Source organism: Rhodococcus sp. WB9 (genome assembly GCF_007558985.1).
Classification (GTDB): domain Bacteria; phylum Actinomycetota; class Actinomycetes; order Mycobacteriales; family Mycobacteriaceae; genus Rhodococcus_F; species Rhodococcus_F opacus.
Genome location: NZ_CP041769.1, coordinates 5,401,909 through 5,458,249 on the forward strand (window position 1 = coordinate 5,401,909; position 56,341 = coordinate 5,458,249).

Genomic DNA, 56,341 nt, shown 5'->3' on the forward strand with positions numbered 1-56,341 from the left:
GCGGCCGACTTGGCGAACTTGTCCGGGTTCGCGGAGGTGCTCGACTTGTAGTCGACGATGACGGTGCGTCCGTTGACGGTGAGGTTCGGCATCCAGTCCGGCCGGCACCGGAGGCGAGCACCGGTGTCCGGGTCGTCCCAGTACATCGACAATTCGGGGGTGCCGGACTCGAGGAGTGCGGCGGCGTGCCGGTTACGGCGGATCGCGCGGGCCATGGCGCGGACCTGTTCGACCTCCTTCGTCAGCAATGGGGTCTTGCCCTCGGCGTAGATCGCGTCGCGCTCAGCCTGCGCCGCCTTGGTCTTCCAGTCCTTCGCCTCCACCTCGACGATCTCCTCGCCCGCACCGAGCACGAGAGTGTGCGCGGCGTGGCCGAGGTCGAACGCCTTCGTCGACTCACGCGGATTGTCCTGCGCGTAGCGGAACTGGGCGGGTGTCGACGGCGGGAGGAGCGCCCGGGCGCCGGAGGAAGACAGTGACAACTTGTCGCCGTGGTAGATGTAGTCCGGGATGTCGGCGAATACGCCGATCTGGTCGGGTGCGAGCAGATCGCTCACGCAACACCGCCTTTCGTGTGGTGGTCTGGTCGCAACGTGACCTGGTAGCAGGTGTTGCACATCCCCTTCGCGCCAGTGGTTTTCACACCGGGTGGTCGGGGTCGGAGGTCGGATCCGCTTCGGTTCACCATCTGGTGGTTGCAGACGGCGCAACGCTGCGCGATCTCGGTGTCGACGTCGATCAGCCCGAGCATCGCCAGCAGGTCCGCGGCCTCCGTTGCGTCGACGGCATTCGCCGCGACAGTGCGCATCGCCCGCTGAGCAACTTCGTCCGGGGTGTCCGGGATGTCCCAGACCGCACGCTTCGCATCGATCTGCATCAGCACGTCACCGCCGACCGGTACTTCGCGATGCCCCAAACGATCGCGTGGCAAGCCATCAGGTAGTGGTGGTCGTAGTCCGTCAGATCCCACTCCCAGACGTCGGCGAACTCGAACTCCTCGTTGGTGCGCCAGTCCCGGTAATCGAAGTTGTAGAGGATGTGTCGGGCGTCGGCGAGGCTGTACGCGTACGCGTTGTCGAGGACGTCCTCGCGGATGGTCTTCCACAGGCGCACCTTGTCCCTGTACGCGTGGCGGTTATCCATGAAGTACTGGACGACCTGCTGTTTGAACTTCTCCTCCGAGAAGGAGATGGCGGGGTTGTCGCCGCGGATCTTCTCGGCCCAGTAGCCCGGGTTGATCCCACCGCGGGCACCTGCGTTGGCCGAAAAGAACTCGAACATGTCGTCCATTCGAGCGAACTGGTACGAGTGCACGTCGCCGGTGACGACGAGGTTGTGCGGCCACGTGATCAGGTCGAACCAGAAGATCGACGTATCCGGGGACTGGAACCGGATGTGCCGGTATAGGCCATCGTCCTTCAGCACCGTCATCTCGTGCTTCTCGACGTACGTGGCGAACATCTTCTTGGCGTCGCTCATGGCGTGACCCCGTTCTCGCGGTCGACCTGGGCGTCGCGCGCGTCGTCGGCCCGCGCTCCCCAGTCGAGTTCGCCGCCGTCCGGTCCGCGCTCCTCGGCCAGTTGCTTCTCGAGCTGATCGGCGGCGCGGAGCAATGCCGCGGCCACCTTGCGCGCGTCGTCGGGGCTGTCGACCCAGACGACGTCAATGCAGATCTCGTCCCCGTCGATATGGGTGACCGCGTAGTCGCCGGCGAAGTGCTCCTCGGGGAGTTCGACGACCGCGTACCGCGCGAGCACGGCGTCGGCGATCGGCCCCCAGTACTTCTCGTTGAACTGGACGAACAGCGATCCGTTATCCCCGGCCCTCTTCAGGAGCTTGGTGAGTTCGTCGCGGATGGTCATGCCGTCACCAGCAATCCGTAGCCGATGAAGCCGAAGACCCCGCCGAGGATCAGGCACAGGGCCCAGCCCATCCAGGAGTGCCACTCGAATGTGAACCAGTCTTCGAGCTTGTCCCAGCCACTTGGCTCGGGCGCTTCGTCAATCGCAGCGGCGAGGTCGTCGAAGAGGTCGGGCGTCGCCGGGTGCGGGTTCGCGAGGTTCATCGCGGCGTAGACGGCGCGGTCGAACTCGACATCCGTCAAGGTCGGCTGCTGGATCCACACAGAACGCAGATCCCGCTCGACCTGGTCGTGGATCGGTGTGGTCATGAAGTGGTCATGCAAATCGTCGCCGTCAATGCGGGCGTCGAAAGTTGCTGTCATCGCAGTCTCGTTTCATTCACAAGCTGTGGATGGATGTTGTTGGTAGTGCTCGGTTCGGCAGGCACATCGCCGGAATCAGCCGGGACACCGACCAGTTCGCGGGCCTCGGCGTGTGTCAGCAGGCCTGCCTTGAACTCGGCGACGAACCGCTCAGCGATCCGGCTGTGGTGGTCGACCAGGACGCGGGGACGATGGGTGTGTGGGACGCCGGCGAGGGTGGAATCCAAGTCACTCATGGGCGCACCGTGATCTCGTCGCCATGGACCACGTCTGTGGCCCCATCGGAGTACGTCACCTGCCACATGCCGCCGCCACGGCGCAATGCATTCGCGACGGACACAGACGCAGTACCGAAACCCACGGAGGTCGGGGCGACCTTCTCGATCTGCACGGCCGTGCGCACCGTCGTCACACGCAGCGTCGTCATCACGACTCACCGCCGTCCGGCGGAATGGTCGCGGAGGACGCGTCGGTACCGTGACTGCCGTCTTCCTCGCCTACGGTGGTGACGCCAGAGTCAACACTCAGAGGGGAACCCGGATGGCAGACGACGCTCGACTTGATGATCTCGCTCGCAGAATCGATGCGGTCCCTGACTCGCTCACCGGAGTGAAGTCGATCTACCAGGCCTTCCATACCCTCGCGTCGAACAACTCGCGGCCCGCCACTGCCGCCGAGATGATCGACGCCATGACCAAGGGGCTCGACGAGCTCGAGGAGCGACTCGCCTCCAGCGAGAGCGACGCGAAGTAGGACCACGAGTTCCTCAAGCACGATGGCACGGACGTCGGCGCGCGTAAGGTGCTTCGGCTCCGACCGGTTCGGCAGAACCGCCAGCCCCTCCTCTGCCAGTCGACGCAGGTACGCGTCGTTTACGCTTCCCCCAAAAGAAGGAGGAGGCACATCGTGGCCCGCATCATTTTCAATGGCTTCACTTACGACATCAGCCAAACCAGACTCGATGCGACCCGCGAGCTGCTCCAGCGATTCGCCGAGGGCAAGACCATGGGTGTCGTCATGTCCCTCACCCACGACGGCGCACGACACCACCTGTTCATCACCCCGGGCGCGCCCATCACGCTCATCGAGTAGGGCGGCGGCCTCGTCCTGACCGCGGTGCATCTCCTCATGCGCCTCGATGTCCTGCCGCAGCTCGTACTCGTCCTCAGCGGTCTCCGGATGGGAACCGCCGATCCCAAACCCGCAATCGCTGCATTCGTAGAGGATCACGCGGACCACCTCGCGGCGTCGGCCATGAGGGATTCCATGAACTCGTCGACATCGGATGCACGCCAGTGCAGCGCGGAGGTGATCCCCTCCCCTGCCTTGAACCCCTTGGAGTACAACGGGTGCGGGCCGTGGGACGCCATCCAACCCTGGGTGCGCATCTTCCGGATCGTCTGCGGCGAATGACCGGTGAGGTTCGAGACCTCACGGATGTTGAGGGACCTCTCGCTCATGACGCACCGCCTGGAACGCGCTTGAAGCTTTCTGGGAAGTTGCAGATGAAGTGAGTCAGGGCCTGGTGCAGGGCGGCGATGTCCGTTTCACACAGGCTGTATGGCCCGATCTCGACGGCCGGGCTCATCGAGTTGATGATCACCCGGACGGGCATCGTCACGAACTCATCGGTCTCGTCGACAGTCGGCTCGATGACGCGCTCGAGGAGGACATGCCGGCTGACGCTCAACTCGGGGTGGCCATCGCGGTCGAAGTCGAGAACAGGAAAGCGGCTCATGCGGCACCGCCGTAGTACTTGTTCCAGACGTCGTCGAAGAGCGGTCGGTCAGACTCGTTGTACGCGTTGACGTTCCTGATCTGTCCCGATCCGGTTTCGAGCGGGTACTGCTTCGGCTCTTCGCCGTGCTCGAGGATGAAAGCGGCTTTGATGCGCTTGCCGAAGACAGGTGACGTCGACTTGATCTCCGCCTTCGACAGACCCTTCTCCTCGAGGAAGGTCTGCGCGTACAGCGGCGTGGTCGCAGCATCGAGTTCGGGTGCCTCGCCGAGCCCGCGGGCGAGCACGATCCTGGCTTTCGCCTCCAGGTGCTTCGGATCGATCAGGCCTTGCGCCATCTGGATCAGCGAAAGGTGCCCCTTCGCCCGGTCCAACTCGGTGAGCTTCTTCTCTACGATCTCCGCTTGTCTCGTGCGGATCGCGAAGTAGGACTGGGCGGCGGCGATTGCGGGCTTCCTTGGGTCGCCGTTCATGACGGTGAGGTATGCACCGAAGCGGGAAAGCTCGACGTCCGCAACCTCTCGACGACCGCCCTTGCCGAGTTCGATCATCTTGCCGGCGTCGACAAAATGATCTCGGGCCGGGCTTCCGCTGTTCTCGCATGCGATCCGAGCGCGTTCGATGGCGGCCGCGAAATTGCGCCAGGTCTCGTAGTCGGTGAGCTGCGCGAGCCTGCGGGCTGACCAGAACTCTGAGCCGTCTGGACGGAGCTGACGCTCGTCGTCGAATGACGGCGATGCTGCCGTAGTCTGAATCTCAGACATTGGTTCTCCAATCTGTGTCGTGGCCCTCAGCTGCTCCACCAGCTGGGGGCTTTTCTTATGCCGGTACCGCGTGGCGGCGTTTGGCATGTCTGACAGTTGACACTGAGGGCGTGATTGTTTGCTCGTGGGCCGCGAAGAGGTCCTCCCACGGAACGTCGAGCCTGTTTGAGATAGCCATGGCGAAGGCCTCGGAGAGGTTTCGTAACTGGCCGCTTTCCACCTTGTAGATCGCAGTCTGCGACCGGCGGACGAGCATTGCCAGTTCGCGCTGCGTATACCCCCGCTGCTTTCGCCACCTTCGGATTTGCCCGGGATCGCGTACCTGCATCCAGATCTCCCTACGTAGCTGTGGTGGGCGGGTCCGCTTCATCATGCCTCCTGGTAATCGCTTTGACAACTGTCATGATTGCCGATTGACGTGTGGTTGTCAACGCGACAACCAGTGAAACTGCGCCGTGGTCTGGAACTATGAGCTAGTCGGTTGTTTTTGAAGACGTGTCACGCTCTGGCACTACTAGAAACACTTAGGGGAGAGTTCTCAACGTGAACGAAGTCCAGACACTGCGCCAGCTGCTCCAGAAGGCTGCTGACCTCCGTGACCTATCAGGCCGCGGTCTGGCCGACCTCGCGACAGCGAACGGATGGAACCTCAATCGCTCTACGGTTTCAAAGGTTCTCAACGGAACGTATTCGTCACGCCCGTCTTCGGACACGATTCGGGCAGTCGCTTGGCTGGCCGGCGTCTCTGAGCGCATCGCGTTTGAGGCCGCTGGACAACCCGTTCCGGGTTCGTCGTTCGCGGACGAGTTGCCAGAAGAGGCGAATCTACTGGCCCCCAGGGAACGCAAGATCATCGTCGATTTCATTCGCGTTCTCATCGAGCATCATCAACGACCGACTGGAGAAACAGATGACCAAGAAGACCAGGAACCGCGGCAGGAAGAGAGCGGCCAGGAGCTCGACGGCGCAGGCAGCAAAGCGGGCAGGTCAGGAGCCCCCATGATTGACGATCTTCAGATTCGAAGTATCCGAAGCGACGCACTGGCGAAGCACTACGAGTGGGTTCGCGAGAAGGCGCTCGGGCATTCCGCACGCAAGGTCTTGATGGACCAGGCGCGAAACACCCTGACGCGCCGCGGCGCCCCTGGCCTCGACCCCGATACTGTCGTCGAGCCCGAAATCAATGACCAGCGCTACGTGCAGTATCTCGCCTGGCGTCAGCTCCTGGACCAAGGCGTCGGCGACAGATCGCTCATGCCGCTATCTGCCACCGCCGAGAAGGCTGCGGCTCGCCGGTGGCGTCGAGAATTTGCCGAACTCGTGCTGCTTGACACCATCAGGACGCGAGATATATCTGACGGCGTTCGAGAGTTCGTATTGCAGGATGTGGTTTCCGCGCTCGATCGAGTGATCATTGGCGGCGTGGAACCGATTTCCACAATGACGCACTACCTCAACGCTGCAACCTTTACTTCGTCGAGTCAAGGACAGGACCCTGACTATCTCGCCGCCCAGGAGGGATACGAGCCTCTGGAGTCTGGCGCCACTATGCCCCAGCTACCTAGCGGCCACGAGGACGCCGGGCAGAGCGATTACGCATTGGCTCAGCGCAAGGGCGAGACAGTCGAGCGCAAGCGGCGTCGCATCGAGGGTGAGCCTTGGGACCATGCGGATCCAGAGGGACCGGAGGACGGTGCGTAAGAACAGGTTCCAGCGAACCTTGCTTTGACTGAGTCTCGCCAGTTACCGACCAGTAAGTCGCCTTTCGAACACGCGTTCGAGTAGATTGTGGGCCTACCACAAGACACCGACACGTTTGGACGGGGCGCATGGTTCACCGATGGCATCCATGGCGGCATCTTCAGCGGTGCTATCCGCACCTCGAAGTCACCTTCCCGAACTGCCTGAGGTTCGGGTGCCTGGGCGAGTGGACCTCCGCCGGTATCGAGATTGACGGAACCTCAAACCAGCGTGAACGTCGCTGCACACTCACCCACGAGATCGTGCACATCGAACGCGGCCCGGTGCCCAACGACCCACACCTTGCCGTGAAGGAGGAACGCGTCGTCGAATGCATCACGGCGCGTAGGCTGATCAGCCTTGAGACGCTCATCGACGCGCTCGTATGGAATCGGCTGCGAGTCGACGACGAGATGGCCGAAGAATTGTGGGTCGACCTGCCGACGCTGCAGCACCGCGTCCGGGATCTCACGGACGGCGAGCGCCGGTACATCGATCAGGAGCTCGAACGCAGAGCATGATCGAGTGGAAACTCGTATCGTGTGCCGCGCAGCCGTCCGCGCGCCCTCCACAACCGGTGTGATCGACAACACCCACTGGTTCGCGTGCGATTTAGGCAACCAAACCGGCCGGTTCTGAAATAGTGCTCCAATGTCCCGGTCTCGACCGTGGCGGTCTCAGCGCTGCCTGTTTCCGCACGTCACAGTTAGTGTGCAGCAAATGCCACCACCGCCGGGGCGGTGGGTGTGAGCGGCCAGCCAGACTGCCGATCGGCGCGCAGCTCCTCACGGTTCGTCGTCCCGGGCCGACCAACCGCCGCCGGCAGAGATCGGCCGGGCGGCGACCATCGCTACAGAACAGCACAACAATGAAACGCAACCCCCAATGCGAGAGGATCACGGGAAACGTGAGCAAGGACAGCGCGCCTGAGAAATGGGTCATGGCGCCGCACACGAAGGCGAAACATCAGATTCTCAACGACTACCTCGGCGCTTGGTACCCGATTTTGTCGAACGGGCGCGGCCGGGTTCTCTACATCGACGGATTTGCTGGGCGTGGCCGATACGGCGACGGTAGCGATGGTTCGCCCCAGATAGCGTTGCGCAGGCTGCTGACGCACGACAGTTTTCCTCAGATGTCTCAATGCGAGTTCATGTTCATGTTCATTGAGAAAGACAAGGACAACTGCACAGCGCTCGAGGGCGAACTCGAGGCCATGAGGTCGGAGTATGAGAAGGAGAAGCCTTGGCCCTCCAACGTTCATCCGCATGTGATCAACGGCTCATTCGACACCGAGATGACCGAGCTGTTCCGCATTGTGCGGGAGCAAAACAAGCAACTCGCGCCCACTTTCGCCTTCGTCGATCCTTTCGGTTACACGCGGTTCCCGATGGATCTGCTCGCGCAGATCGCCGCGACGCCTAACAGCGAGCTGTTCATCAACTTCATGGTCGGTTTCGTCCAACGATTCATCACTCGAGACCATCAAGAGGCAGCGATCAGCGCACTGTACGGCAGGGCGGTCGACGATGTGCTGGTCGGACTTGAGGAAGGACACGACCGGATCGACCATCTCGTCGATGTCTACGCCGACGCGCTGGCGGAAAAGACGAATCTGCCCTACATCCAGCGCTTCTACATGCTGAACAGGACCGGAAACGTTTCGTATGCGCTACTCCACGCAACCAAGAACCGGCTAGGTGTTAAGCGCATGAAAGCTGCTATGTGGAAGGTCGATCCGGGCGGAAACTACCGCCTTGCCGACCGCACGCATGGGGAAGCTGTTCTGTTCGAACCGGAGCCCAATCTGGCTCGCCTCGAGGCAATCATCATCGCGAATTTTACAGGGCATTCTGGGGTCACCAAGGACGACGTACAGTGGTTCACGGTCCTCGAGACCGCCTTCCGCGAAACGCATGCAACCCCGCTGCTGAAGAAAATGGAAGGTGACGGGACGATCGTCGTGCACCGGCCGCCGGGGAAACGAGGATTTCCGGCCGGCGTCACCTTCGATTTCGTCTAAGCGCTCGCCCTTTGGGGCATCTCATCCCAGAGCTCGCCATCAAGAAGGCGACCGAGAGCTTTCGGGGTCCGGCCACCCCATTGCTTGAAGAAGAACGGCACGCCGGCATCCGTGCACTCGTCACGGATACCTCGCGCCCACGACAGTTCCATCGGTCGATAGTTCGAGCCAGACTCGCCACCGGCGATCACCCACCCGATTCCGTCCAGGTTGATCCCATCGAGAGGGCCTAGCAGGGGCTCGCACGATAGGAATCTGACCGCGGCCGGCACATTGCGGAGGTGGTCAACTCGATCCAGCGCGTCACCGTTCTCGACTGAAACTCCCATCCACACGTTGTCGGGCCAATCGAGCTTGTCGGCCATTCGACTCAGCCGAAGGGACCGCTTAGTCAGAACCTGATAAGTGTGCTGAGGAGTCTCACGCATGACATCGAAAACATCCCGCACGAACCCGATAGGAACCTTTGCATGAAATAGGTCACTCATCGAGTTGACGAAAACAACGCGAGGATTACGCCATCGACGTGGCTGGTCGAGCGCGCCTGGATGAACCGTCACACCAAATCCGGGACCCGATGTGGCGGGGTTGCCGTCATTCTGATACTTCTCGGCACCCATCGCTTTCAGGCGCTTGGCAAGGGTCAGCGCGTAGCAGTTGTCGCAGCCTGTGGATACGCGGTCGCAGCCGGTCACCGGATTCCACGTTGCTTCGGTCCACTCGATCGACGACTTGTCGGCCACGCGATCTCACCACCATTCGAAAATTTGTTCGATATCGTTGATTGCTTGACACCATACCCTTGGTGGAGCCTAATTGGCGAGAGTATCAACACGCGAATTCAACGGGGTGCCAATCGAATAGGTGTGGCACCGGGCTGTCACGCCCTGGAACATCGTCGAGTAGTGAAACAGAACCCCCGCGCCCTCAATGGGTTGTAGGAGCGCGGGGGTGAGGCGAACCCGAACAGGTTCAGTAGGAGTGTAGTCGTGACATACGGCAATCCCTGGGCGGTGCGCTGATGCCCCGCCCGCCGCTCGCCCTCGGAACGTGGGGGCACATCAAACGCACCAAGGTGGATAAGGGCCGCTGGTACGCCGACGGCCGCTACCGCGCCCAGAACGGGCGCACCCGCCGGATCCGGCGGTACTCCCCCGAGGGCGTCTTCGACCGCGAGGGGGCCGCCGCCGAGCGGATCCTCATCGAGGCGATGAAAGCCGCGTGTGAGTCCACGGGAGATCTCGATGGCACGACGACCATCGACGAGCTGTGGACCGTGTACCGGGTGGAGCTCGTGGAGAGTGGCAGAGCACCGCGGACCTTGACGCGGTACGACGACGTCGCGAAGTTCATCGGGGCACATCTCGGTGGGCTGCGGCTGCAGGAGGTATCGACGCAGCGACTTGAGACGTTCCTGCGATCGGTCACGGAGGTGAACGGCGCCGGCAACGCGAAGTCGACCCGGTCGGTGCTGTCGGGGATGTTCTCGATGGCGACGCGGTTGGGTGTGGTGAAGGCGAATCCGGTGCGAGACACGAAGCCGCCGACGTCGAAGTCGACGAAGCAGCCGCGGTCCCTCGAACCGGAGCAGTTGGCGAAGCTGTTGGTGGATCTGCGGCAGTCGACGATCCCCTGCCCCGCGGTCGGGAAGGGCGGCGTGCCGATCCCGTCGAAGTACCGGGTGCCGACCGTGGCGGAGTACTGCGCGAGCGTGGACCTGGTCGACGTCATCACGATGTTCGCGGCGACCGGCGTGCGAATGTCGGAGCTGATCGGTATGACGTGGCCGAGCCTGGATCTGCAGGCCAAGACGATCACCCTGTCGGAGAAGGCGGCGCGGGTGCCCGGCAAGGGGCTCGTGTTGGTCAGCCGGGACGACGACCCGAAGAACACGAACCGGACGTTGGCGCTGCCGGACTTCGCGATGACGATGCTGCGGGCCCGCAAGCTCGCCGCCTCGCCGAACGCGCATCAGGTGATCTTCCCGTCGAAGGCAGGCACGATCCGGGACGCTGACGCGATGAACGTGCAGTGGCGGCGGGTGCGTGCGGCGCTGGATCTGGATTGGGTGACCGCCCATACGTTCCGCCGCACGGTGGCGTCGCTGTTGGACGAGTCGAAGATGGGACCGCGGATCACGGCGGACCAGCTCGGGCACGCGAGTCCGTCGATGACGATGGACAAGTACATGTCTCGAGGGAAGGTGCGCCCGGAGGTGGCGGCGATCCTCGATGCGGCGGTGAAAGTGGAGAGTAAACGGAGAGTCGGCGAGGAACGCGCCCAGTGACACCGGCTTCCACCTGCAGGAATATCGATTCCAGCCTGCGACTCTCTTGGTCGCAGGTTCGAATCCTGCCGGGGGCACTCATTCCACGGAGCGCCGACAGACGAAAACCCCCGATCACCTGGACGAACAGGAATCGAGGGTCCGTCGTCAGCCCTTCAGGAACGCCAGCAGGTCGGCGTTGATCGTCTCCGCTTGTGTGGTGGGCATGCCGTGGGGGAAGTCCTGGTACGTCTTCAACGTCCCGTTCGCGAGAAGCTTCGCGGACAGGGGTCCGGCGTCGGCGTACGGAACGATCTGGTCGTCTTCGCTGTGCATCACCAGCACCGGCACCGTGATCTTCTTCAGATCCTCGGTGAAGTCGGTCTGCGAGAAGGCGACGATGCCGTCGTAGTGAGCCTTGGCCCCGCCCATCATCCCTTGGCGCCACCAGTTCTCGATGATCGCCTCGGAGGATTCCACGCCCGGTCGGTTGAATCCGTAGAAGGGTCCCGCCGGCAGGTCGCGATAGAACTTCGACCTATTGGCGGCGAGCTGCGCCTGCAAGTCGTCGAACACGTCCTTGGGGAGGCCGCCCGGGTTCGCCTCCGTTTTGACCATCAGCGGCGGTACCGCGCTGATCAGTGCGGCCTTCGACACCCGGCTCTCCCCGTGCCGCGCGAGATAGTGCACCACCTCGCCGCCGCCCGTCGAATGGCCGACGTGGATCGCGTTCTGCAGGTCGAGGTGCGCGGTCAGCTCCGCGAGGTCGGCGGCGTAGTGATCCATGTCGTGGCCGTCACCGGTCTGGGTGGAGCGCCCGTGACCGCGCCGATCATGGGCGATGACGCGATAGCCCTGCTGGAGGAAGAACAGCATCTGGGTGTCCCAGTCGTCGGCCGACAGCGGCCAGCCGTGGCTGAACACGATGGGTTGACCGGTTCCCCAGTCCTTGTAGAAGATCTCCGTGCCATCCTGGGTGGTGATCGTGCCCATGTGGTTGCCTTCCTTGACCGTTCTGGGATGACGCTGATGAGGACGGAAGTCAGTACATCAAACTTCGGTACCCCACAGGGCGGCTTCGACCGGCGACGTCCTGTACGACCGTCCGATAGGCACTGTGCCCCTCGTCCGTACCCGGAGCTGCGTACTCGCGCGTAACAAACCGACCAATTAGTCTTGTTCGCGCATCGCCCCAACCCGACGGGGCAACGGTGCACCGGGACCCGCCACGATCCTCCGCGAGTGGCGGGTTTCCCGCATTTCAGCTGACTTTACTCGCGCATTACTTTTTCATGACCTAACCTAGGGGCCGCCGGCCCTCCCCCGACTCGGGTCGGCAGGCGGCCCCGCCGGACGCCCCCGAGGCACCCGGCGGGCGCCGTCCGGCGTCAGCTCTCCTGTGGAACCTCGAACACCAGCAGGGTGCTGGTGGCGGTGGCGACGAGTCGGCCCTGCGAGTCGGTGACCTCCCCCTCCGCGAACGCGATGCGGCGACCCGACTTCTTGACGACTCCGGTGGCCGTGAGGGGCCCGGAGTCCCGGGTCGCTCCGCGGATGTAGTTGACCTTGATCTCGACCGACGTGTAACCCCACCCCGCGGGCAACGTGGTGTGCACGGCGCAGCCGGCGACTGAATCGAGCAGGGTACACACGGCGCCGCCGTGGATGGCGCCGATCGGGTTGTACTGCGACTCGTCGGGGTTCAGCGCGAAGACGACCCTTCCGGGTTCGGCCTCGAGGAACCGCAGGTTCATCAGGCTCGCGATCGGGGGCGCGGGAATCTCGCCGTCGAGGATCGCCCGCAGGTAGCCGAGGCCGTCGAGTTCTCGCGCTTTCCGCGCCGGGCCTGCCGGGTCGCGCCATTCGACGGTCCTCGACCGCACCTCTCCCCACTCCGCGTCCGCCCCGCCCTCGACAGTCGCCACTGCACCGTTTCCGGACTCGCTCACTATGCCGCCCCCTGCTGCGCCGGCTGCGGATAGAGGGCGTCGAGGTCACCCGACAGTGCCGCCTTGACGGTGCGGGAGGTGTCGTCGGCGAGGACTTCGTGAGCGCCGGACTCGATGCCGTCGAAGGCCAGTCGCGCGACCTCGGCCGCGGAGATCTTCGGTACGTCCAGACCGCTCGTCATGTCGGTGTCCATGTATCCGAGGTGCAGCCCGACCACCTGGATGTTCTGCGCTGCGAGTTCGGCACGCATCGCGTTGGTGGCACTCCACAGGGCGGCTTTCGAGACGCTGTACGAACCACCGACGGCCAGCCAGGACAGGACGGAGTGCACGTTGAGGATCGCGCCGCCCCCATTGGCGGCGATGATCGGTGCCAGCGCGCGAGTGACGTTGAGCGGGCCGTAGAGGTTGGTTTCGAGTTCCCGGCGCATTCCGTCGAGATCACCCGTGAGCGGCGACTCGCCGATGAGGATGCCGGCGTTGTTGATCAGCACGCCGAGGTCCCCGACGTACTCCGCGGCGGCGTAGACCGATTCGGGGTTCGTGACATCCAGTTCGACGGGCACGACCCGGGGATGCCCTTCGATCGTCGACGTATCACGTGCCGACGCGTAGACCGTTCGCGCTCCTCGCGCGAGCGCCTCGGCGACGAAGGCACGTCCGAGCCCGCGGCCGGCTCCGGTGACCAGCACCGTTCGATCTTGAATCGTGGTCATGACGACCCCTTCGAGAGAGTAAGTCTGCTTTTCCAACTAACTGCGCTACGACAGTAAACCCCTATCAGTTGGAAAACACAACCCATCTATGATGGAGTACATGAACAACGGCGACACCGAGCGAGCGACACCCGAGATCGTCATGGACCGCATGCCACTGGCGCCGCGACCCTGCGCGATCGCCGCCACCATGGAACTGATCGGCGACCGCTGGTCCATGCTGGTGATCCGCGAACTGAGCTACGGGGTGCACCGCTTCGACCGGATTGCCGGGTACATCGGCGTCTCGCGCGACATCCTCACCGCGCGACTACGCAAACTCGAGGAGGTCGGCGTCATCGAGCGCCGCCAGTACTCCGAGCACCCTCCCCGTTTCGAGTACCACCTCACCCCGGCAGGAGAGGACCTGCGACCACTGCTGCTCTCGCTGTTCCAATGGGGCAGCAAATGGGCCGTCGACGAGGCGCCGTCGGTGCTCGTGCACGAATGCGGGCACTCACTGGAGCTGGAACACCGCTGCGCTCACTGCGGCGAGGCCGTCGAGAACACCTCTGTCGCAATGCATTCCCGCACACCATTGCGGGAGTCCTGATCTCTCCGCACGGCGCGATACAGGACGCCTGACGCCAGGTCTATAGTTTTCAAAGTAAACGTCAGGTAACGAATTCCTCACACGTCAGGCAGGTGGGTCTGTGTCAATGCGCGACCAGGTAGCAGAGATCTACGAGCAGGTCCGCCTGCGGAACGCCGGAGAACCCGAGTTCCACCAGGCAGCCGCCGAGGTCTTCGAGTCGCTCCAGGTCGTGCTCGACCACCATCCCCACTACGCCGACTCCGGATTGATCGAGCGACTGTGCGAGCCCGAGCGTCAGATCATCTTCCGGGTGCCGTGGGTCGACGACTCCGGCAACGTGCACGTCAACCGCGGTTTCCGTGTGCAGTACAACAGCGTGCTCGGCCCCTACAAGGGCGGCCTGCGGTTTCACCCCAGCGTGAATCTGGGAATCGTGAAGTTCCTCGGCTTCGAGCAGATCTTCAAGAACGCCCTCACCGGACTTCCGATCGGCGGCGGCAAGGGTGGCTCCGACTTCGACCCCAAGGGTCGCTCGGAGGCCGAGATCATGCGGTTCTGCCAGTCGTTCATGACCGAGCTGCATCGCCACATCGGCGAGTACACCGACGTCCCGGCAGGTGACATCGGCGTCGGCGGGCGCGAGATCGGCTACCTGTTCGGCCAGTACAAGCGCCTCACCAACTCCTACGAGTCGGGGGTCCTCACCGGTAAGGGCCTCACCTGGGGCGGCTCGCAGGTGCGTCGCGAGGCGACGGGGTACGGCGTCGCCTACTTCGTCGCCGAGATGCTGAAGGCGGCGAACAGCTCACTGGGCGGCAAGACCGTCGTCGTCTCAGGCTCCGGAAACGTCGCGATCTACGCGATCGAGAAGGTGCACCAGCTCGGCGGAATCGCGATCGCGAGCTCCGATTCCTCCGGATACCTCGTCGACGAGAAGGGCATCGACCTCGAGCTCCTGAAGGAGATCAAGGAGGTGCGACGCGGACGGATCAGCGAGTACACGGACACCGTGCCGCACGCCCGGTTCGTGCCGAACGGCTCCATCTGGGACGTGCCGTGCGACGTCGCGCTCCCCTGCGCCACCCAGAACGAACTCGACGAAGCGGCCGCCAAGACACTGGTCGCGAACGGCGTGCAGGCGGTGGCCGAGGGCGCGAACATGCCCACGACCCCGCAGGGCGTCCAGGTGTTCCGCGATGCCGCGGTGGCCTTCGCCCCGGGCAAGGCGGCCAACGCGGGCGGCGTCGCCACGTCGGCACTCGAGATGCAGCAGAACGCATCCCGCGACTCGTGGGGCTTCGAATACACGGACGAGCGGTTGGCCGGAATCATGCGCGGCATCCACGAGCGCACCGTGGCCACGGCCGCCGAGTACGGCATGCCGGGCGACTACGTGCACGGCGCGAACATCGCCGGTTTCGTGAAGGTGGCCGACGCCATGATCTCGCTCGGCGTCATCTAGCAGAACGAAAAGGGGCGCGGCCGTCGCCGGCCGCGCCCCACCGACGCGAGGATCCTCAGTCGACCGGATTGTCCTCGCCCTCGTCTTCGCGGGCCTTCTTCGCGGCCTCGCGCATCTCGATGCCGTCGGACACCCAGTCACCGATCTCCCGGGTGACGTCCCGGACGGCGCCCGCGATGATCGTCGCGATGTGGCCCACGTGCGTGGCCGCGGACTCCGTCAGTTCCTGCACGGTGTCCTTGCGCCGCTCGAACTTCCCCACCATGTGTTTCGCCTCTCAGGCTGCAGTCTTCTGCCGCTCGACGATAACACCGGGAGGGGTGTCGGACGAGACGAGACCGGGCGGCAGTGCGAACGTGAAGATCTTCCCCCACACGGAGCCGATCTGCTTGAAGAAGCCACCGGTGTTGTAGGGCAGCCCGTGCTTCTCGCACAGTGCCTTCACGGCGGGCGCCATCTCCGGGTACCGGTGGGCGGGCAGGTCCGGGAACAGGTGGTGCTCGATCTGGTGCGACAGGTTGCCCGACATGATGTGGAACAGCGGGCTCCCCTCGATGTTCGCGCTGCCGAGCATCTGCCGGACGTACCACTCGCCGCGGGTTTCCTCCGCGGTCTCGTCCTCGGTGAAACTCTGCACGCCGGTGGGGAAATGGCCGCAGAAGATGATGGAGTACGCCCACACGTTGCGGATCAGGTTGGCGGTCACGTTGCCGAGCAGTGTGGGGACGAACAGCGGCCCGGTGAGCGCCGGGAAGATCACGTAATCCTTGAGCACCTGCCGACCGGCCTTGCGCCACCAGCCCTTCAGCAGCGGCTTGACGTCGCGCCACGTCCGCTTGCCCTGGATCACGTTCTCCGCTTCCAGGTCGTGCATCATGACGCCCCACTCGAACAGCATCATCAGAAAGAAGGCGTAGACCGGGTTCCCCAGGTAGTAGGGGTTCCACTTCTGCGCCTCGTCGATCCTCAGGATGCCGTAGCCGATGTCCCGGTCCCGGCCGAGGATGTTGGTGTACGTGTGGTGCATGTAGTTGTGGGAATGCTTCCACTGATCGGCCGGGCAGACTGTGTCCCACTCGAACACGCGGGAGTTCAGGCCCGGTTCACGCATCCAGTCGTACTGGCCGTGCATGACGTTGTGGCCGATCTCCATGTTGTCGAGAATCTTCGACACACCGAGAGCCCCGACCCCGGCGATCCAGGCCGGCGGAAAGAAGCCGAGGTACATCAGCCCGCGACCGGCGACCTCGAATCCCCTCTGCGCCTTGATGATCTTGTAGATGTATTCACGGTCCTCGGCGCCGAGGTCAGCAACCGTCCGGTCGCGGAGGGCGTCCAGTTCCCGGCCGATTTCTTCGACCTGGTCGTGACTGAGCACCACCGGGGCGTCGTTTCGGGAACCGTCGGAGCCGTCGACGAACGGGAGGAACGAGAGTGAGAGTCCAAACATGTCGGTCTCCAAACGTGGGATGTCGAGTGAAAATCAGATGTCGAGGGCGACGTCGCCCACCGGAACCGAGACGCACAGCTGGATCGCCTTGTCCGGATCGGTGTCGGTGTCGCCGGTGCGGACGTTCTTGGTGCACCCCGACTTCTTCACCGTGGTGCAGGAGAAGCAGATGCCCATCCGGCATCCGTACTCGGGATGGAGTCCGGCGGCCTCCGCCTGTTCGAGCAGCGTCGCTCCGGAATTCTCCGCGGTGACACCGCTGACGGTGAAGGACACCTCACCACCGGCCTCACCCTCCGCCGGGGCAGCGGCGGGAGCGAATTCCTCGGTGTGCAGACGGTCCTCGATGCCGAGTTCGCGGTACACCTCCCGAACGCCACGCATCAGCCCGGGCGGGCCGCACAGGAAGGTGTCGGCGTCCGCGTACCAGGGCGCCACCGCGTCGAGGTGCTCCTGGCCGAAGAATCCGTGGAGATGGCCGCCGGTGTCCTGATCGGTGTACGACAGCACGAGCGAGACGTTGGCGTTCGCGTCCGCGAGTGCGCGCAACTCGTCGAGGTACGCGACGTCGTTTTCGGTGTACGCGTAGTGCAGAAAAGTGATGCTTCCGATGTGCTGCTCGTCGACCAAGGTGCGCAGCATCGACAGAACCGGGGTGATTCCGCTGCCTCCGCTCACCAGCAGGACCCGGCGAGGGCGAGGAGACGGAAGGGTGAATTCTCCCGCCGCCTGAGACAGGTCGAGCACGAGACCGGGGCTCGCGTGGGCGTGCAGGTACTGCGAGACGAGACCCTCGGGATGCGCCTTGATCGTCAACTCGACGAGCCCGTCGGTGGACGCCTGTGCATTGGCCGGCGAGTAGCACCGGGTGTGGCGAACCCCGTCGATCACGACGCCCACCTGCACGAACTGCCCCGCACGGAATCCGCGCCACTGACGGGTGGGGCGCAGCGTGAGGGTGACGGTGTCGGCGGTGGACCGCCGGACCTCGACCACTTCTGCACGCAGGTCGCGCACGGTGACCATGGGAGCGACGAGTTCGAGGTAGCGGTCGAGCTGGTGCGGAGTGGCCATCGCCTCGAACAACGACAGCAGCGAGAACCTGCGTCCCTCCGCCGGACGACTGGTGTGGGCAACTGACACGTCAGCCTCCTCCGTTTGAGTGCACGGTTGTACACTGACAATAGTGTGACAGAGAGGGACAGCAAGTTGTCAATCAGAATGTGACCGCACGCACACTCGAGGCAGGGATCGGACACGCATGCCGGATGACGGGTACGAGCACCCGGAGATGACAGGTGTGGGCACTGGCGCGAATACACTCACTGCCGTGAGTCAGTCGACCGGCGCCGAACCCGAGAGCAGGGCAGCCCGCAAGGAGCGCACGAGAAAGGCGCTTCTCGACGGCACGCTCGAACTCATGGCGGATCGGAGTTTCGCCGGCGTGAGCCTGCGCGAGATCGCCCGCACCGCGGGAATCGTGCCCACCGCGTTCTACCGCCACTTCGCGTCCATCGAGGAGCTCGGCGTGGTGCTCGTCGAGGAGGGCATGCGAATACTGCGGCAGATGCTGCGCGACGCCCGGCGCACCCCGAGCACCAAGAGCGCTGGCGCATCCCTCGACATCCTCGTCCGGCAGGTTCGCACCCACGAGGCGCAGTTCCGGTTCCTCAGCCGTGAACGCTACGGCGGCGTCCCCGAAATTCGCCGGGCGATCGCGACCGAGATGACACTGTTCGTCAGCGAACTCACGGTGGATCTGTCCCGCATCGAGGGTCTGCAATCCTGGGACCACGACGACCTGGAGATGGCGGCCGACCTGATCGTGTCCACCATGTTCGCCGTCGTCGTCGACCTGCTCGAGGCCGACCGCCCCGGAAGCCGAAGCGAGGCCGAGGTGGTCGCGCGCGCCGAACGGCAACTGCGCCTGATCATGCTCGGCATGAGCGGGTGGAATCCCGGAAAGTAGTCGCGCTCTCGCCGTACGGTGGGGGCATGCTGTCAACCTCGGAACACGCGCACATCACCCTCGGCGACCTGACGTTCGACGTCACGACCAGCGGTCCGGCCGACGGTGTCCCCGTCGTTCTCCTGCACGGGTTTCCGGAGAGCGCCGCGTCCTGGGAACCCGTCAGCGCCCTGCTGAACGAGTCCGGTCTGCGGACGTACGCCCCGAACCAGCGCGGATACTCGCCCGGTGCGCGACCGGACGGAGTCGACTCCTACCGGATCGACCACCTCGTCGCGGACGTGATCGGACTGCTCGACGCACTCGACCTCGACACGGCGCATCTCGTCGGCCACGACTGGGGCGCCGCCGTGGCCTGGGTCGTCGCGGCCAGGCACCCCGATCGGATCACCTCGCTCACCACCGTGTCGGTGCCACATCCGGGCGCGTTCGGCTGGGCGTTGCGCGAGGACGCCGATCAGAAGGAACGCTCCTCCTACATCCGGCTCCTGAGGATGGAGGGCAAAGCCGAGCGGGTCCTCCTCGACGACAACGCGCACTCACTGCGCGCAATGTTCGGTGACGTCGTCCCGCCGGCACTCGTCGACCGGCACGTCGCGCTGCTCAGCGAACCGGGAGCGCTGACCGCCGCGCTGAACTGGTACCGCGCCATGACGAGCGACTTCGAGCAGACGCCCGCCGTCACCGTTCCCACGACCTACGTCTGGAGCACCGGCGACCAGGCGCTGGGGCGTGCGGGAGCCGAGCGGTGCGGCGAGTTCGTCGACGCGCCGTACGAATTCGTCGTGCTCGACGATGCCACGCACTGGATCCCGGAGCAGCGTCCCGACGCACTCGCGGACGCAATCCTCACGCGCGCCGGAACCACACCGAACTGAAATCCGCTGTTCCCCTCGACGGGGCGTCCGTTCTGGTTTGATGACACTACTCGTCTCGTGCACCCTGGGAGGGCACCATGAGTGGCATCGCAATCCTTCTGGTCGGCGCCGTTCTGTGCTTCGCCGGTGTCGGTTCACTCCACGTCGCCGTACTCGCCTCGGGATTCGGCCTCGGCTGGCTCCTGGCCGACCTGCTGTCGCTGTCGCTCGGGACGACGTTCCTGGTCGCGGCGATCGGCGCGGTCGTGGTGTGGGTGGCCACCACCCTGATCTTCAAATTCGCCGCATTCTTCATCGGAGGCATCGCGGGCGCGGTGGTCGGCGCCAAACTCAGTCGTGTTCTGCAACCTGACGACGCCAGCTGGCTGCTCAGCGGAATCGTGATCGTCGCACTCGCTGTCGCCTGTGGTTTCATCGCCGACCGGTATCGGGCCCGGGCATTGTTGTGGCTCACCGCGCTCGGCGGCGCCAGCTTGGTGCTGACCGGGCTCGGCCTGGCCATCGGGGCACTGAGTTTCCTCGAAGACCCGAACGAGGGCAGCCAGCAGTTCTTCGCCACGCTGATCTGGATCGTCGTGGCGGCGGCGGGCTGGCTGACGCAGCGGCGGCTGTTCCCGGAGAAGCTTCGCATCGACGACACTCGCGCGAGGCGCTAGTCGCGTTCGGGCGCCTTCACCACCGTCAGCGCGGCGAGCCCGATCGCGAGCACGATCACCAGGCCGAGGATCCCCGCCCGATCCGCCGCGAACCACCAGGCGAACAATCCGAAGAGGGTGGGCGAGAGGAACGACACCGCGCGGCCGGTGGTCGCGTACAGGCCGAACATCTGCCCCTCCCTGCCGGGCGGGGTGATCCGGGCCAGGAACGTGCGCGCGGACGACTGCGCGGGACCGACGAACAGGCACAGCAGCAGTCCGAAGATCCAGAACATGGCCGGTCCCGAGACGGCCATCAGGACGACACCGACGATGATCATCGCGATCAGGGACGTCATGATCACGGTCTTCGGCCCGATCCGGTCGTCGAACCGGCCGGCGGTGAGCGCGCCGAGCGCGGAGACGACATTGGCCGCGACGCCGAACAACAGCACGTCACCTGCGCCGATGCCGTAGACGTTGACGGCGAGGACGGCGCCGAACGTGAAGACACCGGCCAGACCGTCGCGGAACAACGCACTCGCCACCAGGAAGTAGACGGTGCGCCGGTCGGCGGACCACAGGTCGCGCAGATCGCGCCACAACACCCGGTACGACTCGACGAAACCGGCCTTGTCCGCCCCCGGATCCGCGTGCGGGCGGGGTAGCTCGGGGACCTTCAGCAGCACGGGAATCGCGAAGACCGCGAACCAGACGGCCGCCAGCAGCGCCACCATCCGGATGTTCAGGCCGCCGTCCGTGGTGAGCCCGAGGAATCCCCGGTTGTCGCCGTCACCGGAGATGAAACCGAAGTAGCACACCAGCAGGAGCACGATCCCACCGAAATAGCCCATCGCCCAGCCGAACCCGGACACCCGGCCGATGTTCGCCGGCGTCGACACCTGCCTGAGCATCGCGTTGTACGGAACGCCGGCCAGTTCGAAGATCACCGAACCGGCGGCCAGCAGCACCAGCCCGAGCCACAGGTACTGATACGAGTCGCGGACGAAGAACATCGCCGCCATGCACCCGACCGTCGCGAACGTGAGGACGCCGAGCGCCCACTTGCGTCGTCCCGCGGCGTCGAACCGCTGCCCCGTGACGGGGGCGAGCACGGCGATGAGGAAACCGGCGATGCCGAGCGACCACCCGAGCCACGTGCTCGCGGAGATCGATCCCGGCAGGTCCTCCCCCACTGCGTCCGTCAGGTACACGGAGAAGACGAACGTGAGGATCACGGCGTTGAACGCGGCCGATCCCCAGTCCCACAGCCCCCACGCGACAACCTGTCTGCGCGTCGCGGCCTCGCCGATCCCGGCCGGCGGACGAACGTCGGTGCTCATGCCCGCGAGCCTATGCGAGCGAACTGGGAGTTCGTGCGGTCTGACGCGAAGAGCGTCCTGTTCGACCGGAAGGACCTAGTGTGCACTCAGTTGCATACACACCTCGTTGCATACATACTTCTGTTCGTGGCCCTCGAACATGCGCTTCTCGTCTCCCTGACCGAGCACTCCGGCTCGGGCTACGAATTGGCGCGCCGGTTCGACAAGTCCATCGGCTTCTTCCAGAGCGCCACCCACCAGCAGATCTACCGCGTCCTCAAACGGATGGACGAGTCCGGCTGGGTCGACGCCGAGGTCGTGGCACAGGACGGCAGACCCGACAAGAAGGTGTACCGGGTCAGCGCGGCCGGGCGCGCGGAACTCGAGCGCTGGATCGCCGAACCGACCGGGCCCAATCACCTGCGTAACGAACTGGCAGTGAAGATCCGCGCCGCTCAGCACGGTGACATCGCCGCACTCACCGCCGAGGTCGCTCGCCACCGCGACGGCCACGCCGCCCGGCTCGAGGTCTACCGGATGATCGAAAAACGCGACTTTCCCGCACCGGACAAGCTCTCCGGGGCAGCCCTGCACCAGTACCTCGTCCTGCGCGGCGGAATCCGCGTCGAAGAGGGATTCGCCGACTGGTGCCAAGAAGTACTCGACGCGCTCGCACAGTAAGGACACGCCGCCAATGACTCAGTTCCCTGAGCTCCTCGCTCCCCTCGACCTCGGTTTCACGACGCTGAAGAACCGGGTGATCATGGGCTCCATCCACACCGGGCTCGAAGATCGCGCGAAGGACGTTCCCCGTCTGGCCGAGTACTTCGCCGAGCGTGCCCGCGGAGGTGTCGCGCTGATCGTCACCGGCGGATACGCGCCCAACCGGACGGGCTGGCTGCTGCCGTTCGGCGCCAAGCTCACCAACCGTGTCGAGGCCGGGCGGCACCGCGCGATCACGAAGGCGGTGCACGACGAGGGCGGCAAGATCGCCCTGCAGATCCTGCACGCCGGCCGGTACAGCTACCAGCCCTTCAGCGTGTCCGCCTCCTCGATCAAGGCCCCGATCAACCCGTTCCGGCCCCGCAAACTCACCGGCCGCGGCGTGCGCTGGCAGATCCGCAACTTCGTCCGCTGCGCCCGGCTCGCGCAGCAGGCGAACTACGACGGCGTCGAGATCATGGGCGGTGAGGGCTACTTCATCAACCAGTTCCTGTGCGAGCGCACCAACAAGCGCACCGACATCTGGGGCGGCACGCCCGAGAACCGCAGGCGGATCGCCGTCGAGATCGTCCGCCGCACGCGCAAGGCGGTGGGCCCGAACTTCATCATCATCTTCCGCCTGTCGATGGCCGACCTCGTCGAGGGCGGTCAGACGTGGGACGAGATCGTCGCGCTGGCACAGGAAGTGGAGGCCGCGGGCGCGACCATCATCAACACCGACATCGGCTGGCACGAATCCCGTGTTCCCACGATCGTGACGTCGGTGCCGCGGGCCGCGTTCGCCGACATCACCGGCAAGCTCGAGAAGCACGTGAGCATCCCCGTGGCCGCGTCGAACCGGATCAACATGCCGGAGGTCGCCGAGGAAATCCTGACCCGCGGCGACGCGCAGCTCATCTCGATGGCACGCCCGATGCTCGCCGATCCCGACTGGGTCCGGAAGGCGGAGGCAGGCACCCCCGACGAGATCAACACGTGCATCGCATGCAACCAGGCCTGCCTCGACCACGCCTTCGTCCGCAAGCACGTGTCGTGCCTGCTGAATCCGCGTGCGGGCCGGGAGACGGAACTGACGCTCTCCCCCACGCGGGCCGCGAAGCGTGTCGCCGTCGTCGGCGCCGGCCCCGCGGGACTGTCCGCGGCACTCGGCCTGGCACAGCGTGGCCATTCGGTGACCCTGTTCGAGGCGGATTCGGAGATCGGCGGCCAGTTCGGCATCGCCCGCAAGATCCCCGGCAAGGAGGAGTTCGCGGAGACGATCCGGTACTACAACCGCCAGCTTCCGCTCGCCGGTGTCGACGTCCGGCTCGACAGCCGCGTCACCGCGACCGAACTGATCGGCGAGTACGACGAGGTGATTGTCGCCACCGGTGTGACGCCGCGCGTTCCGTCCATTCCGGGTATCGACCACCCGAAGGTGCTCACGTACCCGGAGGTCGTGCGGGGCGGCAAGCCCGTCGGGAAGTCGGTCGCGGTGATCGGAACCGGCGGGATCGGCGTCGACGTCAGCGAGTTCCTCACCCACGAGCATTCCCCGACGCTCGACCTGAAGGAGTGGAAGCAGGAGTGGGGTGTCACCGAACCCGAAGCGGCGGCGGGCGCCCTCACCACACCCATTCCCGAACCGTCGCCGCGCGAGGTGTACCTGCTGCAGCGCAAGAGCGGCCGGATCGGCGCCGGACTCGCGAAGACCACGGGCTGGGTTCACCGGGCAGCGCTGAAGAACAAGGGCGTGCAAGAACTGTCCGGGGTCAACTACGAGCGCATCGACGACGACGGCCTGCACATCACGTTCGGCGCCAAACGCGAGAAGCCCCGCACCCTTGCCGTCGACAACGTGGTGATCTGCGCAGGTCAGGAATCGGTGCGTGACCTCGTCGACGAACTGACCGTTGCCGGCGTGACCACCCACGTCATCGGCGGCGCCGACGTCGCAGCCGAACTCGACGCCAAACGAGCGATCGAGCAGGGCACCCGGCTCGCCGCGCGCCTCTGACGCACTACGCTGCTGACCGTGAGCTTGCCGAACCCCACTCCCAGTGCCCGCGCCGTCGTGACCGGCGCCTCGTCCGGAATCGGCGAGGCGCTGGCCACCGATCTCGCCTGCCGGGGCCACTCCCTGATCCTCGTCGCACGCCGCGGCGAGGTGATGGAGTCACTCGCCGCAACCCTGCGCGACCAGCACGGCGTCGAGGTCGACGTTCGCGCGTGCGATCTGTCGGATCGCGACGCTCGGGCCACCCTCGTCACCGAACTGTCCGGACGCCAGATCAGCGTCCTGTGCAACAACGCGGGGATCGCCACGTTCGGCCCGGTCGCCGGACTCGATCCCGCGTACGAGCGGGCCCAGGTGGAACTCAACGCCGTTGCGGTGCACGACCTCACCCTCGCGGTGTTGCCCGGGATGCTCGAACGCAAGTCCGGCGCCATCCTCATGGTCGGCTCCGCGGCAGGCAACATGCCCATTCCCCACAACGCCACGTACGCGGCCAGCAAGGCGTTCGTCAACACCTTCTCCGAGTCGCTGCGCGGCGAACTCAAGGGGACGGGAGTGAACGTCACGCTGCTCGCACCCGGCCCGGTCCGCACCGAGGAGCCCGATCCGGCGGAGGCGTCGATCGTGGACAAGCTGGTGCCCGACTTCCTGTGGATCTCCAGCGAATACACCGCTAAGGTGTCGCTCGACGGGCTGGCCGACAACAAGATGCGGGTCGTGCCCGGCATCATCAGCAAGGCGATGTCCGTTGCCGGGCAGTACAGCCCGCGCGCGGTGGTCGCCCCGATCGTCGGAACGTTCTACAAGAAGCTGGGCGGGTGATCCCCGGGGGAATGTACCGGTCACCCCTGCTGAGGCGCTGAAAGGTACATTCGCCCAGCGTTTCTAGCGCCTGCGACGTTTGCCCGTCCCGAAGATGCTGCGGGAGATCTCGCGACCGGCGGCCGACGCGGCCGAGCGGAGGAAGCTCTTCACCGCGGAGTTCCCGAGAATCTGCTCGGCCATGTTCGGCCCCTCCGGCTGAGCGGGCAGCGGTGGCGGCAGGTCGGGCAGCGGGGGCAGGTCGAGGCCCGGTTCCGTGGCCGGTGCCTCGGCGACCTTCGCCGTCAGCTTCTCGTACGCCGATTCCCGGTCGACGGTCTGCCGGTACTTCGCCGACAGCGGGCTCGACGACGCCGCGGCCGTGATCGCGTCGTTGCCGATGGTGTCCATCAGCGAGCGGGGAGGCCGAATCCTCGTCCACGCCACCGGCGTCGGCGCGCCCCGTTCCGACAGGACCGTGACGATCGCCTCACCGATGCCCAGTGAGGTGAGAGCTTTCTCGAGGTCGTAGTTTTCGGTGCTCGGGTACGTCCGTACCGTTTTCGTCAGTGCCTTCTGGTCGTCGGGGGTGAAGGCGCGCAGCGCGTGCTGGATCCGCGCGCCGAGCTGCGACAGCACCGCATTCGGGACGTCCGTCGGCAACTGGGTGCAGAAGAACACCCCCACTCCCTTGGAGCGGATGAGCTTCACGGTCTGTTCCACCTGCTGCAGGAACGCCTTCGACGCGTCCGCGAAGAGCAGGTGCGCCTCGTCGAAGATGAAGACGAGCTTGGGTTTGTCGAGATCGCCTTCCTCGGGCAACGTCTGGAACAGGTCGGCCAGCACCCACATCAGGAAAGTGGAGAACAATGCCGGGCGCGCGGCCTGGGCGCCCAACTCGAACAACGTGATCACGCCTTTGCCGTCGAGCACCCGGAGCAGGTCCTCGGTCTCGACCTCGGGCTCCCCGAAGAACGTGTCGCCGCCGTCGGCTTCGAGATTGACGAGGGCCCTGAGGATCACGCCGGCCGTGGCCGGGGACACGCCGCCGATGCCCTTCAGATCGGCCTTGCCCTCGTCGCTGGTGAGATGCGCGATGACCGATCGCAGATCCAACAGGTCGAGCAGCGCGAGCCCCTGAACGTCGGCCCAGTGGAAGATCATCCCCAGCGTGGACTCCTGAGTCTCGTTGAGCCCGAGAACCTTGGCGAGCAGGATCGGCCCGAACGCCGTGATGGTCGCGCGGACGGGAATGCCCAGGCCTTCCGTTCCCAGCGAGAGGAATTCGACCGGGGATCCCGCCGGCCGCCACTCGTCGTCACCCGTCTCGGACGCTCGGGCGGTGATCTTGTCGCCCGCCGCACCCGGCTGTGACAGGCCCGACAGGTCGCCCTTCACGTCGGCCATCACCACGGGAACCCCTGCAGCCGACAACTGCTCGGCAATACCCTGCAGCGTCTTGGTCTTTCCCGTCCCAGTGGCGCCGGCGACGAGTCCGTGCCGGTTGACCGTCGCGAGCGGGATACGCACCCGGGCCGCCGGATCCACGGCGCCCGCGAGAACCACGGTGCCCAGCTCCAGAGCCGCACCCTCCGAGGAGTATCCGGCCGCGATGTCCGCGGCGGCACCGGAGGAGGCGGCGACGTCTACGGGAGCACGGTTCTCCGCAGCCTCCGCGTCCCGGGCTTCCTGTTCCGCCGCCTCTGCCGCTGCCGCAGCCTCCGCCGCGATCCTGGCCGCTTCGGCGGCCGCCGCCCTCGCCGCCGCCGCCCTTTCCGCCGGGGTCGAGGTCGCGTCGCCGTCCTGCGATTGCCGGGTCATCCAAGCCCTCCTCGGATCACGCACGTCGGGAGAAAGTGTCCACCGCAGACCTTATCCCGTCACTCACGTGACTACTGTGTTCCTGGTGCAGGACAAACTTGTGTGGATCGACTGTGAAATGACCGGGCTCCGGCTCGGCACCGACAAGCTGATCGAGATCGCAGCTCTGGTCACGGACAGCGAGCTGAACGTGCTCGGTGAGGGTGTCGACATCGTCATCCACGCCGACGACGACGCGCTCACGGCCATGCCCGACGTGGTGACCAAGATGCACGAGAACTCGGGGCTGACCGACGAGGTCCGGAAGTCCACGGTCACGCTCGCCGAGGCCGAGCAGCAGGTGCTCGCCTACATCCGCGAGCACGTGCCGGTCGCCGGGACGGCGCCGCTCGCAGGCAACTCGATCGCGACCGACCGCGGGTTCATCGCCCGCGACATGCCGGACCTCGACACCTACCTGCACTACCGGATGATCGACGTCAGCTCCATCAAGGAACTGTCCCGGCGCTGGTACCCGCGGATCTACTTCGGTCAGCCCGAAAAGGGTCTCGCCCACCGCGCCCTGGCCGACATCAAGGAGTCGATCCGGGAACTGAAGTACTACCGGAAGACGGCGTTCGTGCCCGAGCCCGGACCGTCTACCAGCGACATCGCCGCAGTTGTCGAGGAACTCGGGCCCGCCTGAGATACCGATTGGCTTCTCGGGCACCGGACGCGCTAGTATCTTCCTCGCCGAAGTTACTGCCCCCGGGCGGTGCCTGAAGCACATGGTGAGTGTAGTTCAGTTGGTAGAGCACCAGGTTGTGATCCTGGCTGTCGCGGGTTCGAGTCCCGTCACTCACCCCAAACGGAAAGCCCCCGGCCTCGGCCGGGGGCTTTCCTCTTTGCGATTGGTCTGACGCCTGCTGTCAGGCGTTGGCGTTGCCCGCCTTCCAGACATCCCACGGGATGTTCCAGTCACCGAGGCCGTCCGTACCCGACAGCGTGCCGCCCAGCGTGTTCTTGACGATCACGATGTCGCCGCGCTTCGTGTTGTCGTACACCCACTTCGCGTTGGACGGGCTGAGGTTCAGGCAGCCGTGGCTCGCGTTCGAGTAGCCCTGCTGCCCCACCGACCACGGCGCCGAGTGGAAGAAGATGCCGCTGTAGGACATTCGCGTGGCCCAGTCGACGGGAGTCTTGTATCCCTGCGGGGAGTTGACCGGCACGCCGTAGGTGGACGAGTCCATGACGAGGTTCGCGAACCGGTCGCCGATGATGTACACGCCGTTGTCGGTGGGTGTGTCGTCCTTACCCATCGACGTGGGCATCGTCATGATCACTTCGCCGTTGCGCTCGAACGTCACCTGCTTGGTGTTGTCGTCCGCCGTCGCGATCAGGGCGTCGCCGATGGTGAAGGCCGTGTGGACGTCCTCCTGGCCGAACAGTCCGTCACCGAGATCACGGCCGTACACGGCGACCTTGACGTCCACGGCGGTGCCGGGCGCCCAGTAACTCTGCGGACGCCACCGCACCTCACGGTCATTTACCCAGTAGAACGCGCCCTCGACGGGCGGATTCGTCGTGACGGTGATGCCGGACTCCGCAGCCTTGCGGTCGGGGATGTTCTCGTCGAACTGGACCGCGATCGGCTGACCGATGCCCACCACGTCGCCTTCCGACGGCATCACGTACGGCTTGGTGACGTTGCCGGGAGCGCTGGTGGTGAACGCGGATGTCGAGGTGGTGCCCCCGCCGAGTCCGTTCGCCTTCACGTCGAGCCGGTACTCCTTGTCGTAGCCCAGCGGCTCCGTGTTGACCCAGGACAACCCGTCGGGCGCGATGGCGCCGTCGACCGTCTCGCCCTCCGGGTTGAGCATGGTGACCGCCGCCAGCGTGCCGTCGGCCACCGTCACCGTCACCGGCTGTCCGGGCGAGAATCCCACCGCACCATCGACGGCCGACGCCGTCAGCTTCGGCTTGATGAGCTCGGTGACCGGATTGGAATCGATCGGCGCCTCACCTTCCGACGTGACGCTGTCGGCACCGGAGACGGTGCACCCTGCGATCGACAATGCGAATACGAGTGATGCCGCCACAATCGTCGCCGTCTTCGAGACGGATCTCACCGATTGCGCACGCACGCGCCCGCCACGCCCCACACCCATGGATAACCCCACTTCACGTCCTCGCTCCGAATTCACGTTCAAGCCGGCACGTCCCTCGCCTTCGCGAGACGAATCAGCACGTCGAGACCGTGTGGTCTCCAATGATGCCAGCCACTGGAGACCGGTTCCAACCAAGCGCCGAGCCGCTCAATAACGTTCGAATATCAATCGTGACCAGCGGCGCTCTCGTTACGCGCCACCGTGCGGACCGGGTCGCCATGGGCAGTCGCCACCAGGCGATTTGCATTCCCGAGAAGCGACCCGCTAATGTTCTGTCTCGCAAGAGCGAGCGCCTATAGCTCAGTTGGTAGAGCAAGTGACTCTTAATCACTGGGTCCGGGGTTCGAGTCCCTGTGGGCGCACTTGCACGAAGGCCCCCATCCTCTCACAAGGATGGGGGCCTTTCTCGTGTCACCATCTCAACGCACCGCTCGGGCGGTCAGATGACGAACGGGCCGCCGGAACGTGAAGTCACTGCGAACTTCACATCCGACGGCCCGTTGTCGACGAGGGTCGTTCAGCGCAACGCTTTGCGGAGCACCAGGAGCCCTGCCACCGCACCCACGGCGATCAGTCCGTACTTGACCGCCGGCTCGTTCAGCTTCGCGATCATCGTGCGCTTCGTGGTCTCCACGAGACGCTTCGGGTTGGTGCGGACCGTCAATTCGTCGAGAGTGCTCGCGAGCTGATTGCGCGCGTTCTCGATCTCACGCTCGATGCTCTCGGTGTCCCTGGGCACGTGTCCTCCAACTTGTTCGACTGGTTCGATCAGCGAGAGCGACGCTACCGCGACGATCCCACACTTGCGTCAACCGTAGACGAGAACTCCCGACCTGCGACTCCGTCTCCCCCGATCACGCTTCGGGCCACGTCCACCCCTTCCCGGTAGCCTGACTTCTCGTGACCGACAACAACAGACTCGCCCCCGGAGACACCGCACCCGCCTTCACGCTGCCCGACGCCGACGGCAACGACGTGTCGCTCGCCGACTACCGCGGCCGCAAGGTCGTTGTGTACTTCTACCCGGCGGCGAGCACGCCGGGCTGCACCAAACAGGCCTGCGACTTCCGCGACAACCTCGCCGACCTGAACGGCGCCGGCCTGGACGTGATCGGCATCTCCCCCGACAAGCCGGCGAAGCTGGCCAAGTTCCGCGACAACGAGGGACTGACGTTCCCCCTCCTGTCCGATCCCGACAAGGCCACACTCGAGGCGTGGGGCGCATTCGGCGAGAAGAAGATGTACGGCAAGACGGTGCAGGGTGTCATCCGCTCCACGTTCCTCGTCGACGAGGACGGGAAGATCGAAGTGGCCCAGTACAATGTCCGCGCCACCGGCCACGTCGCGAAACTGCGCCGGGACCTGTCCGTCTGATCCACGCGACGGGCGGCTGCATCCTCAGCCGCCCGCGACCCATCCGAAACGGTCCGTGGCCTGCTGTCGGGCACACACGCCGACGCCACGGCACTGCCCGCGGCGTTGTGGTGGGTCGGAATCTCAGCGATCGGCCACTTGTGGCCGATCACATCGGTCACACCGAAACGGCGCGACGAGTCTCCTCGCCCAGGTGAAACCCGACGCGTCACCGGGAGGGATCTTCGGAATCCGGACGAAAGACGGATAGCCTGGGGCGGTGGAGTCTTCAGTCAGCAAGCAAGCGCCGCGCCGAGTGGACCCGGCGTTGGAGCTGCAGTCGGACCCGCAGGAACTCCTGCCCCGCAGACGGCCGACCCAGGAACGTAGTCGCCGGAAGTTCGACGCGCTGCTCACGGCATCGCGGGAGTTGCTGGTGGACGTGGGATTCGAATCGTTCACGTGCGAGGAGGTCGCCGCACGCGCGGACGTCCCGATCGGCACCCTCTACCAGTTCTTCGCGAACAAGTACGTGATCGTCTGCGAACTCAACCGGCAGGACCTCGTCGGAGTCCAGCACGAGATCGCCCAGTTCAACGGTGAGGTCCCGTCCCTCGACTGGCTGCGGTTCCTCAATTCCTTCGTCGACCACATGGCGGGCCTGTGGACGTCCGACCCGTCGAGGCGCGAGGTGTGGCTGGCGATGCAGTCGACGCCGTCGACGCGCGCCACCGGTGCCATCCACGAGAAGGCGTTCGCGGAGCAGGTGTCACGGATGCTCGCGCCGCTCACCCCGCAGACATCGCGGGAGCGGCGCACGATGATGGCCGAGGTGCTCGTCCACGTCGTGTACTCGATGCTCAACTTCTCCGTGCAGGACAATCAGAGCCACGCGGACGCCGTTGCCGAACTCAAACGGCTGATGGTGGCATACCTGTTGGTCGCGGAGAAGGAATCGCGCTCCACCTAGGCGCTACGCGCCTGTGCGCCCTTCCGGTTGCCGGAGCTACCGGAAAGGCGCACGGGCGCCGGAGGCGCCTACAGGGACTCGATGACGGCGAACGCGCCCGCCATGTCTCCGTCGTGTGTGAGGGAGATGTGAATCTTCACGTCGGTCAGATGCTTGGCGACGTCTCCGCGTAAGCGGATACTCGGTCGCCCCCACGCATCCGTCACCACCTCGATCAGGTGGTGGATCATCTCGGGCAGCACCGGCGGGCTGGCGAAGAGAGACGTGGACCAGGCCTTGATCACTGCCTCCTTCGCAGCCCACCGGGCGGCGAAATGTCTAGCCGGATCGGAGCTCCGGGTCACGGCGTCCCGACGCTCGCCCGGTGTGAAGTTGTCGAGCATGGCCGTCCCTGGCCGGTCCAGCTGCTCGGCGAACTCCGACACCGTCACGAGATCGAAGCCGATCCCCAGAACTCCCATCCGTCGTTCCTACTTGCAGCCGGGCAGACCCGAGCTGTACACGTCGTCCGCTCCCAGGCGCGCGGCCTCGGTGAGCAGGACGTCCGCCTCGAGCTGACGGGACGCTGCGGCCGGGACACTGTCGCCGCCGAAGCGACGATCCGCCGGACGCTCGTACAGGCTGCCGCCGCCGACCAAGGCCTTCGCCAGTCGACGCTGACCCTCGACGGTGCGCTTGCGTGCCTGCTCGAGGTACGCCTCACGCTTGTCGGCCGGGATGGCCTCGACGAACGCCTGCGAGTGCACGACCGCGACCATGCCCGACACGTGCCCGAAGCCGAGGCTGGTCAGCAGACCCGCCTTCAGCGCGAACTGCTCGCCGAAGCGGAGCGGCTCCCGAGCCCACACGAGGTGTTCGAACTCGGCCATCTTCTCGTCGACGCAGTCGAGGCTGCGGTTCGGCGGAACGATGCCCTGGTCGAGCACCTGGCAGAGACCGATCAGCTGGAACGCGGCGGCACCACCCTTGGCGTGTCCGGTGAGGCTCTTCTGCGAGACCACGAACAGCGGTGCACCTTCGCTGCGGCCGAGTGCCCCGGCGAGGCGCTCGTGCAGCTCCGCCTCGTTGGGATCGTTGGCCGCGGTGGACGTGTCGTGCTTGGAGATCACCGAGATGTCGTCGGCACTGACACCGAGCTTGCCGAGGGACTGGGCGAGCTGCGAATCCGCTCCCCCACGACCCGCACCGAGCGCACCGATTCCGGGAGCCGGGATCGACGTGTGGACACCGTCCGCGAACGAGCCGGCGTAGGCGACCACACCGAGGACGGGCAGGCCCATCTCGAGTGCCAGGTCACCGCGGGCCAGCAGGATCGTGCCACCACCCTGCGACTCGACGAACCCGCCGCGACGACGGTCGTTGGCCCGGGAGAATCGACGGTCGTCGATGCCCTTGGCCCGCATGTCGTCGGTCTTGGCCGTGGCGGACATGTCACCGAATCCGATGATGCCCTCCGCGCTGAGGTCGTCGAACCCGCCGGCGACCACGAGCTGGGCCTTGCCGAGCTTGATCTTGTCGACGCCCTCTTCGACGGACACCGCGGCCGTGGCGCACGCCGCAACCGGGTGGACCATGGCGCCGTAACCGCCGACGTAGGACTGGACCACGTGCGCCGCAATCACATTCGGCAGGGCTTCCTGCAGGATGTCGTTCGGCCGGTTCTCGCCGAGCAGCGTGTCGATGTACAGCGACCTCATGGAGGTCATGCCGCCCATGCCGGTGCCCTGGGTGTTGGCGACCAGCGAGGGGTGCACCCACCGCAGCAGTTCGCTGGGCGTGAACCCACCGGTGAGGAACGCGTCCACCGTGGCGACGATGTTCCACAGGCCCACGCGGTCGACGGAGTCGGCCATGTCGGCGGGGATGCCCCACTTGGTGACGTCGAATCCGGTCGGGATCTGACCACCCACGCTGCGCGTGAGCTTCATCTTGCGGGGGACGCGGATCTCGGTGCCCGCACGGCGGGTGACCTGCCAGTCACCGCTGTCCGGAACCGGCGTCGCGACCGTGTTCTCCGGGTCGGCCTCGACGAAGGCCAGTGCCTCCGCCTCGGTGCTGACGACGAAGCTCAGGTCCTTGTCGAGGAAGACCGACGTGAGGAGCGGTGCGGTGTTCTCGACCATGGCGCCGTCGTCCGCGTAGCGGCGGATGCCGCAGCGCTCGACGACTGCGTCGTGGTACTTGTCCGCGATCTCGGCCTCCGGAACCAGTTCCCCGGTCTCGGCGTCGTACCAGCCTGCGGACGGCGTGGTCTCCCACACGACGAGTCCGGTGTTCCAGGCGAGTTCGAGAACGCCTGCCGCCGAAAGCTCTTCGTCGACCTCCATCTCGAAGCGGGTACGCGAGGAACCGAACGGTCCGAGCTCACCGGCGCCGACGATGACGACGAGGTCCTCCGGAGCCGCGGTGACGCCGGACCAGGCCGGTGCCGCCGACGCGGAGACCCGCGGCGGGGCGGGCAGGGCCGCGATGGTGTCGAGCTCCTCCGCATCCGCGTCGGCCTCGGCGGCTGCGGTCGCAGCTTCCTGAGCCTGCTTCGCCAGCGCGGGCAGGTCCAGGTTCGCCTGGGCGAGCCCACCGGTCAGATCGGCCGCGAGCGGCTCGGTGGAGGCGAGGCGACGTGCCTCGGGCTCGCACCACTGCAGCAGCTCGGTGGCCATTTCCTGGGTGGACCAGGTACGGACTCCGGCACCTTCGACGGCCTCGACCAGCGGGTCGTTGCCGCCCATGAGGCCGGTTCCGCGGACCCAGCCGATGAGAGCGTGCACCAGGGTGACGCGCTCGGCCCAGTTGCGCTCGGCCTTCCAGCGGCCGACCACTGCGTCCAGCGCGGCCTTGGCCTCGCCGTACGCACCGTCGCCACCGAACAGGCCGCGGTTCGGGGAACCGGGCAGGACCACGTGCAGGTGGGTGTCGACGTCACGGTCGTAACCGATCTTCGACAGTCCGCCGATCAGGCGCTCCACCGACCAGAGGAGAACGCGCATCTCCATTTCGGCGCGGGCGCCGGCGTCGGCGAGGTCGCCTGCCACGCGGGGCGCGGCGAACGGGAACAGCAGCGTCGGGGTGACCGCTTCCTTGACGAGCTTCTTCGATCCACCGGCCGTCTCGTACTGGGCTTCACCGATCCACTCGATGAGCGCGTCGATGTCCGTGTAGGACGCCATGTTCGCGGGGACCACCCACAGGGCGGCACCGGCGCGAGCAGTGCGGCGGTAGAGGTCGCGGTAGAAGCCGAGACGCTTGTCGTCGAGACGCGAGGTGGTCACGAAGACCGTCGCGCCGCCGGCGAGGAGCTTGCCTGCGACCGAGGCCGCGATGGAGCCCTTGCTGGCACCGGTGACGACGGCGACCTGGTCTGCCCATTCCGGGGTCTCGTCGGTGACGACGGCTGCCGCCTCCGCGATGCGTCCGTACTTCTCGGCCAGGGCCGTGCGACCCTCGTCGGTTGCGCGGGCCTGCCACCATGCGGCCTGCGCCGCAACGGACTTGCCTGCACCGGCGAAGCCTTCGATCTCGAGAGACTCCACGCCTGCCGCGTCGATCCACAGACGAGCGAGGTCCTCACGTGCGCTGGCCCAACGGTCGTCGAGCAGGACCGCCCGCTTGGCGTCGAACGCCGGAGCGACCAGGCGCGGCCAGTCGGAGCCGAGTTCCGCCGACACGAGGTCGACGAGTTCGGTGTCGGTCGGCTGCGCTGCCGTCGCCGTGTCGCCTGCGAAGCCGAGCTGCTCGAGCACGAGGCGGGCGGCCGAGGCCAGCACGCCGTCGCGGCCCGTGATGTGCTCGGTGAACTCGCCCAGTGCCGCGGCGTCGACGGTGCCACCGGCTCCGCCACCCGAGGACGGGAGGGAGACACTGATCCCGCGGCGCGAGGCCACTGCGGCCACTGCGCTGTCGATGACGGCGTCCACTGCGGCGCCGTCGGCGAGACCGCCGCCGGCCAGACCACCGAGGTCACCACCACGGATGCTGGAACCGTCGCGGGTTCCGAGCGCCACCTCGGCGGTGACGTGGTACGCCCAGCCGTCGCCGAGTTCCCAGACCTTCTTCACACGGTCTGCGATGGCCGCCGGGCGACGACCCGAGGGGCCGAAGACCTTGCGGAGGTGATCGTTGATCGAGTCGGACAGCACCGGGCCGAACGGCTTGTACGTGCGGGCCAGGGAGTCGACCGTGCCGGCGAGCGAGCCCATGTCGGCGTCCGCGGCACCGTCGATCGCGCCGAGCGAGAGCTCGGAGCCGAGGTCGACGAGCAGCTGGTTACGCCGCGAGGACACGCCGTCGCACAGCGCCTCGATCGTGTCGACGGGGCCGACCTGATCGGGACGGAGCTTGGTCCACAGGCTGATCAGAACCTTGGTGGCGTCGGCGGCCTTGAACGCGATGTCGTCGGGACGCGGTCCACCGGACGGTGCCGCGGCCGGGGCCGGAGCCGCGGCGGGTGCGGCCGATGCGGCGGGCGCCTCGGCTGCGGGTGCTGCGGGCTCGTCGTCCTCGACCGGCGCCGGATCGACGTCGGTGGAGTACACGATGGACGCTTCACGCTCGATGTTGAGGACCTCGACCGGGTAGCCGAAGCGGCCCGGCAGCTTCAGGGTCTGCGACGCGAGGTTCGCGACGGTCGGGACGGAGCCCAGACCGATCTCCACGAACCGCTCGACACCCAGTCCACCCTCGGACTCGTCGGCGAACAGCAGATCCTGAGTCTCGATCCAGCGCACCGGGCTGGCGAACTGCCAGGCCAGGAGTTCGGTGAGGACCACGCGGGTGAGCTGAACCGGCTTCTTCGACCAGGAGTCGAAGTCCTTCAGCACCTTGTCGAGGGGCTTCGACGGCACCAGGTCGGCGATCTCCTGCACGAACTCCTTCTTCAGGGAGAACGGCTTGGGGACCAGGTTCGGGATGTAGCGCCCGATCAGGATGGCCGGGTCGATGTCCTGCGGAAGCAGTTCCTCGAGACGTCCGCGGAAGTCGTCGACACCGCCGCGGAGCACCGTCGAGTGGAACGGAACGTCGATGCCCGGGACCATGATGTACGCGCGCTTGCCACCGAAAGCCTCACGGCGGATGTCGATTTCGACCTCCAGCGCGTTGAGTCCGGCGACGGTACCGGCGATGGCGTACTGCGAGCCACGCAGGTTCAGGTTCACGATCTGCAAGAACTCACCGGTCGCCTCGGCGACACCGGCGACGAACGCCTCGACGTCGTCGTCGGCCAGACCGATCTGCGACGGGCGGATGGCAGCCATCCGGTAGTCGGAGCGGCCGGCCTCGTCGCGGGGTACGAGTGCGTGCATCGCGGAGCCACGCTGGAAGACCACCTCGAGAACAGCTTCGAGAGGCAGCACACCGGCGACGGCGGCGAGGGCGTTGTACTCACCGACCGAGTGGCCTGCGAGCAGGGCACCCTCGACGAAGGCACCGGATTCGCGGAGCTCGGCAACCTGAGCCACACCGAGCGTCGCCATCGCGACCTGGGTGAACTGGGTCAGGTGCAGGACGCCGTCCGGGTGCTTGTGCTCGACACCGCGGGCCTTGACGACCGTCGGGTTGTCGCGGACCACGGCGAGGATCGAGAAGCCGAGGGCCTTGCGGGTGTGCTTGTCGGCGCGGTCCCAGATCTCACGGGCGGCCTTGGAGCGGGCGCGGGCGTCGAGGCCCATGCCGGGACGCTGGATGCCCTGTCCGGGGAACGCGTAGACGGTCTTCGGGGCGGCGGTGCGACCCGTTGCGACCATCACCAGTTCACCGTCGATGCGGCAACCGACCTCGACGATCTCGGCGCCACGGTCCACCGCGATGCGGTCGACGCGGACGTCGATCTCGGCGCCCGGGCGAACCATGCCCAGGAAGCGTGCGGTCCAGGCGGTGAGGCGACGCGGCGGCGTCTTGGTCTCGGCCGGATCCACGGCGGTGACGACCTGCTGGGCGGCGGCGGAGAGCCACATGCCGTGCACGATCGGGCTGCCGAGGCCGGCGAGCAGTGCCGCGTTGTCGGAGGTGTGGATCGGGTTGTGGTCGCCCGACACCTGGGCGAAGGAGCCCATGTTGCGGGGAGCGACGATCGTGGTGTCGCGGCGACGACGACGCGGGGTGTCGACGGCCTCGTCACTCAGCGAGCCACCGGCGCGGGCCGGGTCGGTCAGTTCGCCCTTGCCGGTGCGGCCGCGGATCGCGAAGCGCTCCGACAGGGTGACGACGGCAGGCGCGTCCAGGCCCTCGCCGAGCATGGCGCCGACCTCGACCTTAACCTCGACGACGCGGCCCAGGTCGGTGTCGAGAACCGAGGCGACCTCGGCCTTGACGACGAGAATGCTGGTCTCCGAAGGCAGTTCGCCGACGAAATCGACGCTGTGGTCCAGGTGGACCAAGTCGAGCATGCCCTCGATGACGGACAGCGAGTCCTCGGTCTTGGCAGCACCGAGCACGGCGAACACGGCCGGCCAGCAAGCACCGACGACCACGTCCGGGACGGCCTTGCCGCTGACGCTCAGCGTCGTGGGCAGACCCGAGCCGGTGACACCGGCATGGTCGGCGACCAGGTCGGGCGTCCAGGCGAGGTTGAGGCGTGCGACACCGTTCTTGACGGCGGGCAGTTCCTGACCGGCCGCGACCGCGAGGAGTGCGGTCATCGACTTCTCGGCGTCGGCCTCGGTGACCACGGGAGCGCCACCGTCCGCGACGGACGCGGGAACGGTGATGGTGATCTGGACGGACTTGGCTGCCACCAGCGGGACGGTGAGGAGCACCTGCTGGTCGTCGATGACGGACAGCTCGGCACCGGTGGTCTCGTGCACCGCGAGGGTGTCGGACTCGATCGACCACTTGTCGAGGTCACCGAGCCGGCGAACCGGGTTCAGCGTCAGGCGCGAGGCCCACTGGATGTCGGGAGCCGACAGCACGGTGTCGAGGAGGCCGCGGGCGATGTCCGCGTGACGGCGTGCGGGCAGCCACAGCGGCGCGACACCGGCCGTGACCAGCTCGTCGTACGTGGCCTTCTCGAAGCGGTCCAGCAGCTCGCCGACAGGCTCGTCGACGCGCGTGATGCCGGCGACGGCGACGGTGCCGGGGATGACGCAGACCTGGTCGGCCGTGTAGCGAGGATCGTGTGCCTGCCACAGCGAGTCGGAACGCCACCAGCGGCGGACGTCACCGTCGACGACGGGCACGAAGTTGACCGGCTTGCCGGGGGTCTTGCACAGCGAGACGAAGAAGGAGACGTCCGCGGGGTGCAGAACCGTGGTGGCGTAGTCGGGGTACTGCGCCTGCAGGGCGCAGACGGCCGCCTCGGGACGCTCGAGGATCGCGTCGTCGGCGAACAGGGTGGGGATGGGGCCACGGTCGACCGGGTGCAGACGCGACTCGGTGCGCTGCAGCATCTCACCGAAGCGCGCACGCCAGGTGATGTCGAGCCACGGGCTCGAGGTGGCCTCGGTGATGGCGTCCTGGAGGTCGGTGCCGCAGTCGAATGCCTTCGCCGCGTCGATGCCGACGGCCAGCTCGAGGTAGCGGCGCAGCCACTGCTCGTACGTCATGGTCGCGACGTCGCCGAAGTACGGCTTCGCCGTGATGTTCAGTGCCTCGATGATCTCGTCGCGACGCTCGGCGACGGCGTCGGCGTCACCGGCGACCTCGTCGAGCAGACGGCCGGTGCGGGACGCTGCGTTGTCGATCTCGTGGATGTCGGCGCCGAGCTGGCTGCGGCCGGAGGCCATGCCGCCCTCGGCGGTACCTGCTCCGACCCAGTCCGGAGTACCGGGGGTGTCGACGAGGAGCTGCTTCACCTCGGCAGAGGTGGTCGCCTCGAGGGTGGCCATGGCGGCGGTACCGACCAGGATGCCGTCCAGCGGCATGGCCGGGAAGCCGTGTGCAACGGACCAGCGGCCGGTCAGGTAGTCGGCAGCCCGCTCGGGCGTGCCGATGCCGCCACCGACGCACAGGACCAGGTTCGGCCGGGTACGCAGCTCGGCGTAGGTGTCGAGGAGCAGGTCGTCCAGGTCTTCCCACGAGTGGTGGCCACCGGCGCGGCCGCCCTCGATATGGGCGATGACGGGGAACGAGGGAACCTCGTTGGCGATGCGGATGACCGAGCGGATCTGCGCGACCGTGCCCGGCTTGAACGCGACGTAGCTGAAGCCGGCATCGGTGAGGTCGCCGATGATCGAGACGGCGTCCTCGAGCTCGGGGATACCGGCGGTGACGACGACACCGTCGAACGGGGCACCCGCGGCGCGGGCCTTCGGCACGAGACGCTTGCCACCGACGTGGAGCTTCCACAGATAGGGGTCGAGGAACATCGAGTTGAACTGCACAGCACGGCCCGGCTCGAGCAACCCGGTGAGCTTCTCGACGTTGTCGGCGAAGATCTGCTCGGTGACCTGGCCACCGCCGGCGAGCTCGGCCCAGTGGCCTGCGTTGGCTGCTGCGGCGACGATCTTCGGGTCGACCGTGGTCGGGGTCATCCCGGCGAGCAGGATCGGCGAACGACCGGTCAGCTTCGTGAACGCGGTCTCGACGCCGATGCGACCGCCCGGCAGCGACACCGGCTTCGGGAGGAACTCGGTCCACGCGGCGGGAACCTCGGGGGTTGCGCCCGGCGTGAGCAGGTTGCGGTGACCGCCACGGGTCGCGGCGGCAACGATGCCGACGCCCTGGCCGCGGACACTGGCCGACGTCATGCGGGTGAGGAGGTCACCGGGTCCGAGGTCGAGGATCCACGCGGCACCGGCTTCGAGGGTGCTGTCGACGGCGGCGACCCAGTCGACGGGATCGACCAGGCAGGCGCTCGTAAGAGCGCGGGCCTTCTCCTCGTCGAGACCGCAGCGCACAGCCCACTGGCCGACGATGTCGATCGTCTCCGCGAGTGCGGGGTGGTGGAAGCCGATCTCGACCGCGAGGGGCTCGAAGACAGGCGCGAAGATGGAGCCGCCACGCTTCTTGGCGTCGCGCTCACGGGCCTCGTCGGCCTCGATCTGCTCGCACCGCTGCTGAACGCGTGCCAGCTGGGCGGGCGGGCCGGACAGCACGACACGGCGACGGGCGTTACGGATGCCGAGGACGGCTGCACGCTCGGGCTCGAGGCCCTCGGCGAGCTCCTCGACGATCTGACGCAGTCGTTCCGGGTCGACGTTCGAGACAGCGAGCATCGGGGTGGAGTCGGCGGCGGCGATCACTCCGCGACGACGGCCGACGAGGCCGGCAGCCGCACCGATGAGCTGAGCGAGGGCGAGGAGTTCGCCGTCCTTCTGACCCGAGGAGGCAACGGCCTCCGCGGCGAGGAGTCCCTGGGAGTGGCCGATCACCGACACGGGAGCCGTAACCGCGGGATCGAGGCCCTGAGCTGCCAGCGCACGCAGCGCTGCGATCTGGGTGAGGAAGACGCCGGGGAGAGACACCGCCGCCGAGGTGAGCGCTGCCGCGGAGGGACCGGCCGTCTGGGCGCCGTCCTCTTCGTCGGCGAGTTCCTGCTCGAGGATCCAGGCGATGGGGTCGAATCCGACCGGGCGCACGACGAGGAGTTCCTGCGCCACGGGGGCCAGGTAGTCGGCCGCGTCGTTGACGATCGTGGTGAGTGCCGGCTCGAGTCCGTTGTCGCGGCTCAGTTCCTCCAGCGAGCTCAGCCAGGGCGCGCCCTGACCACCGAAGGCGAGCGCGTACGGCTCACCTCCGAGCAGACGATCCACGAGGGTGCCCTTGCTCGACGACCGAGTGTCGTCCCGGTCTACGCCGATGCGCCGCGAACCCTTCGAGTTTTTTCCGTTTCCTGCGGGTGTCGTGTCGTCAATCGTCACGCGTATGTCCTCTCCTGGTCCCCTCTGGGGGGAGGTGGGGATAGTGTCTGCCGCCCTCGGCATCGTGTGCCAGCTGTATCGGCTCTGATCAGCTCTTCCGGGCTGTTCAAGGTTGACACAGAATCATGAGGATTTCCTCACGTTCACGAGCCGTCGGGGTGTCACAGCCGTGCATCGGAGAAATATCGCGTGATGTCCCTCACAGATCTTCCGCGAAGTGACTGGCGAGTAGAACGCGTCCGTGCTGGACGAGGGCGGTGCGAGGACGTCCAAGAACCTGAGGAAAGCCTCACATTAATCGTTATCAATCTGTTACCACCTTGACGAAGGCCCAGGTTCATGCAGGTCTGCGCCCTCGAATCCGGGTCCGCGACCAGCGAAAGCGAACCTGTCGGACCCTCGCACTAACGTTCGAATCCAGGAACTGCCGACAGCCATTCTCCGGGGGGAAGAAATGAGCACAGCCCACGTCCGCGCCCTACTCGATCACGTCGCCGCCGAACTGCCACGAGAGCCGTGGCCGCACTGGACGGAGGGCTGGCCGCGCGAGATCGAAGCCGGGCTCCTCGATGCCGCGTTCTCCGCCCGCGTCACCTACGGAACGCCTACCACGGGGGTCCGCGCCGTCATCACCCGCTGGCGCGATCACCGGGCCGGACCCCTCGACGACCTCACGGCGCTCGCTGCGCACGCCGATGAACCCGAAGGCCTCCTGGCCGTCCTGAACAACAGGCAGCGAGTACCGGGGAACTACACCACCAAGGCCGAGGCCGTCGCCTCGGCGGCACGCTCGCTCGCCGAGCTGGGCTGCACCACCTCGGCGGATCTCCGCGACGACGAGGCACAGCGGAACGCGATCGTCGGGGTGCCCGGGTTCGGTATCGCCACCTGGGAGTGCTTCGCCATGCAACTCGGCGTCCGCACCACCGAATCTCACCACTTGGTGCGCGATTTCCTCGGCGAGGCACTCGATCTCGGATCACCCCCATCGACTGCAGACGCCGAACACCTCGTCGCCGCAGCAGCAGCACGGCTCGAGATCACACCTACCGCCTTCACCCACGCCGTCTGGCGGTACCAGCGCGCGCAGCGACGGGTGGCGGGTGCGAGATGAAGTACACGCGGGAAGTACTCGAGCAGGCGGTTTCAGAATCGACGAGCTACGCCGGCGTCATGCGCTACCTCGGCCTGAAACCCGCGGGTGGGACACACGCGCACCTGCGGCGCCGGATCAACACACTCGGCATCGACACGTCACACTTCACGGGCCAGGCACACACCAGGGGCAAGCGTGCCCGCAACCGAATGACGTGGCAGGAGATACTGATCCGTCGCCCGGCGGGCAGCAGGCGCGTTCAACCCCACCTCCTGAGACGGGCTCTGATCGAGGCAGGAGTGCCGTACAAATGCGTCGCATGTGGCGTGCAGGACGAGTGGTGCGGACTCCCGCTGATCCTGCATGCCGACCACACACGGGGAGACCCGTCGGACTCCCGCTTGGAGCAAGTTCGATTCCTGTGCCCCAACTGCCATAGCCAGACTGCGACGTGGGCCGGGCGAAAGAGCCTCGACCGGGGCGGGCGATCCGATTGACATGTGTTGCGGGGGGTGCCTTGTTCATGGCGTAGTCTGTCCATCGCGCGCGAGTGGCGTAATTAGGCAGCCGCGTCAGGTTTAGGTCCTGGTGTCCGAAAGGACGTGGGGGTTCGAGTCCCCCCTCGCGCACTTCTCGGGCTTTTCGCCCTTCCGGCGGTTACCTCTTCGACAGCGCCTCGCGGCCCGTCGGGCGCACGGCGCGGCTGTGACCGCCGCCATAGCGGCAACCTCTCCTAGCAGCGCATTCAGCGATTCAGGTACCGTCGTTACGTGTCCGGTAACATTAAGCAACGCCGCCCCGCGCTGATCCTGTTGGTGGTCGTCGGGGCTGTCGGGTGCCTCGCACTCGGCTGGTGGCAGTGGACACGTTTCGAAGCGGTGGGCGGGACCGGCCAGAATCTCGGATACGCGTTCCAGTGGCCGCTGTTCGCGGCGTTCCTCGTCTACGCCTATCGGCGATTCGTGCAGCTCGAGGACGCCGAACCGGCTGACCCCGCCGACGTCCCGGATGCTCCCACCGAACTGCGGGAGATCCCGGCAGACGTCCTGCCCCCTCGTCCCTCGGCAGCGGAGGACGACGATCCGGACGACCTCGAGAGCCGGCAGATTTCGCAGTACAACCAGTACCTCGCCGAGCTGTCCGCTCGCGAGACCGATAGGAGCACCACGTGAGCACGGGCCAAGACGAGACGACTGCCGGTTCGGTCGCAGACACCGCGAAGCAGAAGAAGATCGCCCCCGCGCTCCTGCGCTACCGCGTCCTCGCCTACACCACCGGTGTGTGGCTGCTGGTCCTCACGGCAGAGATGGTGGCCAAGTACATCTTCAAGGTCGACAACCTTCCCACCTGGATCGCCGTGGTCCACGGCTGGGTGTACTTCGTCTACCTGCTGGTGACGCTCGACCTGGCGGTCAAGGTGCGCTGGCCCGCGGGCCGGACGGTCGGGACGCTCCTCGCGGGCACCATTCCGTTCCTGTCGTTCTACGTGGAGCACCAGCGGACCAAGCAGGTCCGCCGCGACTTCGGTCTCTGATCGAACCGGTCGGCTTCCTCACATGATGACCGGCTGCCCGGTGATCATCGCGATCACGTAGGTCAGCCAGCCGAGCGGCGTCTGCGGCACCATCATCGGCGACATGCGAACCTCCTCTCGTGAAGCGTAGCGAGTGTCAGCGCCCGGTGAGCGCCGCCAGGGCGGGGACGAGCTGAACGAGTGCCCGCCCCCGGTGCGAGGATGCATCCTTCTCCTCTGGTGACAACTGGGCGGCCGATCGGGTGTCCCCGTCGGGCACGAAGACCGGGTCGTAGCCGAACCCGCCGTCGCCGACGGGCTCGCGGGCGATGCTCCCCCGCCATTCGCCGCGGACCACCGATTCCTCGCCGCCGGGCACCACGAGCGCGCACGCCGAGACGAACGCCGCTCCCCGGCGGTCGTCGGGCACGTCGTCGAGCTGAGCCAGGACCAGGGCGGTGTTCGCGGGATCGTTTCCGTGCGTGCCCGACCACCGTGCGGACAAAATTCCGGGCATGCCGTTCAGTGCGTCCACCTCGATTCCGGAATCGTCTGCGACACAGGGCAATCCGGTTGCGGCGGCACCGTCGCGCGCTTTCGCCAGGGCGTTCTCCTCGAACGTCACACCCGTTTCGGGGGCCTCGGGGTATTCGGGTACGGCATCGAGTCCGACCAGTTCGATTCCGTCGACACCGGCTGCCGCGAGTACCCGATGCAGTTCCCGGAGTTTCTTTGCGTTGCGGCTGGCCACCAGCACTCGTGTGGTTTCCGGCACCGATCTAGCTCCCGAACTTCTTCTTCGACGTCTCCGGGATCTTCGGCTCCGGAAGCACACCGGGGTAGGGCAGTTCGAGTGCGGCCTTCTGGATCTCGAACAGTTGCTCGCACCCTGCGAGCGCGGAATCCAGCAGTTTGTCGAGCGTGCTCCGCGGGAACGTCGCGCCCTCGCCGGTGCCCTGGATCTCGACGAGAGTGCCGGTGTCGGTCGCCACCACGTTCATGTCGACCTCGGCGCGCGAGTCCTCCTCGTACGGCAGGTCGAGGCGCACACGGCCGTCGACGACGCCCACACTCACCGCGGCGATGCCGCAGGAGATCGGCTGGGGGTCCGCGAGACGGCCGGCGGCGCGGAGATAGGTCACCGCGTCGACGAGGGCCACATAGGCGCCGGTGATGGCGGCGGTGCGGGTTCCGCCGTCGGCCTGCAGCACGTCGCAGTCGAGGGCGATGGTGTTCTCACCTATGGCGGCGAGGTCGATGCAGGCGCGGAGGGAGCGTCCGACCAGCCGGCTGATCTCCTGGGTTCGTCCACCGACCTTGCCCTTGACGGACTCTCGGCCGCTGCGGGTGTGGGTGGCGGCGGGCAGCATGGCGTACTCGGCCGTCAGCCAGCCGAGTCCGGAGCCCTGACGCCAGCGGGGAACACCGTCCTCGACGCTGGCCGTGCACATCACCCTGGTGTTTCCGAATTCCACCAGCACCGATCCCGCGGGATGAGTGGTGAAACCGCGGGTGATCTTGACCTCGCGGAGTTCGTCGTCCGCCCTACCGTCTTCTCGTGTGGTCACGGCAGAGAGCCTAGTCGCCCCCGTCCGGGGGGCGGGCACACGGCTTCAGACGGTGTAGACGCCGCCCGCGGATACCGCGTGCACGGGGCCGGAGAATTCGGCCTTGGCCTCGGCGATGACGTCTTCACGCGACGTCCACGGCGGTATGTGGGTGAGCAGCAGTTCGGCGACACCGGCGCGGTGTGCGACCTGACCGGCCTCGGTGCCCGAGAGGTGGATCCCTTCGGGCCGATCCGGGCTATGTGTCCACGACGCCTCGGCGAGCAGTACGTCGGCCGCGCGGGCGAGGTCGATCACTTCTTCGCACATGCCGGTGTCGCCGGTGTACACGAGGGTGCGCCCGGCACCGTTGGTCACACGGAACCCGTACGCCTCGGGCGGGTGGTTGACCCGGCGCGCGGTGATGGTGAGGTCGCCGAACGTGACCGGTTCGCCGTCGATCCAGTGATGCAGGTCGATCGTGTCGGAGATGTCGTCGATGTCGCCGCCGCACTCCGCGGACGCGACGCCGATCCGGCGGGCGGTGTCGGACGGGCCGTAGACGAGTGCGCGCCCCTTCGGCGGGTGAGGATGATAGCGACGCCAGACGAGCAGTCCGGGGAGGTCCAGGCAGTGGTCCGCGTGCAGGTGGCTGAGGAGGACGGAGATTTCGCCGGGATCGGCGAACCGCTGGAGCGCACCGAGGACACCGGGTCCGAAGTCGAGTACCAGCGGCGGTGTGTCCGGCGCTGTCAACAGATAACCCGATGCAGGTGAGTCTGGTCCGGAGACGCTCCCTGAACACCCCAGGACGGTAATGCGCATACCCGCCATGCTGCCACGACGACCCGTTTCGGAAAAAGCTTCCGACCGAATTGGCGCGTCGACCTCACAACCGATGGGGAACTGTGACCTGACCATGGCGATCTAAAGCGGATCCGCCGCCGTTACCGTTCCCATGCCTCTTCGAGGACCTGGACCTGTGGGTCGTAGGTGCCGCTCGAGAGGTACTTCCATCCGGCGTCGGCGACCACGAACGCGATGTCGGCCCGATGCCCGGTCTCGACGGCACACCGCGCCACATCGAGTGCAGCATGGAGATTGGCTCCGGTGGACGTGCCGGCGAAGATTCCCTCGGCGTCGATCAGCTCGCGGGTGCGCTGGATCGCCTCGGCGTGACGGACCCGGAATCGTCGGGTGAGTACCGATTCGTCGTACAGTTCCGGAACGAATCCCTCTTCGATGTTGCGGAGGCCGCAGACCATTTCCCCGAAGTGTGGTTCCGCGGCCACGATCTCGACGCCGTCGACGTGCTCGCGGAGAAACCGGCCCGTCCCCATCAGTGTCCCGGTGGTGCCGAGCCCCGCGACGAAGTGGGTGATCTCGGGAAGATCCCGCAGGATTTCCGGCCCCGTGGTCTCGTAGTGCGCCATCGCGTTGGCCGGGTTGCCGTATTGGTAGAGCAGTACCCAGTCCGGGTTGTCCTCCGACAGCCGCATCGCGACGGCGACGGCCTCGTTGGAACCACCGGCAGCCGGAGAGTCGATGATCCGGGCGCCGAACATCGTGAGCAGCTGGCGGCGCTCCATCGACGTGTTCTCGGGCATCACGCAGATCAGCTGGTAGCCCTTCAGTTTGGCGGCCATCGCCAGAGAGATGCCGGTGTTGCCGCTGGTCGATTCGAGAATCGTCGCACCCGGAGCGAGACGGCCGTCCCGTTCTGCCTGCTCGATCATGCGGAGCGCCGGGCGATCCTTGATCGAACCGGTGGGATTGTGGTCCTCGAGTTTGGCCCACAGCCGCACCGGGCTGCTGCCGTTCCAGCGTGGCGACAGCCGGGGCAGGCCGACCAGAGGTGTGTTCCCGAGAGTGTCGATGTACGAATCGAACCTTGCCACGGCAGCGATCAGCCTCCCGTGACTACACAGCGAACGGACGGACACTCGTCGGGGGTCGAAACTGTGACAGCCATGATCAACTCCTGAGGGTGCGGTGGTGTGCGGCGACAGAGATCCGCCGCTGGGGATGTCCGGACGTCGGCGACGCGGCGTGTGCGCGAACCCGTGAGTTCGAACCACCTCCACCGGCCCTCCGTGACGACACTGTCGACAGCTCTGAACTACGCCGTTCCTGGGTGCCCGGATCTCGGGTGGAGCGTACCAGCAGGCCCTACTCGCAGCGGTCGGATGCGCGGTACACGCCGGTGTATCGCACGTGCCTCACCCCGGGGCGATCACCCGAACGATTGTGGCCCCACCGATTTCCGGGCCCGCTGTTTCCTTGCGTCCGCGGAGAGCAGCCAGGCGGCGACGACACCGCCGACGGCGCCGAACAGATGTCCCTGCCAGGACACACCGGGAGCGCTGGGCAGCACACCCCACAGCAGGCTGCCGTAGACGACGAACACCACCACACCGACGAGGATCTGACCGAGGCTGCGGGCGAAGATTCCCCGGACCAGCAGGTAGGCGAGCCAGCCGAAGATCAGGACGGAGGCGCCGATGTGGTTGGAATAGGATCCCCCGGTCAACCAGGTGCCCAGACCTCCGACCACCCAGACGATCCCGGTGGCGGCGAGGCCGCGGGCGATGCCCGACAGCAGCACGAGGAACCCGAGGACCAGCAGCGGGACGGTGTTCGCGAACAGGTGCGCCCAGTCGTCGTGCAGGACCGGGGCGAACAGAATCCCCCAGAGCCCGTCGATGGAGCGCGGCCCGACGCCGTTCTCTTCGAGTCGCTCGTCGGACGCCACGTCGACGATCTCGATGACGTACAGCAGCATCGTGAAGGTGCCGATGAGGATTGCGGACTGCAGCCACAGCGGCTTCGACTTCGACGCGGGCGCCGGCTTCGCGCCACCCCTGGGCACCGGCGAGTCGAATCGCGAGGAGTCGAACGACGAAGTCATGATCCACACACCCCTGCCGTCATGCCCACAACTGCCCTTCCAGTGCTTCTTCTGCTTCTTCGACCGTACCGCCGAACGCGCCGGTCGACAGATATTTCCATCCGCCGTCGGCGACGATGAACGCGATGTTCGCCGCGCGCTCGGCCTTGACGGCCTTGCGCGCCACCCCCAGCGCGGCGTGGAGGATCGCGCCGGTCGAGATGCCCGCGAAGATGCCTTCGTTGTCGACCAGTTGCCGGGTGCGGCGGACGGCGTCGGCGGGGCCGACGGAGAACCGTGAGGTGAGGACGGATTCGTCGTACAACTCGGGGACGAAGCCCTCGTCGATGTTGCGGAGGCCGTAGACGAGTTCGCCGTAGCGGGGCTCGGCCGCCACGATCTCGATGCCGTCGACGTGTTCGCGAAGGTAGCGTCCCACACCCATCAGGGTTCCGGTGGTGCCGAGGCCCGCGACGAAGTGGGTGATCTCGGGAAGGTCGCGCAGGATCTCGGGGCCGGTGGTCTCGTAGTGCGCCAGCGCATTCGCGGGATTGCCGTACTGGTACAGCATCACCCAGTCGGGGTGCTCCGCGGACAGCTCCTTGGCCACGGCCACAGCCTGATTCGAGCCACCGCGCGCGGGCGAGTCGATGATCTGTGCACCGAACATCGTGAGCAGTTGCCTGCGTTCCACGGACGTGTTCTCGGGCATCACGCAGATCAGGTGGTAGCCCTTGAGTTTCGCGGCCATCGCGAGCGAGATCCCGGTGTTCCCGCTGGTCGGTTCGAGGATCGTGGCGCCGGGTGTGAGGGTGCCGTCGTTCTCGGCCTGCTCGATCATGCGGAGGGCGGGCCGGTCCTTCACCGAACCGGTGGGGTTGCGGTCTTCGAGCTTCGCCCACAGGCGGACCGGCGCAGCGCCGTTCCAGCTCGGCGACAGGCGGGGCAGCCCGACGAGGGGTGTGTCGCCCAGGGTGTCGATCAGCGAACCGAACCGCGCCACGGCCGCGATCAGCCTCCGGCGACGGCGGGCAGGATCGTCACGGAGTCCCCGTCGGTCACCTCGGTGTCGAGTCCGCCGGAGAATCGGACGTCCTCGTCGTTGACGTACACGTTGACGAAGCGGTGCAGACGACCGTCGTTGATCAGGCGGTCCTTGATGCCGCCGTAGTTGCCGTCGAGATCGTCGATGACGTCGGAGAGTGTGGGACCTGTTGCCTCCACCCGCTTTTCACCGCCGGTGTGGGTTCGCAGGATGGTGGGGATCGAAACTGTGACAGCCATGGTCGGCTCCTCGGGATGTGGGTGTCTTTGCATGCCGCGGGCCCGTCGCGAGGGACGGCACCGTCACTTGTCGGGGATGTCTGCCACGGACGTGTGGGCGAACTTGTAGCTCTGGACCACGTCGACGGGTTCCTCGGTGACGACACCGTCGACGATGCGGTAACTGCGCAGTTCGTGGGCGTCGGGGTCGCGGGTGGAGATCAGCACGTAGTGGGCGTCCGGTTCGGACGCGAAGGAGATGTCGGTCCGGCTGGGGTACGCCTCGGTGGCGGTGTGCGAGTGGTAGATCACGACGGGCACCTCGTCGGCGTCGTCCATTGCCCGCCACACCTTCAGTTGCTCACCTGAGTCGAAGCGGTAGAACGTGGGCGAACGCTCGGCGTTGATCATCGGGATGTGCCGTTCGGGGCGGTCGGAGCCTTCCAGCCCGGCGATGACCCCGCACGCCTCGTCGGGGTGGTCGGCGCGCGCATGCGCCACCATCGCCTCGATGAAGTCCGATCGAATCACCAGCACGTCATCCACCTCCGTGAGCGCCATCCTAGGTGCGCACCGGCGAGTCGGCCACCGACCGGCCGGTACCTCAGGAACGGGTACCTCAGGTACGCGAACCTCAGGAACGCAGTGCAGAGGGGAACAGTTCGCGGTAGGTGGGAATTCCCGCGACGGGGGTGGCGCTGAGGACGGCGTCGACGATGGCCTTCTCCACCACTTCGGCGGCCGCGGTGCAGACGGCGTCGACGACGGGCAGATCGGGCGGGAACGCGTCGGGCACTCCCGGCGGGTGGTGAACCGGGTGGATGCCGGTGGAGAGCACGAAGATCGTGTCGCCGTCGAGCGGCGAATGCGCAGGCCGGATCGCGCGGGCCAGCCCGTCGTGGCCGGCGACGGCGACGCGGCGTAACGCCGCCTTCCCCAGGACGGCATCGGTCGCGACGACCCCGATGGTCGTGTTGAGGACGGTGCTCTTGGCGATCAGTTCGCGCGCCGCCGACACCTCGCCGGCGACGGGGGGCCTGAGCCCGAAAGCGGCTGCACCCACGGTGGCGACACCCCAGGGCAGTCCGGTCGCCGGGTCGAACACGGTTCCGACGGGGTTGGCCACCATCAGCGCGGAGACCGTGATGCCTTTCGCCGGACCGTCCGTGACGACGACGCTCGCCGTTCCGACACCCCCTTTGAGCGCGCCGGCACGCGCCCCGACTCCGGCGCCCACCGAACCGGAGAGAACGGTGTGCGACGCGGAATCTGCTGCCCGGTAACCGAATTCGGCGGTAGGACGCGTGCGCCAGTCACCGACCGGTAGGTCGAAGATCACGGCGGCGGGAACGATCGGAACCACCTGATCGGGCTCCCCCATGGCGATTCCGTGACCGTGCTCCTCGAGCCACCGCATGACGCCGTCCGCGGCGGCGAGTCCGTAGGCGCTGCCGCCGGTCAGGACGATCGCGTGCACCTTCCGGACGCTGTGGCTGGGGTCGAGAAGGTCGGTTTCCCGGGTGCCCGGTCCCCCGCCACGGACGTCGACCGCGCCGGTCGCGCCGTGCGGCGCGAGGACCACGGTGCACCCGGTGGCGGCACCGCTTCCGAGCGTGGCGTCCGCGTCGAGTTCGTGGTGGTGCCCGACGCTCAGGCCCACCACATCGACGAGCGAATCGGTGCGGCCCGGCGTCGTGGCCGTCACGGCGCGAGTGCCTGAACGAGCGAGTCCTGCATCCAGGTCAGCCAGTGGTAGATGTCGAGGTGCGGTGCGCGGGGATCGGCGGGATCGAGTTCGTCGGGTGTGTCGGCGTCGATGCCCAGGTTGGTGCCCAGCGCCAGCCGGACGTCGTTGAGACCGCTGAGCCAGGCGTCGGCCTGCTCCGGCGTGAGCAGCACCTTGCCGCCGTTCTCGGGCACCGTGTGGAGAATGACCGAGCCCGCCGCCAGCTTGGCGTCGATGATCTCCGGTTCGTGGAGTCCGCGCAGCGCACCGTTGATATCGGCCTTCGATTCGGCGCGGATCTCGTCGTCGTCCGGCGCGTCCATGTCGGCACGGTGGAAGTCGGGCAGCAGCCGCGCGAGGACCTCCTCGTCGGGTGCCGCTGTGTTGCCGGTCCGCATCCCGGTGAGCGCCGCGAGTTCGTCCTCCGGGGCGGACGCGGCCCGCTCCTCGAGGAGACCGAGGACGGAGGCGACCAGCGATCGCAGCACCGTGGCCTCGTGCGCGTCCATCTCCGAACGCAGCTTTACACCGCCGAGCGAGTTCTTCCTGCTCCACATCCGCACGTCGTGTACCGAGTTCCTTACTGTCCGAACGGAAAGTTAGCTGCCGTCACGCTGCATCGTGGCCCACAGGCCGGCCGCGTGCAGCTTGCGTACATCGTTTTCGACCTTGTCCCGGGGACCGCTCGACACCACGGCCTTTCCCTCGGAATGGACCTGCATCATCAATTCCGTGGCCTTGGCTTTGCTGTACCCGAAGAGTTTCTGGAAAATGTAGGTGACGTAGTGCATCAAATTCACCGGATCGTCCCACACGACGGTGACCCAGGGACGATCATTGGCTTCATCGATCTCGGCGACCTCCGACTCTGCAGGGGTGACCTGCGGCGATGCCGGCATGGCATCCACGAATGGAGCTGTCGTCGAGCAATGAGCCATGACACCAGGGTACGACGCTCCTCCACTGAACGACACCGCGGCTTACAGTGGCCGGGTGTCCAGAGACAGCACCGCCTTGTTCACCGACCAGTACGAGTTGACGATGTTGTCGGCGGCCCTCGCCGACGGTTCCGCCCACCGACGCTGCAGCTTCGAGGTGTTCGCCCGCCGGCTCCCCGACGGCCGCCGGTACGGAGTGGTCGGCGGCACCGCCCGTCTGGTTGCCGCGCTGTCGAACTTCCGTTTCGGCGAGCAGGAACTCGAGATCGTGTCCCGCTTCCTCGACGAGGCGACCGTCGCATGGCTGCGTGACTATCGCTTCGGCGGTGACATCGACGGTTACCGGGAGGGCGACTTCTATTTTCCCGGCTCCCCGATCCTCTCCGTCCGCGGAACGTTCGCCGAATGCGTCCTCCTCGAGACGCTGAGCCTGTCGATCCTCAACCACGACAGCGCGATCGTGTCCGCCGCCGCCCGCATGGTCAGCGCTGCCGACGGACGCCCCATGATCGAGATGGGTTCGCGGCGCACCCACGAGGAATCCGCGGTGGCGGCTTCCCGCGCCGCCTACCTGGCGGGCTTCACTGCCACGTCGAATCTGGAGGCGGTCCGCAGGCACGGAGTACCCGGTGCGGGTACCAGCGCGCACGCGTTCACCCTGTTGCACACCACCCCGGACGGGCCGGACGAGTCGGCGGCGTTCCGCGCGCAGGTCGCGGCACTCGGAGTCGGGACCACGCTCCTCGTCGACACCTACGACATCACCGCAGGCGTCAAGACCGCCGTCGAGGTGGCGGGCCCCGGACTCGGTGGTGTCCGGATCGACTCCGGCGATCTGGGTGTGCTGGCCCGGCAGGTCCGCAGGCAACTCGACGACCTCGGTGCGACCGGGACGAAGATCGTCGTCTCCGGCGACCTGGACGAATACGCCATCGCCGCGTTGCGGGCCGAACCGGTGGACGTCTACGGCGTCGGCACGTCCGTCGTCGTCGGTTCCGGCGCGCCGACCGCCGGAATGGTCTACAAACTCGTCGAGGTGGACGGCATCCCCGTCGAGAAGAGGAGTAGCAACAAGGCGTCGCGGGGCGGCACCAAGCGGGCGCTGCGATTCGCCCGTGACACCGGAACCCTGGTGGAGGAGGTCGTGTACTCGGCCCATTCGGACGCACCCTGCTCGGCCGGCCTCGAGGCGCGGGAACTGCTGGTCCCGCTTGTGCGGGGCGGTGAGACCGTCTGCGACACGACTACCCTGGAAGACAGCAGATCCCTCCTGGCGGCGGGCCTCGTCAGCCTGCCCTGGGAGGGCCTGAAGCTCTCCCACGGCGAGCCCGCGATCCCGGTGCGCTTCGCCGAACCCGAACCCAGGAGGGCACCGTGACCGACATCGAGAACACCGACCTCCGGCGGGCGCTGCTCGTGGTCGACGTCCAGAACGACTTCTGCGAGGGCGGCTCCCTCGCCGTCGACGGCGGTTCCGCGGTCGCGGCCGCGATCAGCCGCTTCCTGGCGGCGACCGAGTACGACGCCGTCGCGGCCACGATCGACCACCACATCGACCCGGGCCACCACTTCTCCGACGAACCGGACTACGTCGACACCTGGCCGGTGCACTGCAAAGCGGGAACGTCCGGCGCGGACTTCCACCCCGACCTCGACCTGAGCGGCATCGAATCGGTGTTCTCCAAGGGCGAGTTCTCGGCGGCCTACTCGGGCTTCGAGGGCAAGAACTCCGACGGCCAGAGCCTGGAGAAATGGCTGCGTGCGGCCGGAGTCACCGAGGTCGACGTCGTGGGGATCGCCACTGATCACTGCGTGGTCGCGACGGCTCTCGACGCCGTGGCCGCCGGATTCCCGACGCGCGTCCGCCTCCCCCTCACCGCAGGCGTCGCCCCCGCGACCGTCGAGGCCGCGATCACCGCGATGAGGGCCGCCGGGGTGCGCCTCGTGGGCCGCGACGCAGACACCCCCTCGGACCGCGTGACGATTTCTGACGTAGGTCCCGAGTAACCTGCTCGGGTGCCTGAAAACCTCCCCAACGTCCCCGAGCTGTTGCGCACGGCGGTGCGGTCGCTGGGCGGTGCCGAGCGGTCCAACCAGCTGACCATGGCTTCCGCCGTCGCGCATTCGATCGACACCGGGGAGCATCTGGCCGTCCAGGCCGGGACGGGCACCGGCAAGTCCCTCGCCTATCTGGTGCCGAGCGTCCGGCACGCGGTGCAGAGCGGGAAGACGGTCATCGTCTCGACGGCCACCATCGCACTGCAGCGTCAGCTGATCGACCGCGACATGCCGCGGCTCGCGGACGCGCTCGAGGGTTCACTCGGACGGCGACCGCACTTCGCGATCCTCAAGGGCCGCAACAACTATCTGTGCATGAACAAGATCCACACCGGGTCCGCCGAGGAGCCTCCCACGGACGAGCTGTTCGACCCGTTCGCGGTGTCGAGGCTCGGACGGGAGGTCCAGCGCCTCACCGAGTGGTCCTCGGACACCGAGACCGGCGACCGCGACGACCTGGCCCCCGGAGTCAGCGACAAGGCGTGGCGCCAGGTCAGCGTCACCGCCCGGGAATGCCTCGGCAAGTCCCGCTGTCCGGTCGGCGAGGACTGCTTCGCGGAGCGGGCCCGCGCGGAGGCCTCGCAGGTCGACGTCGTGGTCACCAACCACGCCCTGCTCGCCATCGACGCCATCACCGGGATCGCGATCCTCCCCGAACACGACGTCGTGGTCATCGACGAGGCGCACGAACTGGTCGACCGCGTCACCAACGTCGCCACCGCGGAGTTGGCGGCGTCGACGATCAGTGCCGCGGCGCGGCGCTGCGCGAAGCTCGTCGAGGAGCAGGACGCAGACCGTCTCGAGGCCGCGGGCGAAGGCTGGGCGGCACTGCTCGAGGAGTTGCGGCCGGAACGGTGGGAGGCGTTGCCGCCCGGCGCGGCCCCCGCCCTCGCCGCTGTTCGCGACGCCGCCTGGTCGCTGCGCACGGCCATCGGCCCGTCCCGTCCCGGTATGGCATTGAGCGACCCGGAGGCCGCGGCGGCACGCAACACCGCACTCGCGTCGGTCGAGGAGGTGCACGACAGCGCCGTCCGCGTTCTCAGCGCCTTCGACGAGCCGGATCCGGCCAAGCGTCACGACGTGGTGTGGCTGGCCGCCGACGACAACCGCGGGTCGATCCGCCGGGTGGTGCGGATGGCGCCGCTGTCGGTCGGCGGGCTGCTGCGTTCCCGGCTGTTCGCCGAATCGACCGTGGTCCTGACGTCCGCCACGCTGACCGTGGGCGGATCGTTCGACGGTCTGGCGGTCAACTGGGGACTTCCGGCCGAATCGTCCGTCGTGATCGATCCGGCGATGGCCACCGGCTCCGAGGCGCCGTCCGATTCGGGCACTCTCAAATGGAACGCCCTCGATGTCGGGTCGCCGTTCGACCATGCCCGCGCAGGCATCATCTACATCGCGAAGCAGCTTCCGCCGCCGGGGCGGGACGGCCTGTCCCCCACGTATCTCGACGAGATCGCCGAGCTCGTCGAGGCGGCGGGTGGGCGCACGCTGGGATTGTTCTCGTCGATGCGGGCCGCCAAGGCCGCGTCCGAGGCGATGCGCGACCGGCTCGACACCCCGATCCTGTGCCAGGGCGACGACTCGACGGGCGCTCTCGTCCGGGCGTTCGCCGGAGACGAGCCGACGTCGCTGTTCGGCACGCTGTCGCTGTGGCAGGGTGTCGACGTGCCGGGCCCGTCCCTGAGCCTCGTGATCCTCGACCGCATCCCTTTCCCCCGCCCCGACGACCCGTTGCTGGTCGCCAGGCAGAAGGCCGTCGAGTCGCGCGGCGGAAACGGGTTCCTTTCCGTCGCAGCCAATCACGCGGCGCTGCTGCTCGCCCAGGGTGTGGGACGTCTGCTGCGCAGCGTCGACGACAAGGGTGTGGTGGCCGTCCTCGATCCGCGGCTCGCCACCGCCCGCTACGCCGGGTATCTGCGGGCCTCGCTGCCACCGTTCTGGGAGACGTCCGATCCGGAAGTCGTGCGTAAGGCGCTGGGGCGGATCCGCGATTCG

Annotated in this window: 58 protein-coding genes and 3 tRNA genes (2 of these 61 running past the window's edge); 25 read left to right on the forward strand and 36 right to left on the reverse strand. The window is 66.7% G+C overall.

Annotated features, from left to right (window positions below; translation table 11 throughout):
* The 12 genes in view from FND50_RS25210 to FND50_RS37640 are tightly spaced (each overlapping or abutting the next) and all read right to left on the reverse strand, a layout consistent with a single transcriptional unit that may run on beyond the window.
* On the reverse strand, positions 1–557 hold the 5' portion of the coding sequence (locus tag FND50_RS25210) for a PD-(D/E)XK nuclease-like domain-containing protein (RefSeq protein WP_144287489.1). It extends 298 nt beyond the left edge of the window; the window shows 557 of its 855 coding nt (coding positions 1–557); it begins with the start codon at positions 555–557; its stop codon lies off the left edge, out of view.
* A complete protein-coding gene (locus FND50_RS25215) occupies positions 554–877 on the reverse strand; it encodes a hypothetical protein (RefSeq protein WP_144287490.1) in 324 nt (107 codons plus the stop codon). Before FND50_RS25215 ends, FND50_RS25210 begins: the two co-directional genes overlap by 4 nt.
* The gene (locus FND50_RS25220) at positions 877–1,479 is read right to left on the reverse strand and encodes a hypothetical protein (protein ID WP_144287491.1); all 603 of its coding nucleotides are present in this window, start codon (positions 1,477–1,479) and stop codon (positions 877–879) included. Before FND50_RS25220 ends, FND50_RS25215 begins: the two co-directional genes overlap by 1 nt.
* Positions 1,476–1,862, reverse strand: coding sequence for a hypothetical protein (locus FND50_RS25225; RefSeq protein ID WP_144287492.1), 387 nt, complete (start codon positions 1,860–1,862; stop codon positions 1,476–1,478). Before FND50_RS25225 ends, FND50_RS25220 begins: the two co-directional genes overlap by 4 nt.
* Positions 1,859–2,224: a hypothetical protein gene (locus FND50_RS25230; RefSeq protein ID WP_144287493.1), complete on the reverse strand. Its 366-nt coding sequence runs from the start codon at positions 2,222–2,224 to the stop codon at positions 1,859–1,861. Before FND50_RS25230 ends, FND50_RS25225 begins: the two co-directional genes overlap by 4 nt.
* A complete protein-coding gene (locus FND50_RS25235) occupies positions 2,221–2,460 on the reverse strand; it encodes a hypothetical protein (protein WP_144287494.1) in 240 nt (79 codons plus the stop codon). Before FND50_RS25235 ends, FND50_RS25230 begins: the two co-directional genes overlap by 4 nt.
* Positions 2,457–2,651 (reverse strand): hypothetical protein, encoded by a 195-nt coding sequence (locus FND50_RS25240; RefSeq protein ID WP_144287495.1) that lies wholly within the window; start codon positions 2,649–2,651, stop codon positions 2,457–2,459. The genes FND50_RS25235 and FND50_RS25240 overlap by 4 nt, the downstream gene beginning before the upstream one ends.
* The gene (locus FND50_RS36325; protein ID WP_186301149.1) at positions 2,651–3,454 is read right to left on the reverse strand and encodes a hypothetical protein; all 804 of its coding nucleotides are present in this window, start codon (positions 3,452–3,454) and stop codon (positions 2,651–2,653) included. Before FND50_RS36325 ends, FND50_RS25240 begins: the two co-directional genes overlap by 1 nt.
* The gene (locus tag FND50_RS25255; protein WP_144287497.1) at positions 3,451–3,684 is read right to left on the reverse strand and encodes an AlpA family transcriptional regulator; all 234 of its coding nucleotides are present in this window, start codon (positions 3,682–3,684) and stop codon (positions 3,451–3,453) included. Before FND50_RS25255 ends, FND50_RS36325 begins: the two co-directional genes overlap by 4 nt.
* Positions 3,681–3,962 (reverse strand): hypothetical protein, encoded by a 282-nt coding sequence (locus FND50_RS25260; protein WP_144287498.1) that lies wholly within the window; start codon positions 3,960–3,962, stop codon positions 3,681–3,683. Before FND50_RS25260 ends, FND50_RS25255 begins: the two co-directional genes overlap by 4 nt.
* On the reverse strand, positions 3,959–4,813 hold the full coding sequence (locus FND50_RS25265) for a hypothetical protein (protein WP_144287499.1): 855 nt from the start codon (positions 4,811–4,813) through the stop codon (positions 3,959–3,961). Before FND50_RS25265 ends, FND50_RS25260 begins: the two co-directional genes overlap by 4 nt.
* The gene (locus tag FND50_RS37640; RefSeq protein WP_313905283.1) at positions 4,782–5,099 is read right to left on the reverse strand and encodes a helix-turn-helix transcriptional regulator; all 318 of its coding nucleotides are present in this window, start codon (positions 5,097–5,099) and stop codon (positions 4,782–4,784) included. The genes FND50_RS25265 and FND50_RS37640 overlap by 32 nt, the downstream gene beginning before the upstream one ends.
* 170 nt (positions 5,100–5,269) lie before the next feature.
* Here FND50_RS37640 and FND50_RS25275 point away from each other — a divergent pair, with 170 nt between their 5' ends.
* The 3 genes from FND50_RS25275 (at position 5,270) to FND50_RS25285 (ending at position 8,489) form a co-directional block, all read left to right on the forward strand.
* On the forward strand, positions 5,270–6,427 hold the full coding sequence (locus tag FND50_RS25275) for a hypothetical protein (protein WP_144287501.1): 1,158 nt from the start codon (positions 5,270–5,272) through the stop codon (positions 6,425–6,427).
* Between the two features lie 302 nt (positions 6,428–6,729).
* The gene (locus FND50_RS37100; RefSeq protein ID WP_260850692.1) at positions 6,730–6,987 is read left to right on the forward strand and encodes a hypothetical protein; all 258 of its coding nucleotides are present in this window, start codon (positions 6,730–6,732) and stop codon (positions 6,985–6,987) included.
* A 386-nt stretch (positions 6,988–7,373) separates the two neighbouring features.
* Positions 7,374–8,489, forward strand: coding sequence for a three-Cys-motif partner protein TcmP (locus FND50_RS25285; RefSeq protein WP_186301150.1), 1,116 nt, complete (start codon positions 7,374–7,376; stop codon positions 8,487–8,489).
* On the opposite strand, the gene FND50_RS25290 is transcribed toward FND50_RS25285, so the two are convergent.
* On the reverse strand, positions 8,486–9,232 hold the full coding sequence (locus FND50_RS25290) for a DUF5131 family protein (RefSeq protein WP_144287504.1): 747 nt from the start codon (positions 9,230–9,232) through the stop codon (positions 8,486–8,488). The genes FND50_RS25285 and FND50_RS25290 overlap by 4 nt on opposite strands.
* A 278-nt stretch (positions 9,233–9,510) precedes the next feature.
* Here FND50_RS25290 and FND50_RS25295 point away from each other — a divergent pair, with 278 nt between their 5' ends.
* Positions 9,511–10,776, forward strand: a complete 1,266-nt coding sequence (locus FND50_RS25295; RefSeq protein WP_144287505.1) for a site-specific integrase — start codon at positions 9,511–9,513, stop codon at positions 10,774–10,776.
* 147 nt (positions 10,777–10,923) lie between these two features.
* On the opposite strand, the gene FND50_RS25300 is transcribed toward FND50_RS25295, so the two are convergent.
* From FND50_RS25300 to FND50_RS25310, 3 genes are all read right to left on the reverse strand, one after another.
* Complete coding sequence (locus FND50_RS25300; RefSeq protein ID WP_144287506.1) at positions 10,924–11,748, reverse strand: alpha/beta fold hydrolase; 825 nt, start codon at positions 11,746–11,748, stop codon at positions 10,924–10,926.
* A 395-nt stretch (positions 11,749–12,143) separates the two neighbouring features.
* Complete coding sequence (locus tag FND50_RS25305; protein WP_144287507.1) at positions 12,144–12,704, reverse strand: PaaI family thioesterase; 561 nt, start codon at positions 12,702–12,704, stop codon at positions 12,144–12,146.
* Entirely contained in the window at positions 12,704–13,420 is a 717-nt protein-coding gene (locus FND50_RS25310) for an SDR family oxidoreductase (protein WP_144287508.1), read from the reverse strand. The genes FND50_RS25305 and FND50_RS25310 overlap by 1 nt, the downstream gene beginning before the upstream one ends.
* An 88-nt stretch (positions 13,421–13,508) precedes the next feature.
* Between FND50_RS25310 and FND50_RS25315 the strand changes: the two genes are divergently transcribed.
* Entirely contained in the window at positions 13,509–14,012 is a 504-nt protein-coding gene (locus tag FND50_RS25315; RefSeq protein ID WP_144287509.1) for a helix-turn-helix domain-containing protein, read from the forward strand.
* Positions 14,013–14,112: 100 nt separating this feature from the next.
* Entirely contained in the window at positions 14,113–15,456 is a 1,344-nt protein-coding gene (gdhA, locus tag FND50_RS25320; RefSeq protein ID WP_144287510.1) for an NADP-specific glutamate dehydrogenase, read from the forward strand.
* 55 nt (positions 15,457–15,511) lie between these two features.
* Here gdhA and FND50_RS25325 read toward each other — a convergent pair whose 3' ends face one another.
* The 3 genes from FND50_RS25325 to FND50_RS25335 are packed head-to-tail and all read right to left on the reverse strand — an operon-like array spanning position 15,512 to position 18,049.
* Positions 15,512–15,721 (reverse strand): hypothetical protein, encoded by a 210-nt coding sequence (locus FND50_RS25325; RefSeq protein ID WP_144287511.1) that lies wholly within the window; start codon positions 15,719–15,721, stop codon positions 15,512–15,514.
* A gap of 12 nt (positions 15,722–15,733) precedes the next feature.
* The gene (locus tag FND50_RS25330) at positions 15,734–16,906 is read right to left on the reverse strand and encodes an acyl-CoA desaturase (RefSeq protein ID WP_144287512.1); all 1,173 of its coding nucleotides are present in this window, start codon (positions 16,904–16,906) and stop codon (positions 15,734–15,736) included.
* Between the two features lie 33 nt (positions 16,907–16,939).
* Entirely contained in the window at positions 16,940–18,049 is a 1,110-nt protein-coding gene (locus tag FND50_RS25335; RefSeq protein ID WP_144287513.1) for a ferredoxin reductase, read from the reverse strand.
* Between the two features lie 118 nt (positions 18,050–18,167).
* Between FND50_RS25335 and FND50_RS25340 the strand changes: the two genes are divergently transcribed.
* From FND50_RS25340 to FND50_RS25350, 3 genes are all read left to right on the forward strand, one after another.
* Positions 18,168–18,875: a TetR family transcriptional regulator gene (locus FND50_RS25340; RefSeq protein ID WP_144287514.1), complete on the forward strand. Its 708-nt coding sequence runs from the start codon at positions 18,168–18,170 to the stop codon at positions 18,873–18,875.
* Between the two features lie 26 nt (positions 18,876–18,901).
* Positions 18,902–19,753, forward strand: coding sequence for an alpha/beta fold hydrolase (locus FND50_RS25345; protein ID WP_144287515.1), 852 nt, complete (start codon positions 18,902–18,904; stop codon positions 19,751–19,753).
* A gap of 77 nt (positions 19,754–19,830) precedes the next feature.
* Complete coding sequence (locus FND50_RS25350; RefSeq protein WP_144287516.1) at positions 19,831–20,409, forward strand: DUF4203 domain-containing protein; 579 nt, start codon at positions 19,831–19,833, stop codon at positions 20,407–20,409.
* On the opposite strand, the gene FND50_RS25355 is transcribed toward FND50_RS25350, so the two are convergent.
* Positions 20,406–21,731 (reverse strand): MFS transporter, encoded by a 1,326-nt coding sequence (locus FND50_RS25355; RefSeq protein WP_005248269.1) that lies wholly within the window; start codon positions 21,729–21,731, stop codon positions 20,406–20,408. The two genes, FND50_RS25350 and FND50_RS25355, sit on opposite strands and share 4 nt — an antisense overlap.
* A 126-nt stretch (positions 21,732–21,857) precedes the next feature.
* Here FND50_RS25355 and FND50_RS25360 point away from each other — a divergent pair, with 126 nt between their 5' ends.
* The 3 genes from FND50_RS25360 to cmrA are packed head-to-tail and all read left to right on the forward strand — an operon-like array spanning position 21,858 to position 25,251.
* Complete coding sequence (locus FND50_RS25360; protein WP_144287517.1) at positions 21,858–22,391, forward strand: PadR family transcriptional regulator; 534 nt, start codon at positions 21,858–21,860, stop codon at positions 22,389–22,391.
* A 13-nt stretch (positions 22,392–22,404) separates the two neighbouring features.
* Positions 22,405–24,429, forward strand: a complete 2,025-nt coding sequence (locus tag FND50_RS25365; protein ID WP_144287518.1) for an NADPH-dependent 2,4-dienoyl-CoA reductase — start codon at positions 22,405–22,407, stop codon at positions 24,427–24,429.
* A gap of 18 nt (positions 24,430–24,447) precedes the next feature.
* Positions 24,448–25,251, forward strand: a complete 804-nt coding sequence (cmrA, locus tag FND50_RS25370) for a mycolate reductase (protein ID WP_144287519.1) — start codon at positions 24,448–24,450, stop codon at positions 25,249–25,251.
* A gap of 63 nt (positions 25,252–25,314) precedes the next feature.
* Here the strand turns inward: cmrA and FND50_RS25375 are convergent, their stop codons facing one another.
* Positions 25,315–27,051, reverse strand: a complete 1,737-nt coding sequence (locus tag FND50_RS25375) for a helicase HerA-like domain-containing protein (protein ID WP_144287520.1) — start codon at positions 27,049–27,051, stop codon at positions 25,315–25,317.
* Between the two features lie 85 nt (positions 27,052–27,136).
* Here FND50_RS25375 and orn point away from each other — a divergent pair, with 85 nt between their 5' ends.
* Positions 27,137–27,736 carry an oligoribonuclease gene (gene orn, locus FND50_RS25380; protein WP_144289157.1) on the forward strand — a complete coding sequence of 200 codons (600 nt, stop codon included), beginning with the start codon at positions 27,137–27,139 and terminating at the stop codon, positions 27,734–27,736.
* An 85-nt stretch (positions 27,737–27,821) separates the two neighbouring features.
* Positions 27,822–27,897 (forward strand) — tRNA-His (locus FND50_RS25385).
* Positions 27,898–27,959: 62 nt separating this feature from the next.
* Here the strand turns inward: FND50_RS25385 and FND50_RS25390 are convergent.
* A complete protein-coding gene (locus FND50_RS25390; protein ID WP_144287521.1) occupies positions 27,960–29,198 on the reverse strand; it encodes an Ig-like domain-containing protein in 1,239 nt (412 codons plus the stop codon).
* Between the two features lie 289 nt (positions 29,199–29,487).
* On the opposite strand from FND50_RS25390, the gene FND50_RS25395 reads away from it, so the two are divergent.
* Positions 29,488–29,560 (forward strand) — tRNA-Lys (locus FND50_RS25395).
* Positions 29,561–29,715: 155 nt separating this feature from the next.
* On the opposite strand, the gene FND50_RS25400 is transcribed toward FND50_RS25395, so the two are convergent.
* Positions 29,716–29,937 carry a DUF3618 domain-containing protein gene (locus tag FND50_RS25400; RefSeq protein WP_144287522.1) on the reverse strand — a complete coding sequence of 74 codons (222 nt, stop codon included), beginning with the start codon at positions 29,935–29,937 and terminating at the stop codon, positions 29,716–29,718.
* Between the two features lie 161 nt (positions 29,938–30,098).
* On the opposite strand from FND50_RS25400, the gene bcp reads away from it, so the two are divergent.
* Together bcp and FND50_RS25410 are read left to right on the forward strand one after the other, a co-directional pair.
* Positions 30,099–30,572 (forward strand): thioredoxin-dependent thiol peroxidase, encoded by a 474-nt coding sequence (bcp, locus tag FND50_RS25405; RefSeq protein ID WP_005261992.1) that lies wholly within the window; start codon positions 30,099–30,101, stop codon positions 30,570–30,572.
* Between the two features lie 259 nt (positions 30,573–30,831).
* Complete coding sequence (locus FND50_RS25410) at positions 30,832–31,521, forward strand: TetR family transcriptional regulator (protein WP_005248286.1); 690 nt, start codon at positions 30,832–30,834, stop codon at positions 31,519–31,521.
* A 68-nt stretch (positions 31,522–31,589) separates the two neighbouring features.
* Here FND50_RS25410 and FND50_RS25415 read toward each other — a convergent pair whose 3' ends face one another.
* Together FND50_RS25415 and FND50_RS25420 are read right to left on the reverse strand one after the other, a co-directional pair.
* The gene (locus FND50_RS25415; protein WP_005248288.1) at positions 31,590–31,982 is read right to left on the reverse strand and encodes a holo-ACP synthase; all 393 of its coding nucleotides are present in this window, start codon (positions 31,980–31,982) and stop codon (positions 31,590–31,592) included.
* A gap of 9 nt (positions 31,983–31,991) precedes the next feature.
* A complete protein-coding gene (locus FND50_RS25420) occupies positions 31,992–41,315 on the reverse strand; it encodes a type I polyketide synthase (protein ID WP_144287523.1) in 9,324 nt (3,107 codons plus the stop codon).
* 454 nt (positions 41,316–41,769) lie between these two features.
* On the opposite strand from FND50_RS25420, the gene FND50_RS25425 reads away from it, so the two are divergent.
* The 5 genes from FND50_RS25425 (at position 41,770) to FND50_RS25445 (ending at position 43,945) form a co-directional block, all read left to right on the forward strand.
* Positions 41,770–42,429 carry a hypothetical protein gene (locus FND50_RS25425; RefSeq protein ID WP_144287524.1) on the forward strand — a complete coding sequence of 220 codons (660 nt, stop codon included), beginning with the start codon at positions 41,770–41,772 and terminating at the stop codon, positions 42,427–42,429.
* On the forward strand, positions 42,426–42,908 hold the full coding sequence (locus tag FND50_RS37105) for an HNH endonuclease (RefSeq protein ID WP_144287525.1): 483 nt from the start codon (positions 42,426–42,428) through the stop codon (positions 42,906–42,908). Before FND50_RS25425 ends, FND50_RS37105 begins: the two co-directional genes overlap by 4 nt.
* 47 nt (positions 42,909–42,955) lie before the next feature.
* Positions 42,956–43,040: transfer RNA gene (locus FND50_RS25435), tRNA-Leu, on the forward strand.
* 141 nt (positions 43,041–43,181) lie between these two features.
* Positions 43,182–43,583, forward strand: coding sequence for a transcriptional regulator (locus tag FND50_RS25440; protein ID WP_144287526.1), 402 nt, complete (start codon positions 43,182–43,184; stop codon positions 43,581–43,583).
* A complete protein-coding gene (locus FND50_RS25445; RefSeq protein WP_144287527.1) occupies positions 43,580–43,945 on the forward strand; it encodes a DUF3817 domain-containing protein in 366 nt (121 codons plus the stop codon). Before FND50_RS25440 ends, FND50_RS25445 begins: the two co-directional genes overlap by 4 nt.
* Before the next feature lie 136 nt (positions 43,946–44,081).
* On the opposite strand, the gene rdgB is transcribed toward FND50_RS25445, so the two are convergent.
* The 11 genes from rdgB to clpS all read right to left on the reverse strand — a co-directional run bounded on the left by rdgB (position 44,082) and on the right by clpS (position 52,285).
* Entirely contained in the window at positions 44,082–44,699 is a 618-nt protein-coding gene (gene rdgB, locus FND50_RS25450; protein ID WP_144287528.1) for an RdgB/HAM1 family non-canonical purine NTP pyrophosphatase, read from the reverse strand.
* 4 nt (positions 44,700–44,703) lie between these two features.
* Positions 44,704–45,492, reverse strand: coding sequence for a ribonuclease PH (gene rph / locus FND50_RS25455; RefSeq protein ID WP_005261999.1), 789 nt, complete (start codon positions 45,490–45,492; stop codon positions 44,704–44,706).
* A gap of 45 nt (positions 45,493–45,537) precedes the next feature.
* The gene (locus tag FND50_RS25460) at positions 45,538–46,296 is read right to left on the reverse strand and encodes a cyclic nucleotide-degrading phosphodiesterase (RefSeq protein WP_186301151.1); all 759 of its coding nucleotides are present in this window, start codon (positions 46,294–46,296) and stop codon (positions 45,538–45,540) included.
* A gap of 122 nt (positions 46,297–46,418) precedes the next feature.
* Positions 46,419–47,369, reverse strand: a complete 951-nt coding sequence (locus FND50_RS25465; protein WP_144287530.1) for a PLP-dependent cysteine synthase family protein — start codon at positions 47,367–47,369, stop codon at positions 46,419–46,421.
* A 335-nt stretch (positions 47,370–47,704) separates the two neighbouring features.
* Positions 47,705–48,379: a rhomboid family intramembrane serine protease gene (locus tag FND50_RS25470; protein WP_397492510.1), complete on the reverse strand. Its 675-nt coding sequence runs from the start codon at positions 48,377–48,379 to the stop codon at positions 47,705–47,707.
* Between the two features lie 19 nt (positions 48,380–48,398).
* Positions 48,399–49,361, reverse strand: coding sequence for a PLP-dependent cysteine synthase family protein (locus tag FND50_RS25475; protein ID WP_144287532.1), 963 nt, complete (start codon positions 49,359–49,361; stop codon positions 48,399–48,401).
* 8 nt (positions 49,362–49,369) lie between these two features.
* On the reverse strand, positions 49,370–49,642 hold the full coding sequence (locus tag FND50_RS25480; RefSeq protein ID WP_005262004.1) for a MoaD family protein: 273 nt from the start codon (positions 49,640–49,642) through the stop codon (positions 49,370–49,372).
* Between the two features lie 63 nt (positions 49,643–49,705).
* Positions 49,706–50,125, reverse strand: coding sequence for a M67 family metallopeptidase (locus tag FND50_RS25485; RefSeq protein WP_260851061.1), 420 nt, complete (start codon positions 50,123–50,125; stop codon positions 49,706–49,708).
* 130 nt (positions 50,126–50,255) lie between these two features.
* Complete coding sequence (locus FND50_RS25490; RefSeq protein WP_144287534.1) at positions 50,256–51,326, reverse strand: P1 family peptidase; 1,071 nt, start codon at positions 51,324–51,326, stop codon at positions 50,256–50,258.
* Positions 51,323–51,910 carry a DUF2017 domain-containing protein gene (locus FND50_RS25495; protein ID WP_144287535.1) on the reverse strand — a complete coding sequence of 196 codons (588 nt, stop codon included), beginning with the start codon at positions 51,908–51,910 and terminating at the stop codon, positions 51,323–51,325. The genes FND50_RS25490 and FND50_RS25495 overlap by 4 nt, the downstream gene beginning before the upstream one ends.
* A 36-nt stretch (positions 51,911–51,946) precedes the next feature.
* Positions 51,947–52,285, reverse strand: coding sequence for an ATP-dependent Clp protease adapter ClpS (gene clpS, locus FND50_RS25500; protein ID WP_186301152.1), 339 nt, complete (start codon positions 52,283–52,285; stop codon positions 51,947–51,949).
* On the opposite strand from clpS, the gene FND50_RS25505 reads away from it, so the two are divergent.
* The 3 genes in view from FND50_RS25505 to FND50_RS25515 are tightly spaced (at most 9 nt apart) and all read left to right on the forward strand, a layout consistent with a single transcriptional unit that may run on beyond the window.
* Complete coding sequence (locus FND50_RS25505; protein WP_144287536.1) at positions 52,284–53,663, forward strand: nicotinate phosphoribosyltransferase; 1,380 nt, start codon at positions 52,284–52,286, stop codon at positions 53,661–53,663. The two genes, clpS and FND50_RS25505, sit on opposite strands and share 2 nt — an antisense overlap.
* Positions 53,660–54,292, forward strand: a complete 633-nt coding sequence (locus FND50_RS25510; RefSeq protein WP_144287537.1) for an isochorismatase family protein — start codon at positions 53,660–53,662, stop codon at positions 54,290–54,292. Before FND50_RS25505 ends, FND50_RS25510 begins: the two co-directional genes overlap by 4 nt.
* A 9-nt stretch (positions 54,293–54,301) precedes the next feature.
* A protein-coding gene (locus FND50_RS25515) for an ATP-dependent DNA helicase (protein ID WP_005262018.1) crosses the window boundary here: on the forward strand, positions 54,302–56,341 show its 5' portion. 9 nt of this gene lie beyond the right edge of the window; only the first 2,040 of its 2,049 coding nucleotides appear in the window; it begins with the start codon at positions 54,302–54,304; its stop codon lies beyond the right edge, outside the window.

Bases quoted from the DNA above. Each gene is read 5' to 3' on its own strand.
- FND50_RS25215 (WP_144287490.1), bottom strand. From the start codon at position 877: ATGCAGATCGATGCGAAGCGTGCGGTCTGGGACATCCCGGACACCCCG.
- FND50_RS25220 (WP_144287491.1), bottom strand. From the start codon at position 1,479: ATGAGCGACGCCAAGAAGATGTTCGCCACGTACGTCGAGAAGCACGAG.
- FND50_RS25225 (WP_144287492.1), bottom strand. From the start codon at position 1,862: ATGACCATCCGCGACGAACTCACCAAGCTCCTGAAGAGGGCCGGGGAT.
- FND50_RS25230 (WP_144287493.1), bottom strand. From the start codon at position 2,224: ATGACAGCAACTTTCGACGCCCGCATTGACGGCGACGATTTGCATGAC.
- FND50_RS25235 (WP_144287494.1), bottom strand. From the start codon at position 2,460: ATGAGTGACTTGGATTCCACCCTCGCCGGCGTCCCACACACCCATCGT.
- FND50_RS25240 (WP_144287495.1), bottom strand. From the start codon at position 2,651: ATGACGACGCTGCGTGTGACGACGGTGCGCACGGCCGTGCAGATCGAG.
- FND50_RS25255 (WP_144287497.1), bottom strand. From the start codon at position 3,684: ATGAGCGAGAGGTCCCTCAACATCCGTGAGGTCTCGAACCTCACCGGT.
- FND50_RS25260 (WP_144287498.1), bottom strand. From the start codon at position 3,962: ATGAGCCGCTTTCCTGTTCTCGACTTCGACCGCGATGGCCACCCCGAG.
- FND50_RS25265 (WP_144287499.1), bottom strand. From the start codon at position 4,813: ATGCCAAACGCCGCCACGCGGTACCGGCATAAGAAAAGCCCCCAGCTG.
- FND50_RS37640 (WP_313905283.1), bottom strand. From the start codon at position 5,099: ATGATGAAGCGGACCCGCCCACCACAGCTACGTAGGGAGATCTGGATG.
- FND50_RS25295 (WP_144287505.1), top strand. From the start codon at position 9,511: ATGCCCCGCCCGCCGCTCGCCCTCGGAACGTGGGGGCACATCAAACGC.
- FND50_RS25300 (WP_144287506.1), bottom strand. From the start codon at position 11,748: ATGGGCACGATCACCACCCAGGATGGCACGGAGATCTTCTACAAGGAC.
- FND50_RS25310 (WP_144287508.1), bottom strand. From the start codon at position 13,420: ATGACCACGATTCAAGATCGAACGGTGCTGGTCACCGGAGCCGGCCGC.
- FND50_RS25315 (WP_144287509.1), top strand. From the start codon at position 13,509: ATGATGGAGTACATGAACAACGGCGACACCGAGCGAGCGACACCCGAG.
- FND50_RS25325 (WP_144287511.1), bottom strand. From the start codon at position 15,721: ATGGTGGGGAAGTTCGAGCGGCGCAAGGACACCGTGCAGGAACTGACG.
- FND50_RS25330 (WP_144287512.1), bottom strand. From the start codon at position 16,906: ATGTTTGGACTCTCACTCTCGTTCCTCCCGTTCGTCGACGGCTCCGAC.
- FND50_RS25340 (WP_144287514.1), top strand. From the start codon at position 18,168: ATGCCGGATGACGGGTACGAGCACCCGGAGATGACAGGTGTGGGCACT.
- FND50_RS25345 (WP_144287515.1), top strand. From the start codon at position 18,902: ATGCTGTCAACCTCGGAACACGCGCACATCACCCTCGGCGACCTGACG.
- FND50_RS25350 (WP_144287516.1), top strand. From the start codon at position 19,831: ATGAGTGGCATCGCAATCCTTCTGGTCGGCGCCGTTCTGTGCTTCGCC.
- FND50_RS25355 (WP_005248269.1), bottom strand. From the start codon at position 21,731: ATGAGCACCGACGTTCGTCCGCCGGCCGGGATCGGCGAGGCCGCGACG.
- FND50_RS25365 (WP_144287518.1), top strand. From the start codon at position 22,405: ATGACTCAGTTCCCTGAGCTCCTCGCTCCCCTCGACCTCGGTTTCACG.
- FND50_RS25375 (WP_144287520.1), bottom strand. From the start codon at position 27,051: ATGACCCGGCAATCGCAGGACGGCGACGCGACCTCGACCCCGGCGGAA.
- FND50_RS25390 (WP_144287521.1), bottom strand. From the start codon at position 29,198: ATGGGTGTGGGGCGTGGCGGGCGCGTGCGTGCGCAATCGGTGAGATCC.
- FND50_RS25415 (WP_005248288.1), bottom strand. From the start codon at position 31,982: ATGGGAGTTCTGGGGATCGGCTTCGATCTCGTGACGGTGTCGGAGTTC.
- FND50_RS25425 (WP_144287524.1), top strand. From the start codon at position 41,770: ATGAGCACAGCCCACGTCCGCGCCCTACTCGATCACGTCGCCGCCGAA.
- FND50_RS37105 (WP_144287525.1), top strand. From the start codon at position 42,426: ATGAAGTACACGCGGGAAGTACTCGAGCAGGCGGTTTCAGAATCGACG.
- FND50_RS25460 (WP_186301151.1), bottom strand. From the start codon at position 46,296: ATGCGCATTACCGTCCTGGGGTGTTCAGGGAGCGTCTCCGGACCAGAC.
- FND50_RS25470 (WP_397492510.1), bottom strand. From the start codon at position 48,379: ATGACTTCGTCGTTCGACTCCTCGCGATTCGACTCGCCGGTGCCCAGG.
- FND50_RS25480 (WP_005262004.1), bottom strand. From the start codon at position 49,642: ATGGCTGTCACAGTTTCGATCCCCACCATCCTGCGAACCCACACCGGC.
- FND50_RS25485 (WP_260851061.1), bottom strand. From the start codon at position 50,125: ATGGTGGCGCATGCGCGCGCCGACCACCCCGACGAGGCGTGCGGGGTC.
- FND50_RS25505 (WP_144287536.1), top strand. From the start codon at position 52,284: ATGACACCAGGGTACGACGCTCCTCCACTGAACGACACCGCGGCTTAC.
- clpS (WP_186301152.1), bottom strand. From the start codon at position 52,285: ATGGCTCATTGCTCGACGACAGCTCCATTCGTGGATGCCATGCCGGCA.